Annotated in this window: 48 protein-coding genes (2 of these 48 only partly in view); 12 read left to right on the top strand and 36 right to left on the bottom strand. The window is 41.3% G+C overall.

The annotated features are described in order from the left end of the window. A protein-coding gene (gene purE, locus ACHSBP_RS11605; RefSeq protein WP_010560067.1) for a 5-(carboxyamino)imidazole ribonucleotide mutase crosses the window boundary here: on the bottom strand, positions 1 to 318 show its 5' portion. 165 nt of this gene lie to the left of the window's left edge; only the first 318 of its 483 coding nucleotides appear in the window; it begins with the start codon at positions 316 to 318; its stop codon lies beyond the left edge, outside the window. Between the two features lie 210 nt (positions 319 to 528). Here purE and ACHSBP_RS11600 point away from each other — a divergent pair, with 210 nt between their 5' ends. Next, a complete protein-coding gene (locus ACHSBP_RS11600; RefSeq protein ID WP_010560066.1) occupies positions 529 to 732 on the top strand; it encodes a hypothetical protein in 204 nt (67 codons plus the stop codon). A gap of 32 nt (positions 733 to 764) precedes the next feature. On the opposite strand, the gene htpX is transcribed toward ACHSBP_RS11600, so the two are convergent. From htpX to bioB, 5 genes are all read right to left on the bottom strand, one after another. Beyond that, positions 765 to 1,625 carry a protease HtpX gene (htpX, locus tag ACHSBP_RS11595; protein WP_010560065.1) on the bottom strand — a complete coding sequence of 287 codons (861 nt, stop codon included), beginning with the start codon at positions 1,623 to 1,625 and terminating at the stop codon, positions 765 to 767. A gap of 241 nt (positions 1,626 to 1,866) precedes the next feature. Then, positions 1,867 to 2,553: a dethiobiotin synthase gene (gene bioD, locus ACHSBP_RS11590; protein ID WP_010560064.1), complete on the bottom strand. Its 687-nt coding sequence runs from the start codon at positions 2,551 to 2,553 to the stop codon at positions 1,867 to 1,869. After that, positions 2,550 to 3,308 carry a malonyl-ACP O-methyltransferase BioC gene (bioC, locus tag ACHSBP_RS11585; RefSeq protein WP_395388922.1) on the bottom strand — a complete coding sequence of 253 codons (759 nt, stop codon included), beginning with the start codon at positions 3,306 to 3,308 and terminating at the stop codon, positions 2,550 to 2,552. Before bioC ends, bioD begins: the two co-directional genes overlap by 4 nt. Then, the gene (locus ACHSBP_RS11580) at positions 3,305 to 4,435 is read right to left on the bottom strand and encodes an aminotransferase class I/II-fold pyridoxal phosphate-dependent enzyme (RefSeq protein ID WP_395388921.1); all 1,131 of its coding nucleotides are present in this window, start codon (positions 4,433 to 4,435) and stop codon (positions 3,305 to 3,307) included. Before ACHSBP_RS11580 ends, bioC begins: the two co-directional genes overlap by 4 nt. After that, positions 4,436 to 5,476, bottom strand: a complete 1,041-nt coding sequence (gene bioB / locus ACHSBP_RS11575) for a biotin synthase BioB (protein ID WP_010560061.1) — start codon at positions 5,474 to 5,476, stop codon at positions 4,436 to 4,438. A 96-nt stretch (positions 5,477 to 5,572) separates the two neighbouring features. Between bioB and bioA the strand changes: the two genes are divergently transcribed. Further along, positions 5,573 to 6,850 (top strand): adenosylmethionine--8-amino-7-oxononanoate transaminase, encoded by a 1,278-nt coding sequence (gene bioA, locus ACHSBP_RS11570; protein ID WP_010560060.1) that lies wholly within the window; start codon positions 5,573 to 5,575, stop codon positions 6,848 to 6,850. A gap of 18 nt (positions 6,851 to 6,868) precedes the next feature. On the opposite strand, the gene ACHSBP_RS11565 is transcribed toward bioA, so the two are convergent. Then, complete coding sequence (locus ACHSBP_RS11565) at positions 6,869 to 7,300, bottom strand: AAA family ATPase (RefSeq protein ID WP_010560059.1); 432 nt, start codon at positions 7,298 to 7,300, stop codon at positions 6,869 to 6,871. Continuing rightward, complete coding sequence (locus ACHSBP_RS11560) at positions 7,297 to 7,644, bottom strand: hypothetical protein (protein WP_010560058.1); 348 nt, start codon at positions 7,642 to 7,644, stop codon at positions 7,297 to 7,299. The genes ACHSBP_RS11565 and ACHSBP_RS11560 overlap by 4 nt, the downstream gene beginning before the upstream one ends. A gap of 169 nt (positions 7,645 to 7,813) precedes the next feature. Between ACHSBP_RS11560 and asnS the strand changes: the two genes are divergently transcribed. Next, positions 7,814 to 9,211, top strand: coding sequence for an asparagine--tRNA ligase (gene asnS / locus ACHSBP_RS11555; RefSeq protein WP_010560057.1), 1,398 nt, complete (start codon positions 7,814 to 7,816; stop codon positions 9,209 to 9,211). Between the two features lie 559 nt (positions 9,212 to 9,770). On the opposite strand, the gene ACHSBP_RS11550 is transcribed toward asnS, so the two are convergent. Both ACHSBP_RS11550 and ACHSBP_RS11545 read right to left on the bottom strand, forming a co-directional pair. Beyond that, positions 9,771 to 10,697, bottom strand: a complete 927-nt coding sequence (locus ACHSBP_RS11550; protein WP_010560056.1) for an electron transfer flavoprotein subunit alpha/FixB family protein — start codon at positions 10,695 to 10,697, stop codon at positions 9,771 to 9,773. Further along, positions 10,697 to 11,446: an electron transfer flavoprotein subunit beta/FixA family protein gene (locus ACHSBP_RS11545; protein ID WP_010560055.1), complete on the bottom strand. Its 750-nt coding sequence runs from the start codon at positions 11,444 to 11,446 to the stop codon at positions 10,697 to 10,699. Before ACHSBP_RS11545 ends, ACHSBP_RS11550 begins: the two co-directional genes overlap by 1 nt. Before the next feature lie 169 nt (positions 11,447 to 11,615). Here ACHSBP_RS11545 and ACHSBP_RS11540 point away from each other — a divergent pair, with 169 nt between their 5' ends. The 4 genes from ACHSBP_RS11540 to ACHSBP_RS11525 all read left to right on the top strand — a co-directional run bounded on the left by ACHSBP_RS11540 (position 11,616) and on the right by ACHSBP_RS11525 (position 16,451). Beyond that, a complete protein-coding gene (locus ACHSBP_RS11540) occupies positions 11,616 to 13,262 on the top strand; it encodes an electron transfer flavoprotein-ubiquinone oxidoreductase (protein ID WP_010560054.1) in 1,647 nt (548 codons plus the stop codon). A 118-nt stretch (positions 13,263 to 13,380) separates the two neighbouring features. Next, on the top strand, positions 13,381 to 13,857 hold the full coding sequence (locus tag ACHSBP_RS11535; protein WP_010560053.1) for an acyl-CoA thioesterase: 477 nt from the start codon (positions 13,381 to 13,383) through the stop codon (positions 13,855 to 13,857). Positions 13,858 to 13,923: 66 nt separating this feature from the next. Then, positions 13,924 to 14,646, top strand: a complete 723-nt coding sequence (gene tsaA / locus ACHSBP_RS11530) for a tRNA (N6-threonylcarbamoyladenosine(37)-N6)-methyltransferase TrmO (RefSeq protein WP_010560052.1) — start codon at positions 13,924 to 13,926, stop codon at positions 14,644 to 14,646. Positions 14,647 to 14,726: 80 nt separating this feature from the next. After that, positions 14,727 to 16,451, top strand: a complete 1,725-nt coding sequence (locus ACHSBP_RS11525; RefSeq protein WP_010560051.1) for a proline--tRNA ligase — start codon at positions 14,727 to 14,729, stop codon at positions 16,449 to 16,451. Positions 16,452 to 16,541: 90 nt separating this feature from the next. On the opposite strand, the gene glnS is transcribed toward ACHSBP_RS11525, so the two are convergent. After that, a complete protein-coding gene (gene glnS, locus ACHSBP_RS11520) occupies positions 16,542 to 18,209 on the bottom strand; it encodes a glutamine--tRNA ligase (RefSeq protein ID WP_395388919.1) in 1,668 nt (555 codons plus the stop codon). Positions 18,210 to 18,352: 143 nt separating this feature from the next. Here glnS and ACHSBP_RS11515 point away from each other — a divergent pair, with 143 nt between their 5' ends. Continuing rightward, complete coding sequence (locus ACHSBP_RS11515; RefSeq protein WP_010560049.1) at positions 18,353 to 19,075, top strand: ABC transporter substrate-binding protein; 723 nt, start codon at positions 18,353 to 18,355, stop codon at positions 19,073 to 19,075. Positions 19,076 to 19,140: 65 nt separating this feature from the next. On the opposite strand, the gene sucD is transcribed toward ACHSBP_RS11515, so the two are convergent. The 8 genes from sucD to sdhC all read right to left on the bottom strand — a co-directional run bounded on the left by sucD (position 19,141) and on the right by sdhC (position 28,953). Next, complete coding sequence (gene sucD / locus ACHSBP_RS11510; protein ID WP_010560048.1) at positions 19,141 to 20,013, bottom strand: succinate--CoA ligase subunit alpha; 873 nt, start codon at positions 20,011 to 20,013, stop codon at positions 19,141 to 19,143. Continuing rightward, on the bottom strand, positions 20,013 to 21,179 hold the full coding sequence (gene sucC / locus ACHSBP_RS11505; RefSeq protein WP_010560047.1) for an ADP-forming succinate--CoA ligase subunit beta: 1,167 nt from the start codon (positions 21,177 to 21,179) through the stop codon (positions 20,013 to 20,015). Before sucC ends, sucD begins: the two co-directional genes overlap by 1 nt. 166 nt (positions 21,180 to 21,345) lie before the next feature. After that, positions 21,346 to 22,827: a 2-oxoglutarate dehydrogenase complex dihydrolipoyllysine-residue succinyltransferase gene (gene odhB, locus ACHSBP_RS11500; protein ID WP_395388918.1), complete on the bottom strand. Its 1,482-nt coding sequence runs from the start codon at positions 22,825 to 22,827 to the stop codon at positions 21,346 to 21,348. Positions 22,828 to 22,837: 10 nt separating this feature from the next. Beyond that, a complete protein-coding gene (locus ACHSBP_RS11495) occupies positions 22,838 to 25,651 on the bottom strand; it encodes a 2-oxoglutarate dehydrogenase E1 component (RefSeq protein ID WP_010560045.1) in 2,814 nt (937 codons plus the stop codon). A 91-nt stretch (positions 25,652 to 25,742) separates the two neighbouring features. After that, on the bottom strand, positions 25,743 to 26,453 hold the full coding sequence (locus ACHSBP_RS11490; RefSeq protein ID WP_010560044.1) for a succinate dehydrogenase iron-sulfur subunit: 711 nt from the start codon (positions 26,451 to 26,453) through the stop codon (positions 25,743 to 25,745). Positions 26,454 to 26,464: 11 nt separating this feature from the next. After that, positions 26,465 to 28,237, bottom strand: coding sequence for a succinate dehydrogenase flavoprotein subunit (gene sdhA, locus ACHSBP_RS11485; RefSeq protein WP_010560043.1), 1,773 nt, complete (start codon positions 28,235 to 28,237; stop codon positions 26,465 to 26,467). Next, positions 28,238 to 28,585 (bottom strand): succinate dehydrogenase, hydrophobic membrane anchor protein, encoded by a 348-nt coding sequence (gene sdhD / locus ACHSBP_RS11480; RefSeq protein ID WP_010560042.1) that lies wholly within the window; start codon positions 28,583 to 28,585, stop codon positions 28,238 to 28,240. After that, positions 28,579 to 28,953 carry a succinate dehydrogenase, cytochrome b556 subunit gene (sdhC, locus tag ACHSBP_RS11475; protein ID WP_138632531.1) on the bottom strand — a complete coding sequence of 125 codons (375 nt, stop codon included), beginning with the start codon at positions 28,951 to 28,953 and terminating at the stop codon, positions 28,579 to 28,581. The genes sdhD and sdhC overlap by 7 nt, the downstream gene beginning before the upstream one ends. Positions 28,954 to 29,342: 389 nt before the next feature. On the opposite strand from sdhC, the gene ACHSBP_RS11470 reads away from it, so the two are divergent. The 3 genes from ACHSBP_RS11470 (at position 29,343) to ACHSBP_RS11460 (ending at position 32,369) form a co-directional block, all read left to right on the top strand. Further along, complete coding sequence (locus ACHSBP_RS11470) at positions 29,343 to 30,629, top strand: citrate synthase (RefSeq protein ID WP_010560040.1); 1,287 nt, start codon at positions 29,343 to 29,345, stop codon at positions 30,627 to 30,629. A 118-nt stretch (positions 30,630 to 30,747) separates the two neighbouring features. Continuing rightward, on the top strand, positions 30,748 to 31,950 hold the full coding sequence (locus ACHSBP_RS11465; protein ID WP_395388916.1) for an aminotransferase class V-fold PLP-dependent enzyme: 1,203 nt from the start codon (positions 30,748 to 30,750) through the stop codon (positions 31,948 to 31,950). A 2-nt stretch (positions 31,951 to 31,952) separates the two neighbouring features. Beyond that, positions 31,953 to 32,369 (top strand): SufE family protein, encoded by a 417-nt coding sequence (locus ACHSBP_RS11460; protein ID WP_100913420.1) that lies wholly within the window; start codon positions 31,953 to 31,955, stop codon positions 32,367 to 32,369. A gap of 68 nt (positions 32,370 to 32,437) precedes the next feature. On the opposite strand, the gene tcdA is transcribed toward ACHSBP_RS11460, so the two are convergent. From tcdA to ACHSBP_RS11425, 7 genes are all read right to left on the bottom strand, one after another. Next, entirely contained in the window at positions 32,438 to 33,235 is a 798-nt protein-coding gene (gene tcdA, locus ACHSBP_RS11455) for a tRNA cyclic N6-threonylcarbamoyladenosine(37) synthase TcdA (protein ID WP_395388914.1), read from the bottom strand. 13 nt (positions 33,236 to 33,248) lie between these two features. Beyond that, positions 33,249 to 33,917 carry a pseudouridine synthase gene (locus ACHSBP_RS11450; RefSeq protein ID WP_395388913.1) on the bottom strand — a complete coding sequence of 223 codons (669 nt, stop codon included), beginning with the start codon at positions 33,915 to 33,917 and terminating at the stop codon, positions 33,249 to 33,251. Between the two features lie 4 nt (positions 33,918 to 33,921). Further along, positions 33,922 to 34,677 carry a 3-deoxy-manno-octulosonate cytidylyltransferase gene (kdsB, locus tag ACHSBP_RS11445; RefSeq protein WP_395388911.1) on the bottom strand — a complete coding sequence of 252 codons (756 nt, stop codon included), beginning with the start codon at positions 34,675 to 34,677 and terminating at the stop codon, positions 33,922 to 33,924. Next, on the bottom strand, positions 34,665 to 34,862 hold the full coding sequence (locus ACHSBP_RS11440) for a Trm112 family protein (RefSeq protein WP_010560034.1): 198 nt from the start codon (positions 34,860 to 34,862) through the stop codon (positions 34,665 to 34,667). Before ACHSBP_RS11440 ends, kdsB begins: the two co-directional genes overlap by 13 nt. After that, on the bottom strand, positions 34,852 to 35,823 hold the full coding sequence (gene lpxK / locus ACHSBP_RS11435) for a tetraacyldisaccharide 4'-kinase (protein WP_395388910.1): 972 nt from the start codon (positions 35,821 to 35,823) through the stop codon (positions 34,852 to 34,854). The genes ACHSBP_RS11440 and lpxK overlap by 11 nt, the downstream gene beginning before the upstream one ends. Next, complete coding sequence (gene msbA / locus ACHSBP_RS11430) at positions 35,823 to 37,556, bottom strand: lipid A export permease/ATP-binding protein MsbA (protein WP_395388909.1); 1,734 nt, start codon at positions 37,554 to 37,556, stop codon at positions 35,823 to 35,825. The genes lpxK and msbA overlap by 1 nt, the downstream gene beginning before the upstream one ends. A gap of 69 nt (positions 37,557 to 37,625) precedes the next feature. After that, entirely contained in the window at positions 37,626 to 39,869 is a 2,244-nt protein-coding gene (locus ACHSBP_RS11425; RefSeq protein WP_395388907.1) for a DNA internalization-related competence protein ComEC/Rec2, read from the bottom strand. Here ACHSBP_RS11425 and ACHSBP_RS11420 point away from each other — a divergent pair. After that, positions 39,849 to 40,361, top strand: a complete 513-nt coding sequence (locus ACHSBP_RS11420) for a DUF2062 domain-containing protein (protein WP_010560030.1) — start codon at positions 39,849 to 39,851, stop codon at positions 40,359 to 40,361. The two genes, ACHSBP_RS11425 and ACHSBP_RS11420, sit on opposite strands and share 21 nt — an antisense overlap. Before the next feature lie 52 nt (positions 40,362 to 40,413). Here the strand turns inward: ACHSBP_RS11420 and ACHSBP_RS11415 are convergent, their stop codons facing one another. The 10 genes from ACHSBP_RS11415 to ACHSBP_RS11370 form a co-directional block, all read right to left on the bottom strand. Then, the gene (locus ACHSBP_RS11415; RefSeq protein WP_395388905.1) at positions 40,414 to 43,497 is read right to left on the bottom strand and encodes an error-prone DNA polymerase; all 3,084 of its coding nucleotides are present in this window, start codon (positions 43,495 to 43,497) and stop codon (positions 40,414 to 40,416) included. Beyond that, a complete protein-coding gene (locus tag ACHSBP_RS11410) occupies positions 43,497 to 44,891 on the bottom strand; it encodes a DNA polymerase Y family protein (protein WP_010560028.1) in 1,395 nt (464 codons plus the stop codon). The genes ACHSBP_RS11415 and ACHSBP_RS11410 overlap by 1 nt, the downstream gene beginning before the upstream one ends. Then, positions 44,891 to 45,577 carry a translesion DNA synthesis-associated protein ImuA gene (gene imuA, locus ACHSBP_RS11405; protein WP_010560027.1) on the bottom strand — a complete coding sequence of 229 codons (687 nt, stop codon included), beginning with the start codon at positions 45,575 to 45,577 and terminating at the stop codon, positions 44,891 to 44,893. The genes ACHSBP_RS11410 and imuA overlap by 1 nt, the downstream gene beginning before the upstream one ends. 195 nt (positions 45,578 to 45,772) lie before the next feature. Then, positions 45,773 to 47,524, bottom strand: coding sequence for a DUF3466 family protein (locus ACHSBP_RS11400; RefSeq protein WP_010560026.1), 1,752 nt, complete (start codon positions 47,522 to 47,524; stop codon positions 45,773 to 45,775). An 11-nt stretch (positions 47,525 to 47,535) separates the two neighbouring features. Beyond that, on the bottom strand, positions 47,536 to 49,446 hold the full coding sequence (locus ACHSBP_RS11395) for an ABC transporter ATP-binding protein (RefSeq protein ID WP_395388904.1): 1,911 nt from the start codon (positions 49,444 to 49,446) through the stop codon (positions 47,536 to 47,538). 2 nt (positions 49,447 to 49,448) lie between these two features. After that, positions 49,449 to 49,673, bottom strand: coding sequence for a glutaredoxin family protein (locus tag ACHSBP_RS11390; RefSeq protein WP_010560024.1), 225 nt, complete (start codon positions 49,671 to 49,673; stop codon positions 49,449 to 49,451). After that, a complete protein-coding gene (rlmKL, locus tag ACHSBP_RS11385; protein ID WP_010560023.1) occupies positions 49,666 to 51,798 on the bottom strand; it encodes a bifunctional 23S rRNA (guanine(2069)-N(7))-methyltransferase RlmK/23S rRNA (guanine(2445)-N(2))-methyltransferase RlmL in 2,133 nt (710 codons plus the stop codon). The genes ACHSBP_RS11390 and rlmKL overlap by 8 nt, the downstream gene beginning before the upstream one ends. 66 nt (positions 51,799 to 51,864) lie before the next feature. Next, on the bottom strand, positions 51,865 to 52,398 hold the full coding sequence (locus tag ACHSBP_RS11380) for a cell division protein ZapC domain-containing protein (protein WP_040641629.1): 534 nt from the start codon (positions 52,396 to 52,398) through the stop codon (positions 51,865 to 51,867). A 114-nt stretch (positions 52,399 to 52,512) separates the two neighbouring features. After that, positions 52,513 to 53,523 (bottom strand): quinone-dependent dihydroorotate dehydrogenase, encoded by a 1,011-nt coding sequence (gene pyrD, locus ACHSBP_RS11375; protein WP_010560021.1) that lies wholly within the window; start codon positions 53,521 to 53,523, stop codon positions 52,513 to 52,515. A gap of 66 nt (positions 53,524 to 53,589) precedes the next feature. After that, positions 53,590 to 57,671 carry the 3' portion of an NAD-glutamate dehydrogenase gene (locus ACHSBP_RS11370; protein WP_395388903.1) on the bottom strand. 757 nt of this gene lie beyond the right edge of the window, so the window shows 4,082 of its 4,839 coding nt (coding positions 758-4,839); the start codon falls outside the window, past its right edge; the stop codon is at positions 53,590 to 53,592.

Below are 57,671 nucleotides of genomic sequence, written 5' to 3'. Positions count from 1 at the left end.
ACCTTTTGGCATTTGGCAGATTGATAGAAGTGAATCAACACCATTAAGTGCTTTAGATTTAACCGGAACGCCCAGTACCGGTAAGCTGGTAAACGCAGCTGCCATGCCAGGTAAGTGTGCTGCACCGCCTGCACCTGCAATAATTACTTTAATACCGCGCTCAGCTGCTGTGCTGGCATAATCGGCTAATAACTGTGGCGTACGGTGTGCAGAAACAACCTTTGTTTCATATTCAACACCGAATTTATCTAGCATATCTGCAGCGTGTTGCATGGTAGGCCAATCTGATTTTGAACCCATAATAATGCCAACAGTCATAGTCACTCCTCATAGTTAGGCACTCAATTCACATTAATTGCACTTTTAGATTATTACCAAGCGCATTGTGAATGTTAAAAATTGTTTTCGCGATGTGGGATTGCGAGTTGCGAATTATCCAATAATCCCTTCATTTTCTCAATTAAAAACTGTGAATTCTCTAATCTGTAAGGTAAATTAAGCCAATTGTTTCACTAGTTAGAAAAACCAATGCCTGAATTTAAAGTGATACCACCAACGACAACTGTGTATTGTGAAAAGCGTGGTGAAGGCTGGACGCTCACAGGCATTACTGGCATTGACGAAAATGCTTCGGTAATGTTTGACGGAACGCGATATACCATTCCAGCAAAAGAAATTGTTGAAACCTTATTACCCAATCAACTAAAACGAGAACAACAAAAAGGCGCCTAATGGCGCCTTTTTCGTAGGTATTAAATCAGTACTTATTTTAATGCATTAATACGCGCATCAAGTGGTGGGTGTGAACTCATTAAGTCCATTAAACCTTTACCAGATGCAATACCAAATGCCATCATCGACCCTTCTAGTTGTGACGGATGATTAACTTTAAGGCGCTCAAGTGCCGCACGCATTTTGTGTGCACCAACAAGATCTGCAGCGCCTTTGTCAGCAGCAAACTCTCGTTGACGGCTAAAATACGCCACTACAAAGCTTGCTAAAATACCGAATAATACTTGGAAGATCATATCAAAGATAAAGTATGTCCAAGAACCACCCGACTCTTCTTCATCGCTATTTAAGAAGTTATCGACAATACCTGCAAGTACCTTTGAGATGGCAATTACAAATGTGTTTACAACGCCTTGAATAAGCGTAAGTGTAACCATGTCGCCATTGGCAATATGTGATACTTCATGGGCGAGAACGGCTTCTGCTTCGTCTTGACTCATGTTGTGTAATAAACCAGTACTTACTGCAACCAGTGAATTATTTTTACTTGGGCCTGTTGCAAACGCATTCATTTCAGGACTGTCGTAAATAGCTACCTCTGGCATTGCAATGTTGGCTTTTTTAGCTTGCTCTGCAACACGCTCAACTAACCACTTTTCTACGTCAGAACGCGGTTGCTCGATAACATGGGCACCGGTTGATTTCTTCGCCATCCATTTCGACATAAACAGCGAAATAAACGAGCCACCAAAACCAAACAACGTGGCAATTAATAAAATGCCACCTAAGCTTCGGTGTTCTATGCCTAGTACTGACATAATAACCGACAGCACAATACCTAACACCAGCATCACCGCTAGGTTAGTAATTAAAAACAATACAACTCTTTTCATTGTTACCTCAAAATGTGTTTTCTACCGCTTTATATAGTGTCTTTTGATTACGTTTCAAGATAAATTTACAAAATGACACACATATTATTTAAAACTAAACACACCATGAAATTTACATAAAGTTATTTAGAGGGTGTTGTTCTTTATGGTCTAAATTTTGTGCAAATCCAAACCGCTTTGGTCGCGGCGTCGCTTTGTAGATCTCGTGGGCTAAATCAACAAGCGACAACACGCACTCGTTTCAATTAGTTAAATTAAGCGCAGTGTTAAGTGCTTGATACACTTGAAGCTTTGGTTTGTCGTTTTTACAGTTAGGAGCAATGGCCAATAATGGGCAATCTAATCGTGCTTTTAGGGTTTGCAGATTTTCGTCTTGTTCTAACATGCCATCGTCAACATAATTGGCAATCCAACCAACGCATTTGACGCCGCTTTGTTTGATATGACTTAACGTCAATAATGCATGATTTAAACAGCCTAACTTTAGACCAACAACTAAAATCACCGGTAAATTTTGCTCAGAAACCCAATCTGACAGTAAGTCACTATCATTAATTGGCAATGCCCAACCGCCAGCACCTTCGATTATCAAATGGTCAAGCTCTTGTTGCTTAAGCACATCTAAATGGTTTGATAGTGCCGGTTTAGTTATCTCTACTCCGGCTTTTTTTGCTGCAATATGTGGCGCAATGGGTGGCTCGAAGCAAAACGGGTTAATCAATTTGTACGGCAGTGCTACATTGCCAGACTCCAACAATGTTAACGCGTCTTCATTGACGAGCTCACCAAACGCCTGCTCAGCCCCTGCGGCAATCGGCTTAAAACCGGTAACGGATCGTTTATGTTGTTTAATATATTTAATTAAAAGGCTCGATACATAGGTTTTACCTACTTCTGTATCTGTGCCAGTTATAAAAACTTGATTCATTTCTCTATCACTATATAAGCAACTTGGTAACTTACCGGAAATTGCCCCTGCTCTTTTGGATAATTAGCTAACAATGAACGGTATTTACGTTTACCCATCAATCCACTGCGCTGCTCGCTACTATTAACTTTATGATTTGCACCAATTTCTTTAATAGAGTTTAAGGCAAGCTTAGGGCTATCGTAAAATATTTTATGATGACAAAAGCTACTACTGATTAATTTAAACGGCGTATGTGCAACTGCATTGGCGATATCGTTTTGTGTTACAAAGCGATTTATGTGAGGTTCATTGTCGAGCACTGAGAAAGCATCTTTAATTTCTTGCAACGTGCCATCGGCCACAATACTAAAGTGTGCGCGACCACCTGGTTTTAAAACACGGTAAAAATGGGTTAAAAGTGCCGCTAAATCACTACTCCATTGCATTGCAAAATTACTAAATATCAGGTCAAAACAGTCGCCCTGAAACGGTAAGGTATCCATATCAGCGCAGATACTAGGTGTAACACCTTGTTGTAACATGCTTTCACTTAAATCCATGCTTACAAGATAATCGCAGCGTTTTTTCAGTTCAAACGAATTAACAAAGGGGCCACAGCCTAAATCAAGCGCGACCTTATACCTTGCACCCAATGATTTTAACAGTATATCGGCTGCTTGCTTTTGCACATGGGCATGACTTTGATAGCGCTCTGCCGCTTTAGAAAAATGAGACGCAGTAGCTTGCTTTTTGGTTAACGCAGACAACATCATAACAATTTTAACCCATCAACAAGCTGATTTATCAACTGTTCAATATCTGCTGCTTGGTGTGCAGCGGTAAGCGTTATTCTTAGCCGTGCTGTATTATGGGGGACCGTTGGAGGTCTAATTGCCGTAAGCCAAATACCATTTGATTTTAAATACTCACTCAGCGCTAAACAGCTTTCACTATCACCAAGCACCAGCGGTTGTATAGCGCTATTTGACGGCATGAGTGCAAGTTTATGATTACTTGCAAGGGTTTTAAAATACGCAATATTGTCGTTAAGGCGTGCCCGTTTTTCATCGGCACTATAAAGCCGTTCTAATCGCGAAAGCGTTGCCGATGCAAGCCAAGGCGACATTGCGGTTGAATAGGTATAATCGCGGTTAAATTGCAATAAATAGTTGGCCACATTTTGGCTACATAACACAGCTGCCCCGCTGCTTGCGCAAGCTTTGCCAAAAGTGATAATCAGTATTTCTGGTTTAATGTCATCACAGCTGCCTAAACCATGATTACCCATTACACCAAAACCATGTGCATCATCAATCATTAACCAGGCATTGTGTTGTTTCGCGATGTGTGCAAGTTCAGCAACTGGTGCACTATCACCATCCATTGAAAACACCCCTTCACTCACAATCAACTTATGCTGCGCTTTTGATTTTTCTAAGCGACGTGTTAAATGTTTTAAATCGTTATGATTAAAGCGAGTATTCGTTGCGTTTGCCGCGAGGCCCCCGTCAATCAAGCTGGCATGATTTAGTTTATCTTGAAATATTTCACTATTGGCTTCATTCATCAAACTTTTAAGCACACTAGCGTTAGCGCTAAAGCCTGAATTAAACAATAAACACGCTTGATAATTGAGCTTAGACTTGAGGTAATTTTCAAGTGCGATATGCGCACTTTGATAGCCAGTGACTAACGAGGAACTACTTGCACCTAAGGTATTTTCTACACCCGTAATTGGCTCGTCACCTAAACCAAGGTAGTCATTTGATGCGAAATTTAAATACTGTGTATTATTTCTAAGCAAAAAACGCGGACCAACACGCTCAAAGGCAATGCGCTGACGGTATAAAGACGCTTGCTGCCTAGCGGCAAGCGTCTTATTTAAATATTCGAACGCCATTTATGCAGGATAAAATAGTTCTGATGTTTCTTTATCAGCGATTGCTGATTCTAACGACGCTTGATATGCCTCATCGGAATAATCTTCAGCACTTTCAGGTGACATACCCAGCTTTTTAATTAGCATCATATCACTGTCTGCTTCTGGATTATCCGTAGTAAGTAATTTATCACCATAGAAAATTGAGTTAGCGCCAGCAAAGAAACACATTGATTGCATCTGCTCATTCATCGCCGTACGTCCTGCACTTAAGCGAACGTAACTTTTTGGCATCATAATGCGCGCAACCGCAATCGTACGAATAAACTCAAAATGATCTAAATCGTCCACATGTTCAAGTGGCGTGCCTTTTACTTTTACTAACATGTTAATTGGCACACTTTCTGGCTGCTTTGGTAAATTTGCAAGCTGCATTAATAAACCGTAACGGTCTTTTGCTTGTTCGCCCATACCAACAATGCCACCCGAGCATACTTTCATACCCGCGTCACGCACGTGATCAAGGGTATCAAGTCTATCTTGGTAGGTTCGTGTAGTGATGATTTGTTGGTAATATTCAGGTGAGGTATCTAAGTTATGGTTGTAATAATCCAGTCCCGCATCACGCAGTGCATGTGCTTTATCGTTATCAAGCATACCCAGCGTCATACAGGTTTCAAGACCCAGTTCTTTCACCTCTTTCACCATTTTTGCAATGTACGGCATATCGCGATCTTTCGGATCAGACCAAGCGGCCCCCATACAAAAACGTGTAGCACCCTTATTTTTAGCAATACGCGCTTGTTCAACTACTTTCTCAACTTCCATCAAACGCTCGCGTTCTAGATCCGTTTTATAGTGGCCTGATTGAGGACAGTACTTACAATCTTCAGGACATGCGCCCGTTTTAATAGATAACAGCGTAGAGATTTGTACTTTGTTTGGATTAAAGTGTTGACGATGAACACTGGCAGCTTGAAACAGTAAATCGTTAAACGGCATATTAAATAATGCCTTTACTTCACTGAGTGTCCAGTTATTACGCACCTGAGCTTGTTCCATGGAATTCTCGTTTTTATTTGTTTCTCGAACTTAATTTCGCTAGTCTACGCAGCAACACCTCATTGTCAACCAAACGCAAGCTTTAAGGGTTTACATTTGAATACTAAAGAAACAATTGATTTGGATTTTGATAAAAATCATTTATGGCACCCCTACACGTCAATGATAAATCCTCTGCCGGTGTACCCAGTTACACATGCTGATGGCGTGCATATTCATTTGGAAACGGGTGAAAAATTAATTGATGGAATGGCCTCATGGTGGAGCGTTTTGCATGGCTACAATAACGTTGAACTTAACAACGCAATAAAGCAACAAGTTGATAAAATGAGTCATGTGATGTTTGGCGGTTTAACCCACCAACCTGCAGTTGACCTTGGCAAGAAACTACTCGACATTACACCACACTCGCTTACGCGTATCTTTTTAGCCGATTCAGGCTCCGTTGCTGTAGAAGTTGCCATTAAAATGGCAATGCAATATTGGCGCAGTAAAGGTAATACGCGTAAAAACAAACTTATGGCACTAAGTAAAGGTTATCACGGCGATACATTTGCGGCGATGAGTGTATGCGATCCGGTTAATAGCATGCATTCGTTGTACAAAGGTTTTTTACCTGAGCACTATTTTGTTCCTGCACCAAAAAGTAAGTTTGGTGACGCATTTCACCGTGCAGAGCGCGATATATTAGCGCAATACTTTGAAAAGCATCACTTGGATATTGCCGCCTTTATTTTAGAACCGATTGTACAAAATGCTGGCGGTATGAACTTTTATCACAGCGACTATTTAAAAGCGGTGCGCGAATTATGTGATGAGTACGACATACTGCTAATTTGTGATGAAATCGCTACGGGCTTTGGTCGTACAGGAAAAATGTTTGCCGTTGAACATGCCAATATTGAGCCTGATATTATGTGTATTGGTAAAGCAATGACCGGTGGTTATATGACGCTGTCGGCAACCTTAACAACGGATAAAGTGGCAATTGGTATTAGTGAAGGCGATGCAGGTGTGATGATGCATGGACCTACATTTATGGCAAACCCACTCGCGTGTGCGGTTGCCAATAAAAGCATTGAATTACTGCTTAAAACAGACTGGCAAAGTAACATTACGCGCATTGAACATTGTTTTAAAGCACACTTACAAAAGCTTGAAAATGTAGATTCTGTGGCAAATGTTCGTATTCTAGGGGCAATTGGTGTTGTCGAAATGAAGCAAGCGGTTGACGTTGCCAAAGTGCAAAAACAGCTCATTGAACAAGGCGTGTGGTTAAGGCCGTTTGGCAAACTGATTTATATGATGCCGCCTTACATAATGCAAGATGAGTCAATCATCAAAATGTGTAATGCGATTAAATCGATTTTGTAGGATTTAAGGCCTAATGGCTTACCATTCAAATAGGTAAGCCATTTTATTGATGGTTTTTAGCGGTACTTTATGAATGTTGCGCTGATAATAAAGGTGCTGCATCGCTTTATCTTTAATTTCACCCACAACCACTTCTTTAACTTGATAACCAAGCGCGTGCGCCGCTTCAGCATACGCAATAAATTCCCACTTTTTAATGTTGGTGTTATCCAAAATCACCAACGGAATTTGCTGGCTCAACGCACGTATAAAACGCGCTAAATTAAGGTTGTGGTATTCACTTAGCTTGGCTTTATCAAAACGATATTGACCATCACTGATAAAAAAATCGTCGGTTGAGCAAATTACAAATTGGCCTTCATCGCCATTTACCATTTCATCACACAAACTCTGAGCGTAATGACTTTTCCCTGCGCCTGGCAGACCCCTTAAAATAAACACTTGTTTCATCTAAACAAAATTACCAATAAACAAATAATACAAATAACTAATAAACTGATCTGATTAACCGCGATACTATCATCACTGCGGCGGTTGTAACGCTGACGCATGATGATTGAAATACTCGATATAATACCAGTTAAGATTAAAAAAAGAATCAGCAGGTTACGTGGCGTCATCAACCAATGATCACGATGCGATAAACCAAAATAACGGATAATGCCATATTCAAGCTCTGGTCTTGCGTAGTGAAACATAATCAGCGCAAGCAAAAAGAAAAACCACGCGATAATTGATAACGCATGTAATACGTTTTGCCTTACAGGTGATTTGCTGCGCCTTTCTTTTATCATACGCGTCAGTTATTCAATGAAATTTCACTATTTTTAAGCATATTACACATTATCGGGAAATTTGCTGTTTTTTTATTTTTCTTTCACAGGTAAGATAACAAACTTTCTTAGCGCATGCTAAGTAAGAACAACAAGAATTTATTTAGGCATTTTAATCATTGGAGTGAAAATGAGCCATATAGCTATCACAGACCTTTTGAAAGGCCGTGTAGAAGTAGGTGCAACCGTTACTATTAAAGGTTGGATCCGCACACGTCGCGATTCAAAAGCAGGAATCTCTTTTTTAGCCGTTCATGACGGTAGTTGTTTCGATCCTATTCAAGCTGTGGTACCGAATTCACTCAATAATTATGAAGAAGTGACCAAGCTTACCGCAGGCTGTTCAGTAACGGTTGTTGGTACAATCGTAGAATCACAAGGCCAAGGCCAATCGTTTGAGATTCAAGCGGAATCGGTAGAAGTAGTAGGTTGGGTAGAAAACCCAGATACATACCCTATGGCTGCAAAGCGTCACAGTATTGAATATTTACGTGAACACGCACATTTACGTCCTCGCACTAATATTATCGGTGCAGTAACGCGTGTTCGTAACTGCTTATCACAAGCAATTCACCGTTTTTACCATGAGCGTGGTTACGTTTGGATTTCTACACCTATTATCACAGCAAGTGACTGTGAAGGTGCGGGCGAAATGTTCCGCGTATCAACACTCGATATGCAAAACTTACCACGCACTGATAAAGGCGATGTAGATTACAGCGAAGACTTCTTTGGTAAAGAAGCATTTTTAACAGTATCTGGCCAGCTAAACGGCGAAACTTACTGTTCAGCAATGTCAAAAATCTACACTTTTGGCCCAACATTCCGTGCTGAAAACTCAAATACCTCTCGTCACTTAGCTGAATTCTGGATGGTTGAGCCTGAAGTAGCATTTGCAGATCTTAACGATATTGCCGCACTTGCAGAAGACATGCTGAAATACGTATTTAAAGCAGTACTTGAAGAGCGCCGTGATGACATGGAATTCTTTGCACAACGTGTTGAGAAAACCGCTATTTCACGTTTAGAAGACTTTGTTGAAAAAGATTTCGCACAAGTTGACTACACAGACGCTGTTGAAATTCTTAAAGGCTGTGGCAAGAAATTCGAATTCCCAGTTGAATGGGGTGTGGATTTACAATCAGAGCACGAGCGCTATCTTGCAGAAGAGCACTTTAATGCACCAGTAGTTATTAAAAACTACCCGAAAGACATTAAAGCCTTCTATATGCGTCAAAACGAAGACGGCAAAACAGTAGCGGCAATGGACGTTGTTGCACCTGGTATCGGTGAAATCATTGGCGGCTCACAACGTGAAGAACGTCTAGACGTACTTGATGCGCGTTTAGAAGAAATGGGCTTAGACAAAGAAGATTACTCTTGGTATCGCGATTTACGTAAGTACGGTACTGTTCCTCACTCAGGTTTCGGCCTGGGTTTTGAACGCCTTGTAGCTTACGTAACAGGTATGGGTAACGTACGTGACGTTATCGCCTTCCCGCGTACAAAAGGTTCAGCTACTTACTAAACGCGTATCGTTTAATTAAGTACACGTAATGAAAAACCGGCAAATGCCGGTTTTTTTGTTTTTGTCATTTTAGCCTAGGGTCTGTTGATTTTTGCTGTTCTATTTTTGTTCTGTTTGAGCGTGCTTTTATCGCGGCGCTCGATGTGTGGCCTAGTAATCTAAGCGAATATCGTGCAAAGCTTCCGCGTCCTGCTCACGCCCCTTACCTACATCCATATAGGCAACAATGAGAAAAATGCGCTCAAAAGAACCGTTCGGCAGCGCTTGATTGGCTTTTCGCTGGCTCACATAGAATAACTATGCCACGCAGCCTCCGCCTTGTATAAAACCCAATCAAACTGCTGCAAAAACGAACTTGAAAGGTCAACAGACCCTAGTAATCTGCTACATCAACAGGCTTATAAAGCACATGATAATCAATAATCTGCTCACGCAAGTTTTTACACGTATAGTGTTTTGTGGCGAATCAACCTAGGGTTAGAGAATTAAATTAAAAAGAACCATAAAAAAAGCCTTGCTAAAGAAGCAAGGCTTTTACAATTGGAATAAGCTTGTGTTGTTACAAAGATGCTTCTAATTCTGGAAGTACATCAAATAGATCAGCAACTAGACCATAATCGGCAACTTGGAAGATTGGTGCGTCGGGATCTTTGTTGATTGCAACAATCACTTTAGAGTCTTTCATACCTGCGAGATGCTGAATTGCACCGCTAATACCTACCGCGATATAAAGCTGCGGCGCAACAATTTTACCTGTCTGCCCTACTTGCATGTCGTTTGGTACAAAGCCGGCGTCAACAGCAGCACGCGATGCACCAATCGCTGCACCAAGTTTGTCTGCGATACCATTTAACAATGCAAAGTTTTCGCCATTTTGCATACCACGGCCACCTGAGATGATCACATCTGCTGCGGTAAGTTCTGGGCGTTCACTTTCTGTTTCTTGTTGTGAAACAAAACTGCTTAGCGCGTTCTCTTTAACTGCATCAAACGATGAAACAGCTACTGGCGCTTGCTCACCTGCTACATCAAACGCACTCGAACGTACCGTAACAATGTGTTTATCTTCACTACTTTGTACCGTAGCAATTGCATTACCAGCATAAATTGGACGCTTAAATGTATTTTCGTCAATCACTTCGATAATGTCAGAAATTTGCACTTTGTCTAACAGTGCAGCCACTCGCGGCATAAAGTTTTTGCCTGTTGTGGTTGCAGCTGCGAAAATATGTGAATAATCACCTGCTAAATCGACAACAAGATCTGCCATATTTTCTGCAAGTTGATGCTCTAATGCTGCATTATCGGCAACAATCACATTTGATACACCTTCAATTTTGCTTGCAGCTTCTGCTACTGCGGCTACATTAAAGCCTGCAACTAAAACTGTGATCGACTTACCGAGTTTTTGCGTGGCTGAAACTACTTTAGCTGTATCGTTTTTAAGCACGCCATGTTCGTGCTCTGCAATAATAAGTACTGACATTAGATCACCTTCGCTTCATTTTTTAGTTTTTCAACTAGCGTTGCTACGTCTGCGACAATTTCGCCTGCTTCACGCTTGCTTGGCTCTTCTACTTTTAAGGTTGTAATACGCGGCGTAACATCAACACCAAGATCCGCTGCGGTTAATACATCAAGCGGCTTGCGCTTAGCCTTCATAATATTAGGAAGCGTTGCATAACGAGGTTCATTCAAGCGAAGATCCGTAGTCACAACCGCTGGTAAGTTAACTACAATTGTTTGTAAACCACCATCAACTTCACGTGTCACATTAAGCTTATCGCCATCAACTACAACTTCTGAGGCAAATGTTGCTTGTGCACGGTTTGTTAGCGCGGCAAGCATCTGACCTGTTTGGTTGTTATCAGAATCAATCGCTTGTTTACCTAAAATGACTAACTCTGGGTTTTCTTGCTCTACAACTTTGGCAAGTAGCTTAGCTACATGCAGCGACTCCAAACGTTCGCTGGTGTCAATTTGGATTGCTTTGTCTGCACCGAGAGCAAGTGCTGTACGAAGCTGTTCTTGGCAAGCCTTATCGCCAATTGATACAACGACAACTTCAGTTGCATTGCCTGCTTCTTTAATGCGGATAGCTTCTTCCACCGCGATTTCACAAAATGGGTTAAGGGCCATTTTTACATTATTAAGATCAACATCACTATTGTCGGCTTTTACGCGCGCTTTTACGTTATAGTCGATCACTCGTTTGACCGGAACTAGGATTTTCATAACCTCTCCTTTAATGTTTACGTGTACGTAAACCTAGGTAAACTTATTTAACCGTTATTTGGTTTTAAGGCTACTTCCTGTTGACGTAAACGTCAACCTAAAATATGCTAAAGCCAATAACAGGTTATTTGGTTAACAAAGACCAGCTTAATTCAACAGGGGCAATATCATGGTACAACGTGAAACCATGGAGTTTGATGTAGTTATTGTAGGCGCTGGGCCTGCGGGCTTATCAAGCGCTATAAAACTGGCACAACTAGCACAAGAAAATGAACAAGAATTAATGATTTGTGTGGTTGAAAAAGGTTCAGAGGTCGGAGCTCATATCTTATCAGGCGCGGTATTTGAACCCCGTGCACTTAATGAATTACTACCAAATTGGCAAGAACTTGGCGCCCCACTTAATACTAAAGTGAGTCAAGATGACATTTATTGGTTCAATGATGAACGTAGTGCGAAAAAGCTACCTGCTTTTGCCACGCCAAAAACGTTCCATAATGACGACAACTACATCGTTTCCATGGGTAATGTATGTCGCTTTTTAGCACAACAAGCAGAAAACCTAGGTGTAGAAATCTTTCCAGGGTTTAGTGCGCATTCACTGATAATTGAAGATGATGCGGTAAAAGGCATAATCACAGGTGATATGGGCGTAAGTGAATCTGGCGAAGAAAAAGATGGCTTTATGCCAGGTATGGAACTTCGCGCTAAATACACTATTTTTGCTGAAGGTTGCCGCGGCCATTTAGGCAAAGAGCTGATCAGTACATTTAAACTAGATGAAGGTAAGTCACCACAACATTATGGTTTAGGGTTTAAAGAAATCTGGGAAATTCCGAGCGAACACCATAAACCCGGGCTTGTTGTACATGGTGCAGGCTGGCCACTTGATAAAGATACCGGCGGCGGCTCTTATATGTATCATGGCGATGACAATCAAGTGGTTGTTGGTTTAATCATTGATTTAAACTACAGCAATCCGCACCTGTCACCGTTTGATGAATTTCAGCGCATGAAACACCACCCAGTGTTTGCAGATACACTGAAACACGGTAAACGCATAGCTTATGGCGCACGGGCCATCGCAAAAGGTGGTTTAAACTCATTACCGAAAATGACGTTTCCAGGTGGTGTGTTAGTTGGCTGTAATGCTGGTACGCTTAATTTTGCCAAGATTAAAGGTAATCACACCGCAATGAAGTCAGGCATGCTGGCCGCGGAAAGTATCTTCACTGCGATACAGGAAAATAAAGCTAATACAGAGCTCGATGACTTTGCATCGCGTTTTGAGAATTCATGGCTTTATCAAGAATTAAACAGCAGCAAAAACTTTGGCCCAGCAATGCATAAGCTAGGTAAGTTTTTTGGCGGTATGTATAACACCATTGACCAAAACTTATTTAATGGCGGTTTACCATTTAGCTTTAAAGATGACACACCTGATCATGCCTGCCTTGAACCAGCTAGTCGCCATTCGGAAATTAACTATGCAAAACCCGATGGCACACTTAGTTTTGATAAACTAAGTTCAGTGTTTTTATCAAGCACAAACCATGAAGAAGATCAGCCATGTCACTTGAAACTGGCAGATAATACAATACCGCTTGGTAAAAACTTATCTGAGTACAATGAGCCTGCACAGCGCTATTGTCCAGCAGGCGTATATGAAATTAACGAAGTTGAAGGTCAACCAACGTTCGTTATTAATTCGCAAAACTGCATCCACTGTAAAACTTGCGATATTAAAGATCCGAGTCAAAACATTACTTGGGTCACACCTGAAGGTGCTGGCGGACCAAATTACCCGAATATGTAATTTCCAATTGTATTTGTCAAAGGCATGCTCTCCCACGTGAGCATGCCTTTTTTATTACTTGTTAAAACCTTAGTTATCGCTAATACTCAATAAACAACACACTGATTATCAAGTAATTATGGATAAAGACAGCGTTACATTTAGATTTTTGGCAGAACCTACCGACGTTAACTTTGGCGGTAAAGTACACGGTGGCATTGTTATGAAGTGGATTGACCAAGCGGGTTATGCTTGTGCAGCGCTGTGGAGTGGTCATTACTGTGTTACCGTATCAGTTGCGGCAATAAAATTCCATCGCCCTATTCTTGTTGGGCAACTTGTTGAAGTTGAAGCCAAAATAGCTAATACAGGTAAAACCAGTATGCAAATATTTATCGCTGTTCGCTGTGGCGATCCGAAATCTGGGCAGATGGTAGAATCGAATAATTGCATCATCAATTTTGTCGCTACGGATCAAGCTGGTTACCCTGTACCGGTTCCTGCCTTTGAAGCAAAAACCGCAAATGAAAAGCGTATTCAAAAATACGCGCAGAAGATGAAAGACATGTCACTGCAAGCGGAAAAAGTGTTCGAACAAGAAATGAAAGAAGAATAATTTTATTCAACACGTTTTATGGCAAAATAGGCGCTTTTACAGTGCCTATTTAAGTTTGTTAGTGTTATGAATGACTACCAATTAAGTCCAATTGCCTTTATCGAATCTCCCTATAAACAAAAATTTGCGATACCTCGCCAGCCTCGCCTTATTCCAGAAGCAAAAGCCAAGTGCAAATTTGTTGGTGAGTTTAATCGTGAAGAGTTTGTCCGTGGTATTGAAGACTTTAGCCATGTTTGGCTGATTTTTCGTTTTCATGAAACGGCCGATAAAGGCTGGTCGCCATTAGTTCGCCCACCTCGTTTAGGCGGCAACGATAAAAAAGGAGTGTTTGCAACCCGCGCCACCTTTAGACCAAATGGCATTGGTATGAGTGCGGTTAAACTCGAAGGTGTGCACTATGAACATGGTCAACTTTGGCTTGAGCTGTCAGGTATTGACTTACTAGATGGTACACCGATTCTTGATATCAAGCCCTACTTGCCCTATTCCGATAGCCTACCAAACGCAACTGCAGGGTTTGCAGATACGCGCCCAGAAACGCCATTAGTCATTGAGTTTGCAGATAAAGCCATTGCGTTTTGTGAGAATAACTCGGCACTTTACCCTGAGCTACAAAGCTTTATTGAGAAGGTATTAAAACAAGACCCACGACCGGCCTATAAAAAAACGAAAGCCGGGTTACAAGAATACGGCATGAGCTTGTTTGATTTAAATATTAAATGGCAAGTGATTGAAAGCGACGTTACCGTATTAGAAATTAGTAAAAATAGCGAAAAGCCAGCATAGTAAGGCTTTTGAATTTTTACATACACTGATAAACTTAGCGCCTTACCTTATAAAAATAGATTTAACATTTCGGAAAGCAAATGCGTACTAGTCAATATATTTTAGCGACGTTAAAAGAAACGCCATCTGATGCTGAAATTATCAGCCATCAGCTTATGTTACGCGCGGGAATGATCCGCAAACTAGCATCGGGTTTATACACTTGGTTACCAAGTGGTTTAAAAGTACTACGTAAAGTAGAAAACATTGTTCGTGAAGAAATGAACAAAGCCGGTGCGATTGAAATGTTAATGCCCATTATCCAACCAGCCGACCTTTGGCAAGAGTCTGGTCGTTGGGAGCAATTTGGCCCAGAATTACTGCGTATTAATGACCGTCACAACCGTCCTTTTGCGTTAGGTCCTACACACGAAGAAGTTATTACTGAATTTGTTCGTAAAGAGATTAGCAGTTACAAACAACTGCCGGTAAATCTTTATCAAATCCAGACTAAAGTACGTGATGAAGTGCGTCCACGTTTTGGTGTAATGCGCGCGCGCGAATTCACCATGAAAGATGCCTATTCTTTCCATTTAAGTGAAGAATGCCTAAATGAAACGTATAAGAAAATGCACCAAGCATACTGTAATGTTTTTGAGCGTTTAGGGTTAGATTACCGCCCAGTAATTGCAGATACTGGTTCAATCGGTGGCTCAGTTTCGCATGAATTCCACGTACTTGCAGAATCTGGTGAAGATGCCATCGCATTTAGCTCTGAGTCAGACTATGCAGCGAATATTGAAAAAGCAGAAGCGGTAGCACCAAGTATCGAACGCCCTGCACCAGCAAAAGAGTTAAACCGTTTCGATACGCCTAATGCAAAAACAATTGAAGATCTAAAACAGCAGCATGGTGTTAAACCACACCGCGGCGTTAAAACATTAATTGCCTACGGCGCGCCAAATGAGAACGAAGAACGTGGTTTAGTTGCACTCGTTGTCCGTGGCGATCATGAACTGAATGAGCTTAAAGCTGAAAAGCTAACGCTCGTTGATTCACCACTTGAGTTTGCAACGGAAGAAGACATTGTTAAAGCAACGGGTGCAAAGCCAGGTTCCCTTGGCCCGGTTGGTCTAAATATGCCAATTATTGTTGACCGTTCAGCGGCTGTAATGGCGGATTTTGTTGCGGGTGCAAACGAAGATGGTGTTCACTACAGTGGCATTAACTTCGACCGTGATGTTACCGACTACACAGTTGAAGATATTCGTAATGTTGTGGAAGGCGATCCTAGCCCATGTGGTAAAGGCGTATTAAATATCAAACGTGGTATTGAAGTTGGTCATATTTTCCAGCTTGGCACAAAGTACTCTGAGGCAATGAAAGCAGGCGTACTTGCTGAAAGCGGTAAAAACCAAATTATGACTATGGGTTGTTATGGTATCGGTGTTTCGCGCATCGTTGCAGCGGCAATTGAACAAAACCACGACCAATACGGTATTAAATGGCCGACTGCCCTTGCTCCGTTTGAGCTGGCAATTGTACCAATGAATATGCACAAGTCGCATCGTATTCCAGAAATTGCTGACAAGTTATACGCAGATCTTCAAGCTGCTGGTATTGATGTATTATTTGATGATCGTAAAGAGCGCCCAGGCGTAATGTTTAACGATATGGAACTAGTTGGCGTACCGCATACGTTAGTGATCGGTGAGCGTAACCTAGATAACAATCAAATCGAATACAAAAATCGTATTACAGGTGAAAAAGAACTTATTGACCTAGATAACGCGATTGAAGCAATTATTAACCTAGTTAAATCATAATTGTAAGATCATAAAAAAGCGCTGTGTTATCACAGCGCTTTTTTTGTGTCTTTTAAAAAGGATAGGTATAACCCATATCCTTTTTTGAAATTAGGCTTTGTTTTCTTCTTTCGCCCAAGAATCACGTAAGCCAACAGTACGGTTAAATACTAACCCATCTGCTTTACTATCTCGACAGAAATAGCCTGTACGTTCAAACTGGTAACCTACTTCAGCTTCTGCATTGGCAAGTGCTGGCTCAACAACCGCAGAAGTTAAACGTACTAAAGACTCTGAGTTCAATACTGTGACAAAGTCCTCTTCCGCTGCCGGGTTAGGCACAGTAAATAAACGGTCGTATAAACGTACTTCTGCTGGAACACCTTGGCTTGCACTTACCCAGTGAATAACGCCTTTTACTTTACGACCATCACTTGGATTTTTACCCAGTGTTTCATCGTCGTATGTACAGTAAATAGTAGTAATGTTGCCTGCTTCGTCTTGGTCAACACGTTCCGCCTTAATAACATACGCACCACGTAAACGCACTTCTTTACCCAGCACTAAACGTTTATATTTTTTGTTCGCCTCAAGACGGAAGTCTTCACGCTCAATAAATACTTCACGCGTGAAAGGTACGATACGCGTGCCCATTTCTTCGATATTTGGATGATTTTGAACAGTCAATTCTTCCACTTTATCTTCTGGGAAATTTTCGATTACGACTTTAATCGGATCAAGTACTGCCATTGCACGCGGTGCATTTTCGTTTAGGTCATCACGGATACATGCTTCTAACATGCCCATTTCTACCATATTATCTTGTTTTGTAACGCCAATACGCTTACAGAATTCGCGTACCGAAGCAGGTGTATAACCACGACGCTTTAAACCCGCAATTGTAGGCATACGCGGGTCATCCCAACCTTCTACGTGCTTTTCTTCAACTAATGCATTTAACTTACGCTTACTCATTAGTGTGTATTCAAGATTTAAACGAGAAAACTCAATTTGTTGCGGATGACATTCAAGTGAAATGTTATCTAACACCCAATCGTATAGACGGCGGTTATCTTGGAATTCAAGCGTACAAAGTGAGTGAGTAATACCCTCTAACGCATCTGAAATACAGTGTGTGAAATCGTACATTGGGTAGATGCACCACTTGTCACCTGTTTGGTGGTGATGTGCAAAACGAATACGATAAATAATTGGATCGCGTAGCACCATGAATGAGCTCGCCATATCAATTTTTGCACGTAGAACACATTCGCCTTCTTTAAACTCACCATTTTTCATTTTTTCGAAAAGCGCTAAGTTTTCTTCAACACTGGTATCACGGTAAGGGCTGTTTTTACCTGCTTCTGTTAAAGTACCACGGTATTCGCGCGCTTCATCTGGTGATAAGAAACAGACGTACGCTAAGCCTTTTTCAATTAGCTCTACCGCGTAGCCGTATAACTCGTCAAAGTAGTTTGACGAATAACAAATATCGCCATCCCAGTTAAAACCAAGCCATTTAACATCTTGTTGAATTGAGTTTACGTAATCGATGTCTTCTTTTTCTGGGTTCGTATCATCAAAACGTAAGTTACATAGGCCTTTATAGTCTTGTGCAATACCAAAGTTTAGGCAGATAGACTTTGCGTGACCAATATGTAAAAAACCATTCGGCTCTGGTGGAAAACGTGTATGTGTTGCTGCATGTTTTCCTGATGCTAAATCTTTATCAATTAAATTAGTGATAAAGTTTGTTGCTCGATTTTCTGCTTCCGCCATTGCGAAATTTTCCTATATTCATTAAATAAATTAACGGCCTAATTATTACAAATAAAAGGCTCAGCGACTAGCTCCAATCACTTTGCAAGGTTAAAAAAATAAAGCTACATTAAGAATTACATATCATAAAAGTTGTTTAATTTGTGAAAATACTATTTGCATTGTTGTTTATTGTGAGCTGTTCAGTCACAGCTTCAAATTCTATTACCTTTGCGGTTGGTCATGACCATCTAAAAATGATAAAAGATTACCCTTTTTACGCAGCTTCTTGGGAAATACTAAATGTCGAACTTAATAATATAGGTTATGAAGTAAAAACCAATGTTTCCCCTTGGGCAAGAGCCAAAGAATCAGTAAAAAAAGGGAAAAGTGACGGGTTATTTTTGGCAGCAAATTTCAAAGGTAGAGAAAGTTGGGCATCTTTAAGCATTGCTATTGGCCAAGATCAGTTTGGCATATTTCAAAATCATCGCTCTGATCCACTTGCCCCCTTTGGCTCAGTGCGACTACTAAATAATTATAGTCAATTAACTTTTCTCGACCAAAATAAACAAATTAAAGTTACTACAGCACAAGAAGGCTTGCTGTTATTGAGTAATCAAAAATTACAAGGATTTGTCATGTCACGTAGTTATGGCGACTACTTATTACATAATGAATTACACACTTTAAATAAACGAATAGTGTTTAACGAAAAGAAGATTGAAACTTATACCGCACATATTGCGGTAGGCAAAACAAACCCAAAAAGAGATGTAATCCTTTCCATTGTGAATAAAGCAATCGGAAATGCCTTTAAGTCAGGCTCTTATAAAAAGATAATGCAAAAATACAGTGTCGAAGAGTATCAATTAGTGCCTTTCTAAACGAACTAAGAAAATTATCCAATAAAAAAGGCTGCAGATGCAGCCTTTTTTAAACGATAGGTAAATTACCAGCCAGTTTTCTCAGCTAGTGCTTTACCGATATCAGCTAGTGAACGAACAGTTTTAACGCCTGCTGCTTCTAGCGCTGCGAATTTCTCGTCAGCTGTACCTTTACCGCCAGCGATAATCGCACCAGCGTGACCCATACGCTTACCTGGAGGAGCAGTAACACCAGCGATGTAAGAAACTACAGGCTTAGTTACATTAGCTTTAATGTATTCAGCAGCTTCTTCTTCAGCTGTACCACCGATCTCACCAATCATTACGATCGCTTCAGTTTGTGGATCTTTTTCGAACATTTCAAGAACGTCGATGAAGTTAGTACCTGGGATTGGGTCACCACCGATACCAACACATGTTGATTGACCGAAACCAGCATCAGTTGTTTGCTTAACAGCTTCGTAAGTAAGTGTACCAGAACGTGATACGATACCTACTTTACCTGGCTTGTGGATGTGACCAGGCATAATACCAATTTTAGTTTCACCCGGAGTGATAACACCTGGGCAGTTTGGACCAATCATGCGAACGCCAGTTTCGTCAAGCTTAACTTTAACGTCAACCATGTCTAGCGTTGGAATACCTTCAGTGATACAAACGATTAGCTCGATACCTGCATCGATAGCTTCAAGGATTGCATCTTTACAGAAAGGTGCTGGAACGTAGATTACAGATGCAGTTGCACCAGTAGATTCTACCGCTTCACGTACTGTGTTAAATACAGGAAGACCTAGGTGAGTTTGACCACCTTTACCTGGAGAAACACCACCAACCATTTGTGTACCGTACTCAAGCGCTTGCTCTGAGTGGAAAGTACCTTGGCCGCCAGTGAAACCCTGACAGATTACTTTAGTATCTTTGTTAATTAATACAGACATTATTTGCCCTCCGCAGCAGCAACAACTTTCTCAGCAGCGTCAGTTAGTGACTCAGCTGCGATGATGTCTAGGCCAGAGTTAGCAAGAACGTCACGACCAAGATCAGCGTTAGTACCTTCTAAACGTACAACTACAGGTACATTTACACCAACTTCTTTAACTGCACCAATGATACCTTCTGCGATCATGTCACAACGTACGATACCACCGAAGATGTTAACTAGTACTGCTTTAACATTGTCATCAGATAAGATGATCTTGAATGCTTCAGCTACACGCTCTTTCGTCGCGCCGCCACCTACGTCTAGGAAGTTAGCTGGCTTGCCGCCGTGCAGGTTTACGATGTCCATCGTACCCATTGCAAGGCCTGCACCGTTAACCATACAACCAACGTTACCGTCTAGTGCTACGTAGTTCAGTTCCCACTGAGCTGCGTGTGCTTCACGCTCGTCTTCTTGTGACGGATCGTGCATTTCACGGATTTTAGGCTGACGGTATAAAGCATTACCATCTACACCGATTTTACCGTCTAGACAGTGAAGGTTACCTTCGTCAGTGATTACTAATGGGTTGATTTCTAATAGTGCGAAATCATGGTCGTTGAACATGTTAGCAAGACCCATGAAGATCTTAACAAACTGCTTCATTTGTGTAGGGTTTAAACCTAGTTTGAAGCCTAGTTCACGTGCCTGGTAAGCTTGAGGACCTACTAGTGGATCGATCTCAGCTTTGTGAATTAGTTCTGGTGTTTCTTCAGCAACTTGTTCGATTTCAACACCACCTTCAGTAGATGCCATGAAAACAACTTTACGAGAAGCACGGTCTACTACAGCGCCAAGGTATAATTCGTTAGCGATATCTGTGCAGCTTTCAACAAGGATTTTAGCTACTGGCTGACCATTTTCGTCAGTTTGGTAAGTAACTAAGTTTTTACCTAACCAGTTTTGTGCAAATTCTTTGATTTCTTCTTTGCTGTCAGCAAGCTTTACACCGCCCGCTTTACCACGTCCACCTGCGTGAACCTGACATTTAACAACCCACTTGTCACCGCCAATTTTATCAGCAGCTTCTGCAGCTTCCTGAGGAGTGTCACATGCATAACCCTCAGAAACTGGTAAACCATAGTCGGCAAATAATTTCTTTGCCTGATACTCATGCAAATTCATGATGCTTTTCCAATTGTATTACGTAAAGGGTTGAACCGTTGTTCAACCATCCCAAATTGCGCACCTAGTATAGTCGCACCAATCAGGTATGAAAACCCCAGTACGACCAAAGGCGCAAAAAAAAAGCTGCGAATCACTCCACAGCTTATTTTTTAATCCAAATCTATTATACGTCTAATAATAAACGCGTTGGATCTTCTAGTAATTCCTTAATTGTTACCAAGAAACCAACTGATTCTTTACCATCGATTTGACGGTGGTCATACGATAGTGCTAGATACATCATAGGTAAAATTTCAACTTTACCATTTACCGCCATTGGACGATCTTGGATTTTGTGCATACCAAGAATAGACGATTGCGGTAAGTTGATGATTGGCGTAGAAAGTAGTGAACCAAAAACACCACCGTTAGTAATCGTGAAGTTACCACCTGTCATGTCATCAACAGTAAGTTTACCGTCACGACCTTTAAGTGCTAGTTCACGAATACCTTTTTCAATCTCAGCAACTGATAGCTTGTCACAGTCACGAAGTACAGGAGTTACTAAACCGCGAGGCGTAGAAACTGCAATGCTGATATCGAAGTAGTTGTGATAAACAATGTCATCACCGTCGATAGACGCGTTTACTTCAGGGAAACGCTTAAGCGCTTCAGTAACTGCTTTCACGTAGAAAGACATGAAACCTAAACGGATGCCGTGACGCTCTTCAAATACATCTTTGTATTGCTTACGAAGATCCATGATTGGTTTCATATTTACTTCGTTAAACGTTGTAAGCATTGCTGTTGAATTCTTAGCTTCTAGAAGACGGTTAGCAATTGTCTTACGAAGACGTGTCATAGGAACACGCTTTTGCGTACGCTCACCAAGTGCAACCGCTGGTGCTGCCGCCGCAGGTGCTGCTGATTTAGCTGCTGGTGCTTTTAAGAACGCGTCTACGTCTTCTTTAGTGATACGACCGCCTTTACCAGAACCTTTGATTTGTGAAGCATCAAGGCCTTTTTCTGCAATTAGACGACGAACAGAAGGCGTTAACACGTCTGTGTTTTCATCAGATGCTGCTGGTGCTTCAGCTGTTGCTGCTGGCGCTGCCGCCGCTGGTGCTGCACCTGCAACTAGTTTACCGATTACTTGTTCGCCAAGTACTGTATCGCCTTCCGCGTGAATGTGATCACCCATTACACCATCTTCTGGCGCTACAACTTCAAGAACAACTTTGTCAGTTTCGATGTCTACTAGGTTTTGGTCACGGCTTACCGCTTCACCTGGTTGAACATGCCATGTTGCAATCGTAGCGTCTGCTACTGATTCTGGAAGTACAGGAACTTTAATATCCACTTCTTTACCTTCTGCTGCTGGCGCCGCTGCCGGCGCTGCTGTTGTTTCTGCTGGCGCAGCTGCTGCATCCGCCGCACCTAATAGTGCAATCACTTGTTCACCAAGTACCGTTGCACCTTCCGTTTGAGAAATTTCAGTAACTACACCATCTTCAGGTGCAACTACTTCTAACACTACTTTGTCTGTTTCAATATCAACAAGGTTTTGATCGCGGCTAACTGTATCACCAACGTTCACGTGCCAAGTTGCAACTGTTGCATCTGCAACAGATTCAGGAAGAACAGGAACCTTAATTTCGGTTGTCATCTCTTATTCCTTATTTTTTAATTGTTAGAGCGTCGGCGATCAACGCAGTTTGTTCTTTAGTATGGGTAGACATATAACCACATGCTGGCGAAGCTGATGCCTTACGGCCTGCATAGCTTAAGTTAGCACCTTGTGGAATTGCTTCCCAGAAATGGTGTTGCGAGCAATACCAAGCACCTTGGTTTTGCGGCTCTTCTTGACACCATACGAAATCTTTAACATGTTGGTAGCGCTGCATAATTGTTTCCATTTCCGCATGTGGGAATGGGTACAATTGCTCAACACGTACAATAGCAACATTGTTTAGCTCTTGTTCACGACGCTGTTGTAGTAGCTCGTAGTAAACCTTACCACTACAGAACACAACACGCTCAACTTTACTTGCATCAATATCATCGATTTCATCAATCATATTGTTGAATACACCCGTTGAAAGCTCTTCAAGGCTTGAAACAGCAAGTGGGTGACGCAGTAATGATTTAGGTGTCATAACAATCAATGGACGACGCAGAGGGCGAACTGATTGACGACGGATCATTGCGTAAACCTGAGCTGGCGTTGACGGCACACATACTTGCATATTGTGGTCAGCACATAGCTGTAAGAAGCGCTCTAAACGTGCAGAGCTGTGCTCTGGACCTTGGCCTTCATAACCATGCGGTAGCAATATAGTTAAGCCACATAAACGGCCCCATTTTTGCTCACCAGAACTTAAGAATTGGTCAAATACAACCTGTGCGCCGTTGGCAAAGTCACCGAACTGCGCTTCCCAACATACTAAAGATGTTGGTTCTGCTGTTGCATAACCGTATTCAAACGCAAGTACCGCTTCTTCGGATAATACCGAATCGTACACTTCAAACGCGCCTTGTTCAGGGCGAATATTTTGTAGCGGCAAATAGGTAGAAGCATCTGCTTGGTTGTGCACTACTGCATGGCGGTGGAAGAACGTACCACGACCAGAATCCTGACCGGTAATACGAATATCTGTACCTTCGTCTACTAGTGATGCATAAGCAAGTGTCTCAGCCATACCCCAGTCTAGCGGCTTTTCGCCCGCTGCCATCGCTTTACGATCATCGTAAATTTTCTTAACGCGAGACTGTGCTTTGTGGTTTTCAGGGTAATTAGCAACTGATTCACCCAATGCTTTCAGCTTATCAAGCGGCAGCGCTGGATCGTATGCAACGTCCCAATCGTGACCCACAAACTTAGACCAATCTGATGAGTGTTTTGTGTCTGGTTGAATTTCATCAACAACACACACACCGTTGTCTAAACCGTTACGGTAGTTATCAGCAAGCGCTTTTGCTTCATCAGCACTTAATACGCCTTGAGACACGAGCGTATCAGCGTAAATCTGACGCGGCACAGGGTGCTTTTTGATTTTCTGATACATTAACGGCTGAGTCGCATTTGGCTCATCCGCTTCGTTGTGACCATGACGACGGTAACATACTAAGTCAATTACTACGTCACGCTTAAACTTGTTTCGGAAATCAAGCGCAAGTTGCGTTACAAAAGCAACTGCTTCTGGGTCGTCTGAATTTACGTGGAAAATAGGTGCCTGCACCATTTTCGCGATATCAGTACAGTATTCAGTTGAGCGAACGTCTTCTTGTTTAGAAGTTGTAAAACCAACTTGGTTGTTTACAACGATACGAATCGAACCGCCAACACTGAATGCGCGTGTTTGTGATAGGTTGAATGTTTCTTGAACCACACCTTGGCCAGCAATTGCCGAGTCACCGTGAATAGTGATAGGTAGTGCTTTTGAGCCATTCGTACAGCCTAAACGGTCTAAACGTGCACGTACTGAACCCATTACCACCGGATTAACGATTTCTAAATGCGACGGGTTAAACGCAAGTGCCATGTGCACGTTGCCGCCCGTAGTTGCGAAATCAGATGAGTAACCCATGTGATATTTAACGTCACCAGAACCTGCTAATTCGCCATATTTACCAGCGAATTCATCAAACAGAACCTGAGGGTTTTTACCAAGTACGTTAACTAAAACGTTTAAACGACCACGGTGCGCCATACCAATAACGGCTTCTTCCTGACCACTTTCCCCTGCTCTGTGAATTAATTCTTTAAGCATAGGTACTAGCGCATCACCACCTTCTAGTGAGAAACGTTTTGCACCTGGGAATTTAGCACCTAGGTATTTTTCAAGACCATCAGCAGCCGTTAGGCCTTTTAAGATGCGTAACTTAGTTTCGTTGCTAAATTGAGGCTGGGCAAAGTTAGATTCTAAACGCTGTTGTAACCAACGTTTTTCTTCTGTAGACGTGATATGCATATATTCAGCGCCAATCGAACCACAGTAGGTTTTCTTAAGTGCTGCATATAAGTCTTTTAGTTTCATAGTGTCACTGCCTGAAGCAAATGACCCTACGTTGAATTCTTTATCTAGGTCAGAATCCGTTAAATCGTGGTGTTCAAGTGTTAAATCACGTACTTTTTCACGCTGCCACAAACCTAATGGGTCAAGGTTTGCATTTTGGTGACCACGGAAACGGTATGCATTAATTAATTGCAGAACCCTAACCTGTTTTGCATCAGATGCGCCACCTGCTGCAACGACTACTTCTTTATGCTTGTTTTTCGCAAGCTCGGCAAATTGTGCTCTTATGTCGGAATGTTTTACATCGACATCTACACCTTCTACTTTCGGTAGTGCATCAAACACTTCACGCCATTCGTCAGAAACTGAACTCGCGTCATCTAAGTACGCTTCATACAGTTCTTCTACGTATGCGACATTACCACCGTTAAAGTGAGAAGACTCTAGCCATGCCTTCATTACACCTTCGTGCATTTATAAGCCCTTTTTACTAGCGCAGAATACTAAGTTTTAGTTAAACGGCGATAACATAGTTATCGCCGCGGTGTTTTGTGTTACTGCCGTTTTATACCGAACGGTTTAGTAACATAGACTTAATGTGACCAATTGCCTTAGTTGGATTAAGGCCCTTAGGACACACGTTGACACAGTTCATGATACCGTGACAACGGAATACGCTGAATGCATCGTCTAAATCTGCTAAACGTTCTTCTGTCGCCGTATCGCGGCTATCAGCTAAGAAACGGTAAGCGTGTAGCAACCCAGCAGGACCAATGAACTTGTCAGGGTTCCACCAGAATGATGGGCATGAAGTTGAACAACATGCACATAAGATACACTCATATAAACCATCAAGCTTGTCACGTTCTTCAATTGATTGAAGACGCTCTTCACCGCCTGTTGGCTTATCGTTGATTAAGAATGGCTTAACTTTCTCGTATTGTGAATAGAATTGAGACATATCAATTACTAAATCACGAACAACTGGTAAGCCTGGTAATGGACGAATAACGATTTTACCCTTACCTAGTGCAGATAATGGAGTAATACACGCTAAACCGTTTTTACCATTCATGTTTACACCGTCAGAACCACATACACCTTCACGGCATGAACGACGGAAAGAAAGTGTTGGATCTTGCTCTTTCAATTGTAAAAGTGCATCCAATACCATCATATCGCGACCTTCTTCTACCTCAAGGGTATAGTCTTGCATACGCGGTGCGTTGTCTACATCTGGATTGTAACGATAGACAGAAAATTGTAATTGTGCCATTGACTTCGCTCCTAGTAAGTACGTGCTTTAGGTGGGAAGGCTTCACGTGTTTTAGGTGAGAAGTTCACCTCACGCTTAGACATTTCTTCCGTCACTGGGCTATAAACTGAGTGACATAACCAGTTTTCATCGTCACGCTCTGGGAAATCGAAGCGCGAATGTGCACCACGGCTTTCTGTACGGAAATTCGCAGCAACAGCTGTTGAGTACGCAGTTTCCATTAAGTTATCTAGCTCTAAACACTCAATACGTTGCGTGTTGAACTCAGATGACTTGTCGTCAAGACGTGCGTGCTGTAAGCGTTCACGAATTTCTTTAAGCTCTGTAAGACCTGTTGCCATTGCATCACCTTCACGGAATACCGAGAAGTTAAGCTGCATGCATTTTTGTAGGTCTTTCTTGATCTGTACTGGGTCTTCACCTTGGCCTGGTTTAGAAGTTTCCCAACGATTGAAACGAGCCATCGCTGCTTCTAGATCAGATTCAGATGCGTCTTTCGAAATTTCAGCATCTTTTAGGTATTGACCAAGGAAGTTACCCGCTGCACGACCAAATACAACAAGGTCAAGTAGTGAGTTACCACCTAAGCGGTTTGCACCGTGTACAGATACACATGCAATTTCACCTACTGCGAATAAACCTTCAACTAATTTCTCATTGCCTGCACCATCTACGTTAATAACTTGACCATTAACGTTAGTTGGTACACCACCCATCATGTAGTGACATGTTGGGATTACTGGAATTGGCTCTTTTGCAGGGTCAACGTGTGCGAATGTCTTAGAAAGGTCACAAACACCTGGAAGACGTAGGTTTAGCATCTCAGCACCTAAGTGATCTAACTTAAGTTTGATGTGCGTACCCCATGGGCCTTCACAACCGCGGCCTTCACGGATTTCTGTCATCATTGCACGAGCAACAACGTCACGACCCGCTAAGTCTTTAGCGTTTGGTGCGTAACGTTCCATGAAGCGTTCGCCGTCTTTATTTAGAAGATAACCACCTTCACCACGACAACCTTCTGTAACTAGTGTACCTGCACCTGCAATACCCGTTGGGTGGAACTGCCACATTTCCATGTCTTGCATTGAAATGCCAGCACGTGTTGCCATACCAACACCGTCACCTGTGTTAATGTGCGCGTTTGTTGTAGATGCGAAGATACGACCTGCACCGCCAGTTGCTAAAACAACCGCTTTAGATTTGAAGTAAACTACTTCGCCGCTTTCGATATCAATAGCAGTACAACCAACAACGTCACCCTTGTCGTTTTTAACAAGGTCTAATGCGTACCATTCAGAGAACACATTTGTTTTGTTTTTAACGTTTTGTTGGTATAGGCAGTGAAGAAGCGCGTGACCAGTACGGTCAGCTGCTGCTGCAGTACGTGCAGCTTGTTCACCACCAAAGTTTTTCGATTGACCACCGAAAGGACGTTGGTAAACACGGCCATTTTCAAAACGTGAAAATGGTAAACCCATGTTTTCTAATTCTGTAATTGCTTCAGGACCTGTTTTGGTCATGTATTCAATCGCGTCTTGGTCACCGATGTAATCAGAACCTTTTACCGTATCGTACATGTGCCATTCCCAGTTATCTTCGTGGGAATTACCTAAAGCAACTGTGATACCACCTTGTGCAGACACCGTATGAGAACGGGTTGGGAATACTTTAGAAATAAGTGCACAAGTTTTACCTGATTCACTGATAGCCAGTGCAGCACGCATACCCGCACCACCGGCACCAATTACTACAGCGTCAAATTCTCTTGTTGAAATAGCCACTTACACACTCCAAAGAACAAAGAAACCAACAGCTACATATGCAAAAGCCATCAGGTTTAGGAAAAAGCCTAGGATTGCGCGCAATTTAGCGTTCTTAACATAGTCAGTTAGAACTTGCCACAAACCAATACGGGTATGAACCATCATGCAAACTAGCGCAGCTAAGGTATACACTTTTACTGCTAAGTTAGAAAATAATCCCTGCCACGCTTCAAACGTTACAGTTGGAGTAGTAAGAAAATACCCTAAGATAAACAGAGCATATGACGCTAATACAAGTGCTGTTGCACGTAATGATACAAAATCTTGTACACCGTCGCGTTTTAGAGATGCTTGATTAACTACCATATCCATACTCCTGCTAACACGGCTAATACAACCCATAGTGCCATTACAAACTTAGCACTTGCGTTACCTGAACCTAATTCTTCAAAACGACCCATATCCATTAGAAGGTGACGTACACCTGCAACTAAGTGATATAGAAGCGCGATTACCGCACCCCATGCAATGAATTTGGCAATGAACCCGGTAAACAGGCTCTTGACGAATTCAAAACCTTGAGGAGAAGAAAGTGATTCAGACCATGCCCAAATTACAAAAGATAAAGCGAAGAACAACGCCACACCAGAAATACGGTGCAGAATTGAAGCTTTAGCAGTTGCTGGCATCGAGATAGTAGATAAATCTAGATTTACAGGTCTTTGCTTTTTCACTGTTACTTGCCCATTGACTCTAAGGAGTCCAACTATTGTTGTTATAACCCACCAAAATATTGGTGGAACCATCAAAGCGAAATTTGCCACACAGCGATGACGAGTCGCAGTATGAAAAAACAGCATTCGCTCCAGACGAAAGGCATTCACGTTTTAGAATGCCTACCACAGTATATAAGACCATATGGCCTATTACAATTCTTGTTTAATAAGAGGTGCTTGCGAAGTAGCCATTGGTATAATATTTATTCGATCGAAGAATAGTTATCATCAATTGATGCATTTAAATTGACTTTCTTCCCTATTTATAAGTTAGAATAGATAGAATTTGCTTAACATCCGTATCAAAAATAACAAACTGGTTTGTTATATTTAAAGGAGATAATTAGATGGCAGACAAAAAAGCCACGGTCCATATTGATGGGCTAGATCCTATCGAACTTCCTATTTACTCTGGCACAGCTGGTCAGGACGTTATCGACGTTCGTACCCTAGGCAGCCATGGTTACTTCACGTTCGACCCGGGTTTCATGTCTACTGGTTCATGTGAATCAGCTATCACGTACATTGATGGCGCTAAAGGTGTTTTATTACACCGCGGCTACGCAATTGACGATTTAGCTGAACAATCAAACTATATCGAACTATGTTACTTACTATTAAATGGTGAGTTACCAAATGCCGAGCAGTTAGCTGGTTTTGAAAACGAAATCACAACTAACACTATGCTTCACGAAAAAATTGGTGCTTTCTTCCAAGGTTTCCGTGTAGATTCACACCCAATGGCAATGCTATGTGGTGTTGTTGGTGCACTTTCTTCTTTCTACCACAAAGATTTAGACATCACAGATCCAGCTCAACGTCATCGTAGTGCTGTTCGTCTAATTGCTAAGTTACCAACAATTGCGGCGATGTGTTACAAGTACAACATCGGTCAGCCGTTCGTATACCCACGCAACGATTTAAGCTATGCAGAAAACTTCTTACACATGATGTTCTCTGTACCTGCTGAAAAATATGAAGTAAGCCCTGTTCTTGCAAAAGCAATGGACCGCATCTTCATGCTTCACGCGGATCACGAACAAAACGCGTCAACATCGACTGTACGTTTAGCTGGTTCTTCAGGCGCTAACCCGTATGCATGTATCTCTGCTGGTATTGCATCACTTTGGGGCCCTGCGCACGGTGGTGCTAACGAAGCATGTCTAACAATGTTAGAAGAAATCGGTTCAGTAGACCGCATCGATGAATACGTTGCGAAAGCAAAAGATAAGAACGACCCATTCCGTCTAATGGGCTTTGGTCACCGTGTTTACAAGAACTTCGACCCACGTGCAACAGTAATGCGTGAAACGTGTCACGAAGTACTTAAAGAACTAAACATTGAAGATCCACTACTAGACGTAGCAATGCGTTTAGAGCAAATCGCACTAGAAGACCCATACTTCATCGAGAAGAAACTTTACCCTAACGTAGATTTCTACTCAGGTATCATTCTTAAAGCGATTGGTATTCCAACAAGCATGTTCACTGTAATCTTTGCAATGTCACGTACCGTTGGTTGGATCTCACACTGGGATGAGATGTTATCTCAACCTGGTCAGAAGATCGGTCGTCCTCGTCAGTTATACACTGGTGAAACAAAGCGTGATTATAAAGACGTAACGTCTCGTTAATCCTCTTTGAGTTTAAAAAAGCCGCTACTTGCGGCTTTTTTAATGTCTAAATCCCGTCAATAATTGCGAAAATTAGTGTATTTCATTAAAATCGCCGCTCGCATTCTCAGGTGGCACTATGTTAGATAATCAAAAAATCCGTTCTCATTTTCCATTTTTTAAACACACTGAATTTGTTTATTTAGATAATGGTGCAACTACACAAAAACCTCAGAACGTGATTGATGCAATTACCGATTTTTATACATACCACAATGCCAATGTGCATAGAGGCGTCAGTGAGTTTGCGTCAAACACTACCGCCTTATATGAGCAAGCACGGACAAAATTAGCACACTATTGTCAGGTAACAGCGGAACAAATTGTTTGGACCAAAGGCGCAACCGAAGCGATAAATCTGGTTGCCAGTTCAATTGATGCACATATCGAAAAAGATGATGTTATTATTATTTCGGCGCTTGAACACCACGCCAATATTGTGCCTTGGCAAACGCTGTGTAAACGCAAGGGTGCAAAGCTTCACATTCTACCAGTCGATGGAAATGGTGTACTAAATTTAGATGTTAGTTTAGCCATGATTAACACACTAAAGCCGAAACTGATGGCGATTAGTCATGCATCGAACACCTTAGGTAATATTTTACCAATACAAGACTTGCTTGATGCCGCACATGCCTTCAATGCCATTACTCTGGTTGATGGTGCACAAGCGATGCAACATTTAAGGCCAAATATTAGTGCGCTTAATTGTGACTTTTATGTGCTATCTGCACACAAAATGTTTGGACCAACAGGCGTTGGTGCATTAATCGCTAAACCGCACACTCTATCTTTACTGTCAACCTACCAAACAGGCGGCGAAATGATAGAACGCGTTAGCTTTAATGAAACAAGTTTTCGCCAGGGTAACGCCCGTTTCGAAGCAGGCACGCCGAATATCGCCGGCGTGATTGGTTTTGCCGCTGCACTTGATTTTATGGGCTCAAGCGAGATGGCAACGCAACTAGCTGTCGAAAAAGAACTCTATCAATACACGCTAAACGCACTTAAACAGATTGATGGAATAAAAATTTACGGCGATTTAAACAATAATATCGGCACAATTAGTTTTAACTACAAAGATGAACATAACCTTGACGTTGCGACCCTACTCGACCAAGCCGGCATTATTGTACGTTCAGGTAACCACTGTACTCAGCCATTGATAAATCTACTCGGTGTTGAGGGTACCATTCGTGTCAGTTTAAGTTGCTATAACAGCTTTGATGATATTGACCGCTTTATTGTTGCATTAAAACAAGCTATAGAATTATTAGATTAACTATGACAGAACAATATCAAAGATTAAAACAGCACTTTATCGCCAAAAAAGCATGGCAAGATAAGTACCGTGAAATTATGTTGCTTGGTAAACAGTTACCAAAATTACCAGCTGAACTCAAAGTTGACCACGCAAAAGTGAATGGCTGCGAAAGCAATGTTTGGCTTTATGTCGATTTTGACGAAAGCGAAAAGCATATCGTGGTGACAGCAGACTCTGATACACGCATCGTGAAAGGACTCATTTATATTATTTCTACACTGGTTAACGGTTTAACTGTGGATGAAATTAAGCGCATAAATATTCAACATGAATTCAATGAATTGGGGCTTTTACAGCACTTAAGCCCAAGTCGCGGTAACGGAATTTTAGCGATTGCGGATGCGATTACACAATTTGCAATACAAAGTGATGATTAAAGCCTGCTCACAAGATTATATTGCATACAATTTTTATAACAAAGTTTTATAGGTAACAATCAAAGCAACTAACTTTGATTGTTACGCTCACATTTTTCTAAGTATTTTTTCACACTTTTTGCCGCTGCAAAAAACGCAAAACTACCTGTCACCATGGTTAACGAGCCGAAGCCTGTTTGACAGTCCATATTCATATTGCCATCAGCACCGGCTTTCGCATGACACACACTGCCATCACTTGATGGGTACACCAATTGCTCTTCTGAATAAATACAATCCACACCAAATTTACGTTTTGGATTACTTGAAAAGTTGTATTGCTTACGCAGTAAATAGCGTACTTTCGCAAGCAACGGGTCTTGCTTGGTTTTAGCCACATCCCCTATTCTGATTTGGCTTGGATCGATTTGCCCGCCTGCGCCGCCTATTGTGATAATCGGTAATTTGTTGCGCTTACAATGGGCAATAAGTGCCGCTTTAACTTTTACTTGATCAATACAATCAATAACATAATCAAATTTTTCAATATGTTCTCTGATATTCTCAAATGTTAAAAAGTCATCAATAACTGACACATTACAATCAGGGTTTATCTCGTTAATTCGACTTGCCATGGCATCAACTTTCGCCTCGCCAATAGTCGATGTCAACGCGTGGATTTGACGGTTAACGTTGGTGACGCAAATATCATCTAAATCAATTAAGGTAATGTTACCAAGTCCCGTACGCGCTAAACTTTCAGCGACCCAACTACCCACACCGCCAATGCCAACAACACAAAAATGGGCATTATTAAGCAGTTTTTGTTGTTCAATTCCGTAAAGTCGTGCAATGCCGCCAAAACGATTTTGATAAGACTCTGTCATGTAATTTTTAACCTTAATTAAATTCGTGCCAAGGCGTGTGCCATTGTTCGATAATCTTTTTTGTTTCACAGTGCTCAAATAAGCCACCGCATGGCTTAACACTAAAATAATATGGTGTATTACCAAACGTGAATTTAATCGCATATGCATGCAAATGACCACGTTCGCTATGCTCACCGCCATAGCGTTCATCGCCTAAAATAGGCACCGATAGGCTTTTAAGCACAACCCGTAGCTGATGCGTTTTACCAGTAATTGGTTGCAGCAAATAAAGGCGTAAACTGGGCTCAATTAACTGCGATTGAAACCGCGTTACAGAGGGGTTTTCCATAGTTTTTTGTAGTTTATAGCACCCACGGCGCGCCTTAACCAAGTCGCCTTTTACCCAACCCTGCTTTTTTGTAGGTTTACCTTGCGCAACTGCTAAATAGTATTTTTCCAGTGTGTTTTTGTGCTTTTGACTAAACAAATCACCAAATTCTGCAGCAGCTTGTTTGGTCCTCGCAACAATCACTAAGCCCGATGTCATTTTATCTAAGCGATGTACTGGATAGAGCTTTTCATTCACCTGCTTTTCAAACAGTACAAAAAAACCCTCTCCATCTTCGCTATGGAAGCTTACATCATGGGGTTTATTCACCACATAAAATTCATCGCATGCGAATACTATTGGATAACTCATCAACTTACTTGCTTAAAAAAGCATTCACCTTAGCGAGATCTTCAGGCGTATCAACACCTGGCTGCGGCGCTTCGATTGCCGTTTGTACTTTTATCTTTTTGCCATGATATAACACACGTAGCTGCTCTAATGATTCGATTTGCTCAAGCGGTGATACCTCAAGAGTAATATATTCTTTAATAAAACCCGCACGATATGCATAAATACCAATATGGCGTTGATAGAAATCGCCAATTTCAGAAATTTCATCTTTGCCTAAAAAGCGGTTTCGATCATAAGGAATCGTTGCACGTGAAAAATACAACGCATTATTGTGATTATCAGCTACAACTTTTACCACGTTAGGGTTAAGGGCTTCTTCAATATCGTCAATTGCCACGCTTAACGTTGCCATTGGCGCCGAATCAGATGCTAACAAACTTGCTACCTGCGCGATGTTTTGCGGTGGAATTAACGGTTCATCACCTTGTACATTCACTACGATTGTGTCATCTGGTAAGTTAAGTTTTGTCACTACTTCAGCAAGGCGTTCTGTGCCCGATTCATGATCTTCACGAGTCATTAAAACTTCACCATTAAAGCGTTTAACAGCCGCTTCTATCTCAATATGATCCGTTGCGACAATTACCCGTTTTGCACCAGATGCCAGCGCTTTTTCATATACGTGCTGCACCATTGGCTTGCCTTGTATATCAGCCAGTGGTTTAGCCGGTAAACGGCTCGACGCATAGCGCGCTGGAATAATGACTACGAATTCCACTTTTCAACCTCTTCAAGTGATAATTCGCGTGCCTCTTCTTCAAGCAATACCGGAATATCATCTCTTACTGGGTAAGCCAGTTTTGCTTGAGTGCTAATAAGCTCTAAATTCTCGCGGTCAAATTTAAGATGACCTTTCGTTACAGGGCAAGCAATGATTTCGAGTAGTTTTGTGTCAAACGCCATGATTATGGATCCCTTTTTCAATTAACAACTGGTCGAGGTTGTCGACCAGTTGTTTAGTTGGTTTAGCGGTAACTTTTAAATAATACCAATTTGCTTTCGCGAATGACTGGCATTTTACCGCATCTTTTTCAGTCATTAAGATTGCACCGTCTAGTGCGGCAAAGTCACTTTCACTGTATGTGTGATGATCTTTAAAAATAGTATGTCCGTGCACCAGAATATTCTGCTCATTTACACTTTGCTCAAAGCGGCTGGGATTACCTATTGCACTCACTAAGTGAACTGGACTGTCTAAATTGGAAACTTTTTGCCCATCAATTATGCGATATATGCCATCTACTATGAGCTGGTACCCGTTATCCTCTGCAGTGCCATTAGTAATGGTTAAATCAACATGTTTTAGTCTGCTTTTCGCTTCGCGAAGAGGACCTGCTGGCATAACAAAGCCGTTACCAAATTGACGTTTCCCATCAACAATGCAAAGCTCTATAGAACGCGCCATTTGGTAATGTTGCAATCCGTCATCAGCAATAATCACATCAGGGTTAATGTGCTTCTTTAAATAATCGATACTTAAATTTCGATTTGGGCACACTACAACAGGTTCACCTGTGCGAACGGCTATCAACTTAGGTTCATCACCACAAACTTCAGGTGATACCTTTTCTGTCACTAATAAAGGTTGGCTTTGAGTTTGACCACCATAACCACGTGAAATAACCGCAACCGATAAACCTTTTTGCTTCAAATAATCGACAAGAAACAAGGTAAATGGTGTTTTGCCTGTGCCACCTACCGCAATATTACCCACAACAATGACTTTCGGTTTATCAGTCGCCAATTGTAATTTTCGCTTGCGATTGAAGCGATATAGCGTAATTAGATAAAACAGCGCACTTAGCGGTAATAAAAGCCAAGTAATACCAAATTTTTGATACCAGCTTTTTTCAATCACATTCATTAGTCGTTAGCCTGCATTTTTTGCAATGCTAAATAGGCGCCTTGCTTTTCAATTAACTCAGCGTGCGAACCCGACTCGATTATTTGCCCTTTATCTAATACATAAATGACATCAGAATTTTCAATCGTTGATAAGCGGTGCGCAATAACAATTGACGTGCGCCCTTTCATTAAATCGTTTAACGCATGTTGAATTAATTTTTCTGACTCAGTATCGAGTGCTGACGTAGCTTCATCTAAAATTAAAATTGGCGCGTTTTTAAGCAATGCTCGTGCGATAGCAATGCGTTGACGTTGTCCGCCAGAAAGCATTACGCCATCTTCACCGACAATAGTTTGTAAACCTTCTGGTAAGTCTTTTACAAATTCCCAAACGTGCGATTGCTCAACAATTTTTTGCAGCTTTTCAGGGGTGATATCACCTTTAAAGCCGTAAGTGATATTGTTCTCGATAGTATCGTTGAATAACACTACTTGTTGCGACACGATAGCAAATTGTTCGCGTAACCAAGTTAAATCAAAGGTATTAACCGATAGCCCGTCGAGTTTGATATCGCCATTAGTGTAGGTATCGTAAAAACGTGGTAACAGGTTAGAGAGTGTTGATTTTCCTGAGCCTGAACGGCCAACTAAGGCTACCGATTGCCCAGGTTTAATATCCATGGTTAGTTCGTTTAAAATATTGCGCTCGGTATTTGGGTAGGCAAACGACAAGCTCTCGATTGTGATATGGCCCTGACATTTTTCCAGCGTTTTTGAGCCGGTGTCTTTTTCATTCTCCAAATCTAAGATATCAAAAATACTTTTTGCCGCAGCAATACCACGCTGCAATTCTACATTCACATTTGATAGCTGTTTTAACGGGCGTAGCATCATCATCATTGCAGTTAATAAGCTAACGAACGCGCCTGTAGAAATAGGCTCAACAAGTTTAAAGCCAATTGCGGCCAACACCATGGCGATGGCAGATGCAGCAATAATTTGAATACTGGCAACGCTCAGCGCTTTCGTCGCATCCATTTTTACGCGTTGTTGGCGATTACGGTTATTCACATCAGCAAAACGCTGCTGTTCAATCTCTTGACCACCAAATGAATGAATGACTTTATGCCCTTTTACCATTTGTTCTGACGCACGTGTTACGCCCCCCATGGCATCTTGAATACGTTTTGCAATAACACGAAAGCGTTTAGACACGATTGATACAATGCCTGCAACAATGGGCACGACTAAAATAAATAACAATGATAATTGCCAGCTGGCAATCAACATATTGATCACTAAGAAAATAACAAACGCCCCTTCTCGCACTATGGTGATCAAGGCTTTTGTTATCGCTGTTTGTACTTGTTCTGCATCAAAGGTAATTTTTGAAATTAATTCACCGGTTGAATGCTGATCGTGAAATGACACTGGTAAATGAAGTAACTTAGCAAACAATTCTTTGCGAATTGCCATCACCACGTGTGAGCCCACATTGGCTAAGCAGTAACTTGAAACGAAGTTAAACACACCGCGAAATAGCACCAATAAAATCACCACAACCGGTGCCCACTTCATCACCTCTTGATTTTTCGCCGTCAAACCTTGCTCAATAAACGGGTCCATTAAATAAACAAATAATCCGTCCATTGCGGCATAGCCTAACATTCCAATAATGGCGAATGTGGCTGCGAGTTTATGCGGTTTGACGTAGGTTAATAAACGCTTGTAGTAATCAGATGAGGTTGTCATGGTGCTAACTTGAATTTATTTGCGCCTATTGTATAGCGCTATGATGCAAAACCCAAGAATTTCGCAGTGTTAATCAACGAGAAACCAGTAATTTTGCTGTTTTGCATAACTAAGTGTATATCCGCTTGATGTAACCACTATTTTGACTGCGCCGCGCGAGGTTGCCAGCTGCTTGGTGCCATATTCGGCATAACGTGTAACAACCGCTAAACTTGGTAATCGCCAACGGTTATATGCATTCACCGAATGAACCACCCAACGTGGTTGCGTTTTATTAATAAAGCCTTCGGTTGATGAACTATTACTGCCATGGTGGGGCGAAATAAGCACATCGATATTCTGAATGCTCGGCTCCGTTAACAACGTGTTTTCCCGCTCAGCTTCAATATCACCTGTTAATAACAGTTTAAATTGGCCACTTGTGATAAGTAGAACACAGGAACTGTTATTATCACTGTGTACTGTATGAGGTGCTGCAAACGACTTAAACCTTACATTTTCTAACCAATTTGCATTTATATTACAGGCTTTTTCAAACCCACTTATCGTGGAAAAATAACCAGCATGTCGTAAATCGGTTAACCCACCACTGTGATCATTATCATCATGACTTATCACTGTTTTGATTAAGTTCAAACGGTTTATCGCTAAGGTGGGTAACACCAGATGATTAAAATAGCTGAAGTCTTGATATCGCGCGCCTAAATCATAGAGCACCGCTTCACCTTGTTTACTTATGATCACCGATAAGCCATGACCCACATCCAATATACGTATTGTCAGGTTCGGCTCTTTATTAAGAGCATGGGCATAATAAAATACTAGAATAGGTAATGTCAGCAACGCGCTTCGATAATAATAAAGCAGCAATAAAACAGCAGCGATTGTTAGTATTATTAACTGCCAACTAATTTGAGGCACATAATGCCATGTTATATGTTCACCAATACGCTCGATATACTTGATAAGTAATGTCAATAGCGCATCCAGCCAACGATACGGCGTTGAAAAAGAAAACGCATAATCAACTAACACCACACAAAGCATTAATGGCATTACAAAGAACGAAAACAGCGGAATTGCTATAAGATTTACAAAAACACTCAATACACTGGTGCCGTTAAAAAACAACACAGTCAACGGCGCTAACGTAATGCTAATTACCAATTGAATAAATGCAAGTTGATACAGAGGACGGGTGATGCGCCGCTTATTTGTCAAATCAAGGGCAACCAGAATGCTGGCAACTGCGATAAATGAAAAATAAAATCCCGCACTTAACAATACAAATGGGTTAACTAATATAACCAGCAATAGCGCGCACAACAATGCCCGTTTACTGGTATAGCTGCGATTTACTAATAAGCATAAACATACTAATGCAATCATAATAAATGCACGTATTGCTGAGGTGGCATAATCAGCAGCGTGAAGATAAGTTGCGCACGCCGCTATGGCAATAAAATAAGGTGTAATTCTCAGTGTATTGTGAGATGAAAATTTGCTCACAAGTAATAGCGTTAGTTTCCCTAACCAAAATGAAAAGCCAAATACAATTGCCATATGTAGGCCAGAAACTGCAAATAAATGTGCAATTCCTAAGTTTCGAACTGCGCTTTTAATATTTGCAGGCATTGCACTTGTATCACCAAATAATACGCCTCGATATAGCCAACTATTACGAGATAAACTCCCCAGATTAGTAATGTGCGACGGCGTAGCGCGTGTTAACACAGCAAAATCATCAGTTTTCGACACACTGCCTTTGTACTTTAATCCCACATAAAAATTATGTAAGCGCCTGTCAAACAATCCCTCATTTAACCTGGGTTTAATTGGTTTGAACTTGGCACGTATTGATATGGTGTCGCCTACTTTGGGGCTATACTGAGTATTGATTGCACGAGATATATAAACTTGTGCTCGCATTAGCGCATAAGGCTTTAAATTCGTATTGGCAATTTTTGTTGTTTTAACAATTAGACGGTCATTAAATTGATAGTTATCTATTTGTTCTATAACCCCGTGCAGTACTTGTTTTTGTTGTAACTCGTCGTAGCTTAGGTTGCTACTATAAACACAGTGATAATATAAAATGGGGTAACTAGCACCGACTAGTAGCGTGATTATCGCGTAAAATTTGGCGGTGTTTTTTGTTGTAATAGCGACGATGACTAGTACAACCAGTATAATTGTCGAAAAAAAGACTAGCGTATTGAAGAAAAATAGTGACAATATGCAGCCAACAACAAAGCACACTATGCTTTGCCAAAAAGGAAGATGTAAACCGCCATGCCAAAAAAGACGATCCAAAAGCTGTTACCTGATCATAATAAGATTAAGCAAAACAAAACGCTTAGTATTTTTGGCGATATGTTACACGATGCAAATTTATGGCATTTAAATCGACGCTCAGCGCGTGGTGCATTCGCAGTTGGGTTATTTTGGGCATTTATTCCAGTTCCTTTTCAAATGCTGCTAAGCGCAGCAATCGCGATTCCATTTCGCGTAAATCTCCCGCTATCTGTAGCATTGGTTTGGATCACCAACCCTTTAACTATGGCACCGATTTTTTATTTTAACTACCTTGTTGGCTATTTGGTGTTAGGGCAACAAAAGCAAGATTTTACCTTCCAAGCAAGCTGGCAGTGGTTTGTTGACAGCTTATCAAGCATTGGCCCTGCGTTTATGGTAGGCAGTTTAGTGTGTGCAGCAGCAGCCTCTGCTATTGGTTATTTTGGTATTGATTATTTATGGCGTTATTCAGTACTAAAACAATGGAAAGCACGTAAACACAGAGGCTAACGCATTTAAGTTGGTATAAGAAAAGCATTAACTGCATGTTCTCATTTAAGCACTAATGAAACTCCCGAGATTTCGCGGCTAATTTATCTAACTTATCAGTTAGGTCGATAAGTTTGCCTGCAATAATATGAATAACATCGCCTTCTCGTTCTAATACTCCTTTAACTTGTAAAATTTTCGCGCCAAGAAATGCTTTTTTCTGTGCGTGTGATGTGCCCTGCCACACGACCACATTGATATTTCCTGTCGCATCTTCAAGCGTAATAAACGTCACGCCAGCAGCAGTGCCCGGCGCTTGTTTTCCTGTCACAACGCCAATCACTGTCACTAATGATTTGTGTGTTTTTCCTGTTAACTCATTTGCCTTACAAAACGATGGTAATACTCCCTCAGCTTCTAATAAGTCAATTGGGTGTAAACCAAGGGAAAACCCGGTTGATTGATAATCTTCAACGACATTATCTAATTCACTGGGTGCTTGATGAAGCGGCACTACTGGCTTTTGCTCTGTTGCCTGATTAGTGTTAAAGCCGTTAAAGAGTGGTAAATCACTTTCACTGTTCATGATCTGCCAACGTGTTGCAAAGCGGTTTCCTGCAAGCACAGATAACGCGTTGGCACTAGCAAGTTGCGCTAATAATCGAGCTTTAATGCCCTGTTTTTTAAGCTGCTCAACACTTTCGTAGCCTGTTTTAGGTCGCTGGTTGATAAGCTGTTCAATATCAGATGCAGTAACACCTTTAATAATACAAAAACCGATTTGTAATACACCTTCTTTAGTAATTGTATGTTGATAATGTGAGTGATTAACACATACCGGAGCAATTTCAATATTGTGTCGTTTTGCATCCTGCAGTAACTGCGACACACTATAAAAACCAAGAGGCATGCTATTTAGTAAGGACGTATAAAATTCGACAGGATAATAATGTTTAAGCCAAGCCGATACATATGCAAGCACGGCAAATGACGCCGAATGCGATTCAGGAAAACCATACTCCCCAAAGCCACATATTTGTTGGTAAAGACGTTCTGCAAACTGCATTTGGTAACCTCGAGACAACATGCCATTTATCAGTTTTTGCTTAAACTTTTGTAATTCCCCTGACTTTTTCCAACTGGCCATCGCACGTCTCAACTGATCGGCTTCACCACCAGTAAAGCCCGCGGCGACCATGGCTATTTTGATAACTTGCTCTTGAAAAATAGGCACGCCTAACGTACGTGCCAATACTTCTTTAACCTCATTTGAGGGATATGAAATGGCCTCAATGCCATTACGTCGTTTCAAAAACGGATGCACCATATCACCTTGAATAGGTCCAGGCCGCACTATGGCTATCTGGATTACTAAGTCGTAATAACTTGCCGGTTTTAGCCTCGGCAACATGCTCATTTGCGCTCGCGATTCGATTTGAAATACCCCAACCGTATCGGCTTTTTGGATCATCTGATAAACAGCTGCATCATCGCTTACCCGGGTAATATCAGCGATAGACAGCTGCCTTTGATGACGCATTTTAATTTCTTGAAAACATTTACGTATCGCATTGAGCATGCCCAAGGCTAAAATATCGACTTTTAATAAACCAAGGGTTTCTAAATCATCTTTATCCCATTGGATCACCGTGCGTTCTTTCATCGCGGCATTTTCAACAGCAACCAGTTCATATAACGGGCCTGATGAAATAACAAAGCCCCCAACATGTTGCGATAAATGCCTTGGAAATCCTAAAATTTGCTCCGTGAGCGATACAAAATGCTGGGCTTTATTTGATTGTGGATCTAACCCCAGCTGCTGTAACTGCGTTTGCCAGTGCGTTGTTTTATCTCGACGATTGATATTTTTAATAAAGTATTCAAGCTTGCTGCTTTCAATATCCAGTGCTTTACCAACCTCTCGAATGGCACTTTTAAAACGAAAACTCACCACAGTTGCGGCTAATGCGGTGCGTTCTCTACCATATTTTTGATAAATATATTGGATCACTTCCTCACGCCTTTGATGTTCAAAATCGACATCAATATCAGGCGGTTCATTTCGCTCTTTGCTAATAAAACGCTCAAACAATACGGCTATTTGTCGCGGATCAACTGCGGTAATTTCAAGGCAATAACATACTACTGAGTTAGCAGCAGATCCTCGGCCTTGGTACAAAATGCCATTATTTTTAGCAAACATAACAATGTCATGAATAGTTAAAAAATAAAATGGATAATCCAACTCTTCAATTAATGCGAGTTCTTTATCAATGGTCGCCTGTATATCCGCACTGATCCCTTCTGGAAAACGATGCGCAATGCCCTGTTTCACTAATTGCCTTAAATAAGCTGTTGCACTAACGCCTTTTGGCACTAATTCACTTGGGTACTCATACCTCAATTCATCAAGGTTGAAATGGCACCTGTTTGCAATAACCGTCGTTTGCGCTAGAGCATCAGGTGAGAATAAACGTGACAACTTTTGTTTTTCACGTAATGCATATTCTTCATTGGAAAGTAGTTGCTGCCCTAATTGAGCGACGGTTTTACGTGCTTTAATGGCACTTAATACGTGCTGTAACGGCAACCTATTGGCTTGATGCATCAGCACATGACCACATGCCACAGGCGTTATATCATATTGCGCCATCAAGCGTTGGCAGTGCTCCATATACTCTGACTCGTGCGCTAATAAAAAGCGTGTTAGTCCCAGCCATAAACGATCTTCATGGTGTTTTTTAAGCCAATTAGCCCAATGATGATCGATATTTTCGCCCTTTGGTAACCAAATAAAAAGACAGTGTTTGATTGACATTAAATCCCACCGAGTCAGCAGGTAATTACCTTTTTCACTGCGTCGCCGTGCATTGGTGATTATTCGACATAACTCTGCATAAGCTTTTCTTGTTGGACATAACAAAACAACTGTTAAACTATCTTCAAGCGTAAATAAGCTACCAACAATTAACTTAAGTGCCCGTTTGTGGTTTTTAATCTCTCGGTGTGCACGTACAACTCCAGCAACAGAGCATTCATCTGTAATCGCAATATGGGAGTAACCAAGGTTATCGGCAGTGGCAACCAGTTCTTCGGGATGTGATGCCCCATGTAAAAAAGAAAAATTTGATTGGCAAACTAATTCTGCATAATTCATTAGCTAAAAAACCCATGAATAAACCATTGTTTTTTTGGCGTACGAAAAACCCACAGCCACCGTCCACTCTCATCTCGTGCAATAAAATAATCACGAGCAACATTATTATTATCCCACCAACCCGTCACGATGCGTTCAGGGCCGTGCGATATTGTGATCGGCTGAGTGAGTTCTACAGGTGAGCGCAACATAAAGCTTGGCCGGATTAACTTCATTTGTGGCGCATTTGATAACGTGTTGAATGTATTCTCTTGACTGGCTATTTCTGGCCTTAGATCATTATAAACAGTTAAGGTTTTAACCTGCTCCTGCCCAAGTTTTGCCTGTAATATTGCAGTTAACATTGCAGTATCTAAGCCTGATTTATGCTGTGAAAACAAATCGCCTTCTTCACCTAAATTAGATACAAGGTAATCACTTTTTATAGTTAATGCGATAACTGGTGCTGGTAACTCGGTATTTTCTAAACGTAATAAAAAAAGCGTTAACCAGTGCTCAGCGCGATATTCAGCATGCGCTGACGATAGTTCAAATACCAAATTGGCTACTTCTCTAAAATGCAAAATAAGGGTCACTTGCTTTGCTAACTTACAAGTAGAGAGTAAAAAAGCTTGTTGTTGCTTTAATACAAGCAAAAGTGGTTTTTCAAGATGCTTAGTAAGCGATACTTCATAATGTAAGGTTAGTTGTTTTTCAAAATGCGTATCAGGTATGTAAAAAGTCACTCGATGCGGATATTGGCCTGTTAATTTACCTACATACATTACTAATTCACGTGAGTAGCGCTTAGCTAATTCATCAAGCGATACACTCAACAACTGCTTAAAGTGCGTAATCCCTACGCGGGTTAGCAAAGCAATTTCTTTTGTAGTGATATCAGCAAATTGTAATGACAATAACGCAAGCTGATTACGCGCATTTTGCTGGTTTGTAAAAATCACATTAGTACCCGCTTGTGCTAATGCTTTTGCCAACAACGGTGAAGATCCGCTTGCGAAATAATACTTAATCCCCAATGTTTTTAACTGTGTTTCAAGCACATGCCAATACTGATCACTGTTGTTATATAAGGACTGCATACCATCACACGCTATCAGTAAACCTTTTGGCGGCATAATACAAATATCTGCAGTGTAGTTATAAAGTACACTGGCTATGCGCTTAAGCTCTGCTACTTCCACTTCTTCTTGATAAGGGTAAACCGCAAGATCAGAAACTAATAAACTAGCTTGCCCTAACCCTTGCCCTTGCGTTAATCCTTTTTTTTTAGCCGCCGTTGAAAGTTGTACTAAATTACCTTGGTGATTGGCCAAGGCAATTACCTCGGTGCTCGACATTGCAAATTGCGTATCGAGTTGTAACTGTGGAAAGTAAAGATAAAGCCAATTTAACATTAACCAGCCTTATCAACCGGAAATGCAATAACATTGCTGATAGGCGAAGATGCAATGGTGCAATAAGGCCATGTCGTTTGCATATCAACAATAAAATAATCACTTGGCCAACCGCCTTTTCGACGGTTTATCTTTACTTTCAGTCCTTGTGGATGTGCTTGTAATGTTAAGCTTAAAGTAGCAGGCAAACTCGCTTGACTGGTTTTATAGCTATTTAAGTAAAACAAACGGTTTTTACCCGATTTACTTGCTTGCTGAAAGCGCTGGATATGGGAAATCGTTAAATCTTGCTGCGGCCAGTAAATAACATCGCTGCAACTGCCACTTTGTAAACATTGTTCTACTGCCCAAAGCGCATCTTTATGTTGCTCAGGATACAGTACTAACACTTGACTAATATCAACACCTAAATGATGCAAAGCAGCACTGTTAACTAACGCAGGCGGTGAAATAAACACAATAAAACGGCTTTGCCGCATTTTAAAACTGGGTGCAATCAATCGAAGTTCACCAATGCCGGGACTACTCAATAGTTCTATCACGCCATTAGTGGGCATGCCGCCAGCGAGCTTGTCATCTAAAACCGCAAAGCCCGTTTGATGCTTTTCTATCTGCTGCGTTTGAATACGATTGGATGCATACCAAAGCAGGTTGCGATGATGTAATTGCTTGATCAGTGAATTCATGAATACACCAAAGGATTATACTGTATTTATATACAGTATAATCCTTTGGTGTTGAGGATCAATGGATCCGCAATAAAAAAGGCCAACTATTTCTGCAGTTGGCCTTCAATCATAATTTTATCAATATGTTATGAATATGAGTTTATAGCTTATCTTTTAATAAACCCATCAAAACATTAGGGTATAAAACACTTACTATTTAAAAAAGCGTCGTCTAATTGCTACAAGTGGCAATAATACTAGGCCTAATGCACCAAACGATGCACCTTGGCGTTCATATGTTTCTTGCGCTTTCTCAGGACACTTCTCAGCTACACCCTCAGCGTTATATTTCAGCTTCACTGAAACAACCACACTTTCTTGCTCTACTTTACCGTTAGCATCAACCACAACATTACCTTGAGCATCACGCTTATCTACGGTTTTTGTAGCTGTGCCATATACAGTACCATCATTTGAAATGCTGATTGCTTCCGCAACCACATATGGGAATGATGATTCACCATCGTTTGCAAAACACGGTAATAAGTCATTTAGATTAGTGAACGTGTCTTTATTAATATCGTAAATAAACGCTTCTTGACGACGGCTTGCTGATGAACTTGTTTCAACTTCGCCTTGACCAATAATCAGGCCATTATCATTTATGTCTGTCGCAACCACAGAGCTGCTTTTAAAAAAGTCTGTTGGGAAAGTTGTCTCGCCGGTTGCAACATTATGATAAAAGAACTTATTGCGCGCAGTGTTCTCAATATTTTTAGAGGCATAACCTGTAATAATATTACTGTTATTGATAGCTACTGCTCGACCACCAGAAAGGTAGTCGTATTCGTTAATAAACTCTACAACATTTCCATCTTTGTAATACACCGGATATTGTCTAATGCTGTCACCATCACGGTATCTTACAACAGAATAACCTACCGCAATTTCGTTTTCATTAACCGCTAATGCAGTACTACGCCACGCTCTCTTTTGCTCATCTTCATCAGGTACAATACCTAACCCAAGATCAACAGTTTCAATCACATTTAATGCATTATCTAAACGCCACATTGTTGCATGGCGGTTATAAAGAGGACGGCTTCCAGACGTGACATAACTTTCATGGCATACTTCAACAGGTACTTTTTCGCCATCACAACTTTCATCTAGAGACTCTTGTGAATCAGAAGCAATACTTACTGACGTTTCACCCACAACTAAATAACCATCACTTACCTGAACGATGTTATACGCACCAGAAATACCACCATAAGTTGCTTCTGTTGGCATTAAATCAACTCGTTCACCGGTATTGGCCATTACAAAACCACGACGTGTAAAATCACGAATATAATGTGTTTCCGATTCAGTTTCGCCGTCTTCAGTAAATTGAATCTTAGTATAAGGTGCAGAGCCCCAGCCAGCTTTAACACCATCTTCTGCAATTGATGTTAAAATGTTCTCAACTGAGCGTGTTAAACCACCATCATAATCAGGGTGTTCAACATCATAAATAACGCGTTCTTGCGTTGAATCATTATACTCAACGGCAATATTGAATTCGCTAACTCTGCCACCTGATATTTTTTGGTATAAGCTGCTTGCGTAATATTCACGTAAGAAATCTTGTAGGAATTGTTGCGCATCGCCATTAATATTGCCATTTTCGATATCGTCTAATGTGAAGGTGATTTCTTCATCACGATTTTCAAAAACACGTTCACGATTTCTGTAAGCTGTCGTCATAGCAGAGCTTTCAAAATCTAATTCCGCAATATCAATAACAATATTGAATACGCCTTGCGCCATACCAACGGCTTGACCCGCTTCGTTTGCATCGGTTACATACGCGTGTTTAGCGTAATCTAGATTGCCAAGCTCTTCTAAAACATATGGAGTAGCGCCTTGAACCTGTGGCGTGATTGCAGCAAAAACTGCCGCTGCAAGTAATTTATATTTCATTTTTATTCCTACTACTGATCCTGTAACTGTTCCAATTCTTCCCAGCGCATAAAAGCGGTTTCAAGCTTCGACTCTGCTTGCTGTAATTGGTTCAAGGTTTTCTGAGTTTGCTCGCTATCTTGCTTGAAAAAATCGGGGGAGTTAACAACTTCTTGAAGTTCTTCAACTTCTTGTTCAAGCGATTCTAATAAAGCGGGTAGATCTTCGAGTTCTCGTTTTAATTTGTATGATAACTTGCCTGCTTTTTTAGCTAAAGGCTTATCTGCGACTTTTTTGTCCTTTTCTGTGTCTTTTTGTTTTTGTTCAATTACTGTTTTTTCAGCAAGTGACTGCGCATAATTTTGAAAATCTTGGTATCCACCAACCACTTCCACTACTTTGCCATCACCTAAAAAGCCCCATACTGTACTACAGGTATTGTCGATAAATTCACGGTCGTGACTTACAACCAACACAGTACCTTGATAATTAGCGAGAATTTCTTCAAGTAATTCAAGTGTTTCAACATCTAGATCATTGGTCGGCTCATCGAGTACCAATACATTGCTTGGTTTAACAAATAATTTTGCCAGTAATAAGCGGTTTTTCTCTCCACCAGATAACGACTTAACAGGTGAACGCGCTCGTGCTGGTGGGAATAAAAAGTCTTGTAAATAACCAAGCACATGACGACTGCGGCCACCGATGTTCACCTCTTGTTTACCGTCAGCAACATTATCTTGCACGCTGGCTTCTTCGTCGAGTACCGAGCGATACTGATCAAAATAAGCAACTTCTAAATTAACACCTTGCTTTACTTTGCCTGATTCCAGCGCTAATTCGCCAAATAGAATTTTCAGTAACGTTGTCTTACCAACACCATTTGGCCCAACTAGCCCAATACGATCACCACGCATAACTAAGGTAGAGAAGTCTTTCACTATTGGCTTATTTGTAAAGCCTTGGCTAATGCCTTTAGCTTCAAATACTAACTTGCCAGAACGCTGAGCACTTTCTATGTTGAAATCGGCCTTACCTTGTTTTTCAACACGGGCTTTTCGTTCTACACGCAGTTGTTTAAGTGCACGAACACGACCTTCATTACGCGTACGGCGCGCTTTAATGCCCTGACGGATCCATGCTTCTTCTTCCGCGAGTTTTTTATCAAACAAGGCATTTTGGCTTTCTTCAACTTTTAATGCGTGCTCTTTTTGCTCTAGATATTTTTCATAATTACCCGGGTAAGAGACCAGCTTACCTCGGTCTAAATCAAGAATACGTGTTGCCATTGAACGAATAAATGCACGGTCGTGAGAAATAAATACGATCGCACCATTAAATTCTTTTAAGAATTTTTCCAGCCACTCAATGCTGGCAACATCCAAGTGGTTAGTTGGTTCATCCAGTAATAACAGATCTGGCTCACCTACCAATGCTTTCGCAAGCGCTACTTTTCTAAGCCAACCGCCCGACAGCGCGGTTAAATCACTGTTTGGATCGAGTTCTAACTGACTTAGCACTTGGTTTATTTGCGTTTCGAAACGCCAACCGTCGTTTGCCTCTAACTGAGACGATAAGCGCTCGAACTGTTTAAGTGTTTTGTCACTGTTATCTTGACTTAGCTTCGCGCTCACTTCGTGATATTCAATCAACAGTGTCGCAATGTGCGGTAAGCCATTGGCAACATAATCAAATACGGTGCCATTCGCACCTTTTGGTGGGTCTTGCTCAAGGCGTGCTACTTTTAATCCACTCAGACGGTTAATTTCACCATCATCCAGCTGAATTTGACTATCAAGCACTTTAAGCAAGCTTGATTTACCAGCGCCGTTACGACCTACAATACATACCCGCTCGCCATTTTCAATCAGCATTTCTGCATTATCAAGCAATGGGTGTGTGCCGAACGCTAACTGCGCTCCTGTAATTCTAATTAAATCCATGATTATTTATTTTTTAAAATGTCTTCAAGATCAAATGGCCAAAATAGTTTTGTGCCAGTGCTAAACTCAGCTACCGGAATCGTCGTCTGGTACTCAGCCATTAACGTTTCATCGTCAACAATGTCGACTAAATCTAGCTCTGTAGCTAAGCCGGCTTGCACAAATAATGCATGCGCTTGCTCACATAAGTGACAACCCTCTGTGTGATACAGCGTTATCTTAGGCATTGCGGATAAGCCACGCGTTGTGAATTTGCTTGTTGCGTTTAAAATCAGGCGAAAGTGTTTTATCGCTGATATTTTCTGCTATCAAGCCAAGGTCAAGTAAGCCTTCTTCGTTCATCGTAAAACCGCGCTTGTTATTTGAAAACAACAAGGTACCGTTTGGTGCCAAAATACGTTTTACCCAAGTAAACAACTTAATGTGATCACGCTGAACATCAAACTCTTTTTTCATGCGCTTTGAGTTTGAAAATGTCGGCGGGTCTAAAAAGATAAAATCAAACTGACCTGTTGCTTGCTCTAACCATGCAAGGCAATCCGCTTGTTCAAAATGATAACGCGGGCTGTTAAGGTTATTTAACGCAAAGTTTTCACGGCCCCATTTTAAGTAGGTATTACTCATATCAACACTGGTCACCGATTTTGCACCACCTACCGCTGCGTGCGTTGATGCGCTACAGGTATACGCAAACAAATTAAGTACACGTAAATCTTTGCAATTTTGCTGCATATAACGACGTGCTAAACGGTGATCTAAAAATAGTCCGGTATCTAAATAGTCGTGTAGATTAACTTTAAACTTCACACCGTATTCTTCTACCGTCATATTATTTTTTGACTTGTCGGTACGCTGTGCTTTTTGATACTGAGATGTGCCCTTTTGCTGCTTACGCTGTTTTACAACAATATTGCTTGGTGCAATATCAAGGGTTTGCGCAGATAAATAAATAATATCTTGTAAGCGCTTTTCTGCCGTTGCTTCATCAATGGTTTTTGGTGGCGCATATTCATAAATCACCAAGTACTCGTTATAAACATCAACGGCAACATTGTACTCTGGAATATCCGCATCGTATAAACGATAACAACTAACGCCTTCTTTTTTAAGCCATGATTTAAGACCTTGACGGTTTTTCTTAAGACGATTAGCAAACGCCATCGAGCCATCGTAGTTAAGTTTAGTTTGGCTTGATTGCTCAGTATTTTTCTCGTCTAAATCATAAAGATTAAGCACACAATCTAACGGGCCATTTTTCAGTTTGTACTGCTTTTTCTTGGCAAGTTTTAAGAGGGCTAATAAACTAGCATCGGTTGCAAATAGCGCCAAATGCCAAAATTTAAAATGCTTTTTAAACGCATCACCTAAGTGACGATACAAATTAACTAACTCTGCTTTTTCACCTAAACGCTCACCATACGGTAAGTTAGATAGCACCACCCCAGGGAGTTTTGCTACTGCAGTGAGTTTATTGGCATCTGCTTTTTTTAACTGAATAAACTTTGCAAAAGGTAAACTTTCAATATTATTTAGCGCTTTTTGTAATACGCGTTCATCAATATCATTACCAATTAAATACAGCTTTTGATCGGTTTGTTGGTCTTTAAGTTCTTGTTTTAGTTCTTTGAATTTTGCCGCGCGAAACCCCGGAAGTGATTCGAACGCAAAATGTTTGCGATATAAACCCGGTGCAATATTCCACGCCATCATCGCCGCTTCAATTAATAACGTTGCTGAACCACAACACGGGTCAAACAACGGGCGCGAGGTATCATTTAGCCAACCTGAACGACTTACTAACGCCGCCGCTAAGTGTTCTTTTATCGGCGCATCGCCTTGATGAGGACGATAACCACGTTTCGAAAGGCCTGGGCCTGAAAAGTCGATATATAAAGCACATTTTTCTTTATTTAAACGACCAACAATACGTACATTAGGTGACGTTTTAGAGATGCTAGGACGTTGTTGATGACTTGCAAAGAAAGAATCGACAATTGCATCTTTTACTACCAATGTTGAAAACTGAGTATTTTTCAGTTCACGGTTAGTCCCGCTAAAATCAATTGCAAACGTTTGCGTTGGCCCAAAGTACTCTTGCCAATCAAACCCTTTGGCAAGCGCGTATAAATCATCTTTGGTATTAACGGTATCCGATTCGGTCAGCAACATCATAACCCGTGTCGCATAGCGACTCGCTAAACACAGTGTTTGTGCTTGTTTATTGGATGCGTTAAAACGAATAGAACCAATACTCTGTTTAGTAATTTCAGCGCCAGTGGCTTGAATTTCAGTAGCGAGTAAATTTTCAACACCAATCGACGTTAGTGCAATAAAAGAAAGCGAATTGCTCAAAGCAAAAAACCCAGTTAAAAAATCTGGCTGAAGTATAACAGTTTTAAATTCGAGTAGCGATAAAGCCTAGGCGCGTTTTAGCTGTGATTGGTTGATTAAGATAGGATTTACACGATCGTTAAGCACTTTAATGGTTTCAAAACGACTTAATGCAAAATTATCGTCTAGTTGCATTTGATGCTCTAAACACATGCACACACTGGCATCATTACCGCATTCAATAATCAAAAACTGACCGCTTTGCTTCTGTGAATTAAGGGTAATAATCGCTTCGGTACTTGGGGTGTGGCCTTGATAAGGTTTGAAAAACCAACTTTTAGCAAGAACTGGCTTAAGGTGTAATTTGGCTGCTGTCGCATGTAATGCAATAACGGCTATTTCGCCTTCGCTCCAAATGCTAAAAGCTGAGAGATAATGACAGATCTGCTCATACAGGGCAGCATCTTCGAGGCTAAAGCAACTACCCTCGATTGCTGCTTGCGTAAGTTGACGCGTTTTATATGGCATAACAAGCTCTTCGCGTGTTGATTCGACATACAACACTAAACGGTTTCGCTCTTTACACGTTAGCCAACGCCAATCTTTCCCTGCTTGCAACATAATATCAAAAAATCCCCAAAACATGACATCTTGAGGATTATAGAGCTATGGTACTAAAAATAAACTATTTTTTAGAATATTTTCAATAGGATCATAATGTTAAATAACCGATCCTTATAAGGCGCTTATGATCTTTTTGATCATAGGTGGTCCTTGGTAAATAAAACCAGTGTACACTTGCACTAAATCAGCGCCAGCGGCGAATTTTTCTTTCGCAGATTCGGCCGAATCAATACCACCGACACCGATAATTGGCAACTCACCGTTAGTTAAGCGTTTAATTTCTTTAACTATTTCCGTAGATTTCTGACGAACTGGATGACCCGATAAGCCCCCTGCTTCATTCGCATGTTGCATGCCTTCTACTGCGCTGCGATCAAGCGTCGTGTTAGTTGCAATCACGCCGTCAATTTTATTATTGATCAATGATTCAGATACTTGCTGAACTTGAATTTGATCAAGATCCGGTGCAATTTTAACTAACATAGGTACTTGTTTACCGTGTTTTGCTGCTAAATCAAGCTGCTCATTCTTAAGTGAACCAAGTAAATCATCTAGCGCCTCACCATATTGTAAGTCACGTAGTCCTGGGGTATTAGGTGATGAAATATTCACCGTAATATAAGATGCACTGGTAAATACTTTACGCATACAGTGAATGTAGTCGTCTTTACCTTGCTCATTAGGCGTGTCTTTGTTCTTACCAATGTTAATGCCTAATATGCCTTTGTACTGCGCATTTTTTACGTTCTCTAGTAAGTAATCTACACCTTTATTATTAAAGCCCATACGGTTAATCACCGCATTAGCCTGAGGTAAACGGAAAATACGCGGTTTGTCGTTACCTGCCTGTGGGCGCGGTGTCACCGTACCTACTTCAATAAAGCCAAAGCCCATTTGTGAAAAGGCATCGATGCATTCGGCATTTTTATCAAGACCCGCAGCAAGACCAACTGGATTTGGCAATTCTAAACCTAAAAACGTGGTTGGTTTACTTGCAACCGATTGAGACCAGCACATCGATAACGGTGTATTGGCAAATCGCTTTAGGTTTGATAAAGCAAAGTCATGCGACCATTCAGCATCTTTACTAAACATAAAACGACGCGCTAAATCATAAAACATAATTGTGTTGACCTCTTAATAAAAAAATACCCCGGAAAATTCCGGGGTATTGTATCTAAATTTTTGTTATTGCGCAGTATCGCAATTGTGGCTTAGTAGCATTAATTCGCGTAATGCCACCGAGAATTTTGCAAAGTCGTGCGTTTGCGACGTTTTAAACTCAGCCAACATATGCTGCCAACGCTCAAGCAGTACTTGGTGCTCGTTCATCCAGCTTTCAATGATGGTATCAACATCACAACCCGCTGTTTCACAGTTATTAAGCACAACTTGTGAAAGAGAACGCTGCTGCCAATCAAGCTCTTCACGGTACGATGCACGTGCAAGTGCTTGCCAGTGGTTGGCAACCGGTTGCTTAGTAATTTGATCTAAGAACCAGTGTAGACCCATGCCCGCACCAAGCTTGAAGTAAGTTTCAGAAACTTGTGAAATTGGTTTACTTGATGCATCTGCTACTTGCGCTAAGTCCATCACTGAGAACAAGCTTGAAAGTTGTGCAATGCGCTTAGCCAGTGCACTTGGTACACCTTCTTTAGCCAATAAGTTAATTTCTGTATTCAGTTTTTCAGCTTCTTCGTCAACCATATACGACGTGATGTTTTCACTTAAGTCATTAAACGCAGGTGCAAAGAACTCGATTGTTTGTTCAATGTTGAGTGCTTTGTTGCGGTGACGTAAGAACCAACGTGTCGCGCGACGTACAGTACGGCGTAATTGATACAACATTTCTGTTTGTACAATTGACGGGATCTGGTTATCAAGTGCAGAGATATCTTGCCATGCATTACCCAATTCAAATACCGCTTTAGCCATTGAGTAACAAAGTACAATTTCGCTTACTGGTGCACCTGTCTCTTCGCTCATACGAACGATAAAGTTCAGACCCATATCATTAACGATTTGGTTGGCTAGTTTAGTTGCAATGATTTCACCACGCAGTGGGTGGTTATCCATCGCATTGTTGAAACGTTCGCGCAGCGGTGCTGGGAATGCATCAACTAACAAGCTTCGGTAATAAGGATTATCAGTGATTTCTTCGATTACAAGCTGCTCTTTAAGCACCATTTTAGCGTATGACACAAGTACAGAAAGTTCTGGACGCGTTAAGCCCTTACCTGCTGCTTGACGTTCTGCTAACTCTTCGTCAGAAGGTAAGAATTCAATATCACGGTTAAGTTTGCCATCTTTTTCAAGCGCGTGAATAAAGCGAATTTGCTCTTTAAGCGTTTGTGGGCCTTTTAACTGTGTTACAGAAATTGTGTGCGTTTGACGGTAACAGTCTTTTAATACCATCTCTGATACTTCATCCGTCATTGAATAAAGTAATTCGTCACGCTGTTTCTTAGTTAAATCACCTTCAGAAACCAGACCATTTAGTAAAATCTTAATGTTTACTTCGTTATCTGAACACGCAACACCACCCACGTTATCGATGAAGTCTGTGTTCATGCGACCACCATTAGCAGTGAATTCGATACGACCTAATTGCGTTGCACCTAAGTTACCACCTTCACCGAAGATCTTCGCGTTAAGCTCTTCACCATTAACACGTAGCGCATCGTTTGCTCGGTCGCCCACATCAGCATGCGTTTCAGATTTCGCTTTGATGTAAGTACCAATACCACCGTTCCAAATTAGGTCTACCTGCATCATTAAGATTGCACGTAACAACTCATTTGGTGTCATTGTAACTTTCTTAGTACCTAGCATTTTCTTAATTTCAGGCGTCAGTGTAATTGACTTCGCACTACGTGAGAAAATACCACCGCCTTGAGAAATTAAGTCTTTGTTATAGTCTTCCCACGATGAACGTGGTAGTTCAAACATACGCTTGCGCTCTAGGTATGAAGACGCTGCATCTGGATTCGGGTCGATGAAGATATGCATGTGGTTAAATGCAGCTTGCAGACGAATATGCTTAGATAACAGCATACCGTTACCGAATACGTCACCTGCCATGTCACCAATGGCAACACAGGTAAAGTCAGTCGTCTGACAATCAATGCCAATTTCGCGGAAGTGACGTTTAACTGATTCCCACGCACCTTTAGCAGTAATACCCATGGCTTTGTGGTCGTAACCAATTGAACCACCTGATGCGAATGCATCACCTAACCAGAAACCGTATTCTTCAGAAATGCCATTTGCAATATCTGAGAAAGTCGCGGTGCCTTTATCGGCTGCAACTACTAGGTATGGGTCGTCTTCGTCATGACGTACGACATCCACTGGCGGTAAAATTTCACCGTGGTGAATGTTATCTGTGATATCCAATAAACCACGGATGAATAGTTTGTAACACTCTTGACCTTCTTTAAAGAAGGCTTCGCGATCAGTTGGCAGCTGTTTACAAACAAAACCACCTTTTGAACCTACAGGTACAATTACGGTGTTTTTAACTTGCTGGGCTTTAACAAGACCTAATACTTCTGTACGGAAATCTTCACGGCGGTCTGACCAACGTAAACCACCACGAGCAACCTTGCCACCACGTAAGTGAACACCTTCAACACGCGGCGAGTAAACAAAAATCTCAAACGCAGGCAGTGGTAATGGCATGTCAGGAATTAGGCTTGGTTGAACCTTAAATGAAATGTAAGACTTGTTGATGCCGTCTTTATCTTTTTGATAGAAGTTAGTACGCAGTGTTGCACCAATCATATCAACGTAAAGTCGAATAATTCGGTCATCATCTAAGTTCGCAACATTATCAAGTTCAGCAATAATATCGTTAACGATTTTCTCATAGCCTTTTTCAGTAAACTTAGACTTAGGTGAGAACTTCTTATCGAATAATTTTACAAGTAGCTGTGCAATATGTGGGTAGTTCTCAAATGTGCTTTCGATGTAGCTTTGTGAGAACGTCACACCAATTTGACGCATGTATTTTGCGTAGGCACGAATGATCGACGCTTCGCGTCCTTTTAAGCTTGCCGCAAGAACAAGTTTATTGAAACCATCATCTTCAAGCTTGTTGTTCCATACATTAAGCAATGCAAGTTGGAAACGCTCCGACACCTTCGAGAAATCGTCAAGGTCATCATTGCTCATCAGCATGCTGAAATCCATAATCCAGTTTACTTGACCATCTTCGGTCTTCACTGAGTACGGTGTTTCACCAATAACACGAAGACCAAAGTTCTCAATAATTGGCATTACATCTGATAAGTGAATTGGTTCGTTTTTGTGATATAGGCTTAAACGTACCTGATTTGTATTGGCACTTTCTTGCGGACGGTAAAACAGCATTGCAAGCTTGTTTTCGTCTGACAAGCTTTCTAGCTTTTCAATATCAACAACAGCAGCACTTGGCAGTACTTGTTCACGGTAGGCACTAGCAAAGGCTTTAGAATACTTACGAGCAAGTTCATTGCCGCGCGATTCGCCTGCACGCTCTAGTAATGCACTGTGAAGTTTATCTTCCCATGTACGGGCCGCTTCAATTAGGTTTCTTTCGATTTGTTTCACTGTATATTCAACATTTTGGTCGCAACCACGTACCGTATAATGCGTACGTGCTAGCATTGATTCTGAGAAGAAGGTGGTAAACTCAACTTTTTCGTTTGAGCCAAACGCATTCGCAAGAATGTTTTGCGTTTCACGACGCAATGCCGTGTTATAGCGCTCTCTTGGTACATAAACCATGCACGAGAAGAAACGACCATAGGTATCTTGGCGTACAAATACACGTGACATATCACGTTCTTGCATATGGTGAACGCCAAGAGCAACTTCTAATAATTCTTTTTCGCGTGCTTGTAATAACTCATCACGTGGGTACGTTTCTAAAATATTAAGTACCGCTTTGTATGCATGCGTGCCCGGCGCAAAGTCTGTCATATCAAGTACGCGCTTGATCTTACTTTTTAGTACCGGTACGTCTGCTGCACTGTTGTTATAGAAGCTCGAAGAGAACAAACCAATAAAGCGATCTTCACCAATTACATTGCCTTCGTCATCGAAACGTTTAATGCCGATGTAATCAATATAAGCTGGACGATGAACGCGTGAAAGTGAGTTTGTTTTGGTAAGGATAAGCAAGTTATCACTGTGTGCTTCTTTACGTGCAACTTCTGGTAAATCAGAAAGGCGACGAGATTTAGTCTCATCTGATAACTTCATCATACCTAAGCTTGTGTCAGCCACAC

The sequence above is a fragment of the Pseudoalteromonas sp. XMcav1-K genome, from assembly GCF_044005875.1.
GTDB classification, from domain to species: Bacteria; Pseudomonadota; Gammaproteobacteria; order Enterobacterales; family Alteromonadaceae; genus Pseudoalteromonas; species Pseudoalteromonas spongiae.
The sequence above is the reverse complement of the archived record's forward strand: the minus strand, read 5'-3'. Positions and strand labels throughout refer to the sequence as shown.

Excerpts from the sequence above, each read along its gene's own strand:
- ACHSBP_RS11600 (WP_010560066.1), top strand. The coding sequence starts at position 529 with ATGCCTGAATTTAAAGTGATACCACCAACGACAACTGTGTATTGTGAA.
- htpX (WP_010560065.1), bottom strand. The coding sequence starts at position 1,625 with ATGAAAAGAGTTGTATTGTTTTTAATTACTAACCTAGCGGTGATGCTG.
- bioD (WP_010560064.1), bottom strand. The coding sequence starts at position 2,553 with ATGAATCAAGTTTTTATAACTGGCACAGATACAGAAGTAGGTAAAACC.
- bioC (WP_395388922.1), bottom strand. The coding sequence starts at position 3,308 with ATGATGTTGTCTGCGTTAACCAAAAAGCAAGCTACTGCGTCTCATTTT.
- ACHSBP_RS11580 (WP_395388921.1), bottom strand. The coding sequence starts at position 4,435 with ATGGCGTTCGAATATTTAAATAAGACGCTTGCCGCTAGGCAGCAAGCG.
- bioB (WP_010560061.1), bottom strand. The coding sequence starts at position 5,476 with ATGGAACAAGCTCAGGTGCGTAATAACTGGACACTCAGTGAAGTAAAG.
- ACHSBP_RS11565 (WP_010560059.1), bottom strand. The coding sequence starts at position 7,300 with ATGAAACAAGTGTTTATTTTAAGGGGTCTGCCAGGCGCAGGGAAAAGT.
- ACHSBP_RS11560 (WP_010560058.1), bottom strand. The coding sequence starts at position 7,644 with ATGATAAAAGAAAGGCGCAGCAAATCACCTGTAAGGCAAAACGTATTA.
- asnS (WP_010560057.1), top strand. The coding sequence starts at position 7,814 with ATGAGCCATATAGCTATCACAGACCTTTTGAAAGGCCGTGTAGAAGTA.
- ACHSBP_RS11550 (WP_010560056.1), bottom strand. The coding sequence starts at position 10,697 with ATGTCAGTACTTATTATTGCAGAGCACGAACATGGCGTGCTTAAAAAC.
- ACHSBP_RS11545 (WP_010560055.1), bottom strand. The coding sequence starts at position 11,446 with ATGAAAATCCTAGTTCCGGTCAAACGAGTGATCGACTATAACGTAAAA.
- ACHSBP_RS11540 (WP_010560054.1), top strand. The coding sequence starts at position 11,616 with ATGGTACAACGTGAAACCATGGAGTTTGATGTAGTTATTGTAGGCGCT.
- ACHSBP_RS11535 (WP_010560053.1), top strand. The coding sequence starts at position 13,381 with ATGGATAAAGACAGCGTTACATTTAGATTTTTGGCAGAACCTACCGAC.
- tsaA (WP_010560052.1), top strand. The coding sequence starts at position 13,924 with ATGAATGACTACCAATTAAGTCCAATTGCCTTTATCGAATCTCCCTAT.
- ACHSBP_RS11525 (WP_010560051.1), top strand. The coding sequence starts at position 14,727 with ATGCGTACTAGTCAATATATTTTAGCGACGTTAAAAGAAACGCCATCT.
- glnS (WP_395388919.1), bottom strand. The coding sequence starts at position 18,209 with ATGGCGGAAGCAGAAAATCGAGCAACAAACTTTATCACTAATTTAATT.
- sucD (WP_010560048.1), bottom strand. The coding sequence starts at position 20,013 with ATGTCTGTATTAATTAACAAAGATACTAAAGTAATCTGTCAGGGTTTC.
- sucC (WP_010560047.1), bottom strand. The coding sequence starts at position 21,179 with ATGAATTTGCATGAGTATCAGGCAAAGAAATTATTTGCCGACTATGGT.
- odhB (WP_395388918.1), bottom strand. The coding sequence starts at position 22,827 with ATGACAACCGAAATTAAGGTTCCTGTTCTTCCTGAATCTGTTGCAGAT.
- ACHSBP_RS11495 (WP_010560045.1), bottom strand. The coding sequence starts at position 25,651 with ATGCACGAAGGTGTAATGAAGGCATGGCTAGAGTCTTCTCACTTTAAC.
- ACHSBP_RS11490 (WP_010560044.1), bottom strand. The coding sequence starts at position 26,453 with ATGGCACAATTACAATTTTCTGTCTATCGTTACAATCCAGATGTAGAC.
- sdhD (WP_010560042.1), bottom strand. The coding sequence starts at position 28,585 with ATGGTAGTTAATCAAGCATCTCTAAAACGCGACGGTGTACAAGATTTT.
- ACHSBP_RS11470 (WP_010560040.1), top strand. The coding sequence starts at position 29,343 with ATGGCAGACAAAAAAGCCACGGTCCATATTGATGGGCTAGATCCTATC.
- ACHSBP_RS11465 (WP_395388916.1), top strand. The coding sequence starts at position 30,748 with ATGTTAGATAATCAAAAAATCCGTTCTCATTTTCCATTTTTTAAACAC.
- ACHSBP_RS11460 (WP_100913420.1), top strand. The coding sequence starts at position 31,953 with ATGACAGAACAATATCAAAGATTAAAACAGCACTTTATCGCCAAAAAA.
- tcdA (WP_395388914.1), bottom strand. The coding sequence starts at position 33,235 with ATGACAGAGTCTTATCAAAATCGTTTTGGCGGCATTGCACGACTTTAC.
- ACHSBP_RS11450 (WP_395388913.1), bottom strand. The coding sequence starts at position 33,917 with ATGAGTTATCCAATAGTATTCGCATGCGATGAATTTTATGTGGTGAAT.
- ACHSBP_RS11440 (WP_010560034.1), bottom strand. The coding sequence starts at position 34,862 with ATGGCGTTTGACACAAAACTACTCGAAATCATTGCTTGCCCTGTAACG.
- lpxK (WP_395388910.1), bottom strand. The coding sequence starts at position 35,823 with ATGAATGTGATTGAAAAAAGCTGGTATCAAAAATTTGGTATTACTTGG.
- msbA (WP_395388909.1), bottom strand. The coding sequence starts at position 37,556 with ATGACAACCTCATCTGATTACTACAAGCGTTTATTAACCTACGTCAAA.
- ACHSBP_RS11420 (WP_010560030.1), top strand. The coding sequence starts at position 39,849 with ATGCCAAAAAAGACGATCCAAAAGCTGTTACCTGATCATAATAAGATT.
- ACHSBP_RS11415 (WP_395388905.1), bottom strand. The coding sequence starts at position 43,497 with ATGAATTATGCAGAATTAGTTTGCCAATCAAATTTTTCTTTTTTACAT.
- ACHSBP_RS11410 (WP_010560028.1), bottom strand. The coding sequence starts at position 44,891 with ATGTTAAATTGGCTTTATCTTTACTTTCCACAGTTACAACTCGATACG.
- imuA (WP_010560027.1), bottom strand. The coding sequence starts at position 45,577 with ATGAATTCACTGATCAAGCAATTACATCATCGCAACCTGCTTTGGTAT.
- ACHSBP_RS11400 (WP_010560026.1), bottom strand. The coding sequence starts at position 47,524 with ATGAAATATAAATTACTTGCAGCGGCAGTTTTTGCTGCAATCACGCCA.
- ACHSBP_RS11395 (WP_395388904.1), bottom strand. The coding sequence starts at position 49,446 with ATGGATTTAATTAGAATTACAGGAGCGCAGTTAGCGTTCGGCACACAC.
- ACHSBP_RS11390 (WP_010560024.1), bottom strand. The coding sequence starts at position 49,673 with ATGCCTAAGATAACGCTGTATCACACAGAGGGTTGTCACTTATGTGAG.
- ACHSBP_RS11380 (WP_040641629.1), bottom strand. The coding sequence starts at position 52,398 with ATGTTGCAAGCAGGGAAAGATTGGCGTTGGCTAACGTGTAAAGAGCGA.
- pyrD (WP_010560021.1), bottom strand. The coding sequence starts at position 53,523 with ATGTTTTATGATTTAGCGCGTCGTTTTATGTTTAGTAAAGATGCTGAA.